At 73.7% G+C, this 57671-nt stretch carries 46 protein-coding genes (2 of these 46 cut by a window edge); 19 read left to right on the plus strand and 27 right to left on the minus strand.

Annotated features, from left to right (window positions below; genetic code table 11):
* On the plus strand, positions 1 to 1051 hold the 3' portion of the coding sequence (locus FRAAL_RS14080) for a TolB family protein (protein WP_011604369.1). 20 nt of this gene lie to the left of the window's left edge; only the last 1051 of its 1071 coding nucleotides appear in the window; its start codon lies beyond the left edge, outside the window; its stop codon occupies positions 1049 to 1051.
* 60 nt (positions 1052 to 1111) lie between these two features.
* Here the strand turns inward: FRAAL_RS14080 and FRAAL_RS14085 are convergent, their stop codons facing one another.
* Entirely contained in the window at positions 1112 to 1453 is a 342-nt protein-coding gene (locus FRAAL_RS14085; RefSeq protein ID WP_011604370.1) for a nuclear transport factor 2 family protein, read from the minus strand.
* Positions 1450 to 2163, minus strand: coding sequence for a TetR/AcrR family transcriptional regulator (locus FRAAL_RS14090; RefSeq protein WP_041939311.1), 714 nt, complete (start codon positions 2161 to 2163; stop codon positions 1450 to 1452). Before FRAAL_RS14090 ends, FRAAL_RS14085 begins: the two co-directional genes overlap by 4 nt.
* An 89-nt stretch (positions 2164 to 2252) precedes the next feature.
* Between FRAAL_RS14090 and FRAAL_RS14095 the strand changes: the two genes are divergently transcribed.
* On the plus strand, positions 2253 to 3509 hold the full coding sequence (locus tag FRAAL_RS14095; protein ID WP_011604372.1) for an FAD-dependent oxidoreductase: 1257 nt from the start codon (positions 2253 to 2255) through the stop codon (positions 3507 to 3509).
* A gap of 95 nt (positions 3510 to 3604) precedes the next feature.
* Here FRAAL_RS14095 and FRAAL_RS14100 read toward each other — a convergent pair whose 3' ends face one another.
* The 10 genes from FRAAL_RS14100 to FRAAL_RS14145 form a co-directional block, all read right to left on the minus strand.
* Complete coding sequence (locus FRAAL_RS14100) at positions 3605 to 4552, minus strand: ParA family protein (RefSeq protein WP_011604373.1); 948 nt, start codon at positions 4550 to 4552, stop codon at positions 3605 to 3607.
* Positions 4553 to 4950: 398 nt separating this feature from the next.
* A complete protein-coding gene (gene pheA / locus FRAAL_RS14105; protein ID WP_011604374.1) occupies positions 4951 to 5895 on the minus strand; it encodes a prephenate dehydratase in 945 nt (314 codons plus the stop codon).
* A gap of 159 nt (positions 5896 to 6054) precedes the next feature.
* Positions 6055 to 7479 carry a dihydrolipoamide acetyltransferase family protein gene (locus tag FRAAL_RS14110; protein ID WP_011604375.1) on the minus strand — a complete coding sequence of 475 codons (1425 nt, stop codon included), beginning with the start codon at positions 7477 to 7479 and terminating at the stop codon, positions 6055 to 6057.
* Positions 7480 to 7483: 4 nt separating this feature from the next.
* Positions 7484 to 8470 (minus strand): alpha-ketoacid dehydrogenase subunit beta, encoded by a 987-nt coding sequence (locus tag FRAAL_RS14115; RefSeq protein WP_011604376.1) that lies wholly within the window; start codon positions 8468 to 8470, stop codon positions 7484 to 7486.
* Positions 8467 to 9657, minus strand: coding sequence for a thiamine pyrophosphate-dependent enzyme (locus FRAAL_RS14120; protein ID WP_011604377.1), 1191 nt, complete (start codon positions 9655 to 9657; stop codon positions 8467 to 8469). The genes FRAAL_RS14115 and FRAAL_RS14120 overlap by 4 nt, the downstream gene beginning before the upstream one ends.
* An 873-nt stretch (positions 9658 to 10530) precedes the next feature.
* Complete coding sequence (locus tag FRAAL_RS14125) at positions 10531 to 10917, minus strand: ester cyclase (protein ID WP_063822708.1); 387 nt, start codon at positions 10915 to 10917, stop codon at positions 10531 to 10533.
* 223 nt (positions 10918 to 11140) lie between these two features.
* On the minus strand, positions 11141 to 11977 hold the full coding sequence (locus tag FRAAL_RS14130) for an undecaprenyl-diphosphate phosphatase (protein WP_011604380.1): 837 nt from the start codon (positions 11975 to 11977) through the stop codon (positions 11141 to 11143).
* A gap of 173 nt (positions 11978 to 12150) precedes the next feature.
* The gene (locus FRAAL_RS14135) at positions 12151 to 12828 is read right to left on the minus strand and encodes a DedA family protein (protein ID WP_041939313.1); all 678 of its coding nucleotides are present in this window, start codon (positions 12826 to 12828) and stop codon (positions 12151 to 12153) included.
* A 158-nt stretch (positions 12829 to 12986) separates the two neighbouring features.
* Positions 12987 to 13838, minus strand: a complete 852-nt coding sequence (locus FRAAL_RS14140) for a COG4705 family protein (RefSeq protein WP_231861647.1) — start codon at positions 13836 to 13838, stop codon at positions 12987 to 12989.
* A gap of 168 nt (positions 13839 to 14006) precedes the next feature.
* A complete protein-coding gene (locus FRAAL_RS14145) occupies positions 14007 to 14840 on the minus strand; it encodes a COG4705 family protein (protein ID WP_050997122.1) in 834 nt (277 codons plus the stop codon).
* A gap of 194 nt (positions 14841 to 15034) precedes the next feature.
* Between FRAAL_RS14145 and FRAAL_RS35815 the strand changes: the two genes are divergently transcribed.
* Positions 15035 to 16684 carry a M48 family metalloprotease gene (locus tag FRAAL_RS35815; protein WP_157892095.1) on the plus strand — a complete coding sequence of 550 codons (1650 nt, stop codon included), beginning with the start codon at positions 15035 to 15037 and terminating at the stop codon, positions 16682 to 16684.
* A gap of 51 nt (positions 16685 to 16735) precedes the next feature.
* Here the strand turns inward: FRAAL_RS35815 and FRAAL_RS14155 are convergent, their stop codons facing one another.
* Positions 16736 to 17164, minus strand: a complete 429-nt coding sequence (locus tag FRAAL_RS14155) for a nitroreductase/quinone reductase family protein (protein WP_011604385.1) — start codon at positions 17162 to 17164, stop codon at positions 16736 to 16738.
* Positions 17165 to 17486: 322 nt separating this feature from the next.
* Positions 17487 to 18626: an amidohydrolase family protein gene (locus FRAAL_RS14160; protein ID WP_011604386.1), complete on the minus strand. Its 1140-nt coding sequence runs from the start codon at positions 18624 to 18626 to the stop codon at positions 17487 to 17489.
* Between the two features lie 434 nt (positions 18627 to 19060).
* Here FRAAL_RS14160 and FRAAL_RS14165 point away from each other — a divergent pair, with 434 nt between their 5' ends.
* Positions 19061 to 19642, plus strand: a complete 582-nt coding sequence (locus tag FRAAL_RS14165) for a hemerythrin domain-containing protein (RefSeq protein ID WP_011604387.1) — start codon at positions 19061 to 19063, stop codon at positions 19640 to 19642.
* A gap of 21 nt (positions 19643 to 19663) precedes the next feature.
* Here the strand turns inward: FRAAL_RS14165 and FRAAL_RS14170 are convergent, their stop codons facing one another.
* A complete protein-coding gene (locus tag FRAAL_RS14170; protein WP_011604388.1) occupies positions 19664 to 20803 on the minus strand; it encodes an NAD-dependent epimerase/dehydratase family protein in 1140 nt (379 codons plus the stop codon).
* A 55-nt stretch (positions 20804 to 20858) separates the two neighbouring features.
* On the opposite strand from FRAAL_RS14170, the gene FRAAL_RS14175 reads away from it, so the two are divergent.
* The 3 genes from FRAAL_RS14175 (at position 20859) to FRAAL_RS14185 (ending at position 25200) form a co-directional block, all read left to right on the plus strand.
* The gene (locus FRAAL_RS14175; protein ID WP_306282394.1) at positions 20859 to 22244 is read left to right on the plus strand and encodes a M20/M25/M40 family metallo-hydrolase; all 1386 of its coding nucleotides are present in this window, start codon (positions 20859 to 20861) and stop codon (positions 22242 to 22244) included.
* A gap of 203 nt (positions 22245 to 22447) precedes the next feature.
* Positions 22448 to 23212 carry an SDR family NAD(P)-dependent oxidoreductase gene (locus tag FRAAL_RS14180; RefSeq protein WP_011604390.1) on the plus strand — a complete coding sequence of 255 codons (765 nt, stop codon included), beginning with the start codon at positions 22448 to 22450 and terminating at the stop codon, positions 23210 to 23212.
* Between the two features lie 251 nt (positions 23213 to 23463).
* Positions 23464 to 25200 carry a sensor domain-containing diguanylate cyclase gene (locus FRAAL_RS14185; protein WP_011604391.1) on the plus strand — a complete coding sequence of 579 codons (1737 nt, stop codon included), beginning with the start codon at positions 23464 to 23466 and terminating at the stop codon, positions 25198 to 25200.
* 4 nt (positions 25201 to 25204) lie between these two features.
* On the opposite strand, the gene FRAAL_RS14190 is transcribed toward FRAAL_RS14185, so the two are convergent.
* Together FRAAL_RS14190 and FRAAL_RS31700 are read right to left on the minus strand one after the other, a co-directional pair.
* Positions 25205 to 25549 carry an RICIN domain-containing protein gene (locus tag FRAAL_RS14190; RefSeq protein WP_011604392.1) on the minus strand — a complete coding sequence of 115 codons (345 nt, stop codon included), beginning with the start codon at positions 25547 to 25549 and terminating at the stop codon, positions 25205 to 25207.
* A 275-nt stretch (positions 25550 to 25824) separates the two neighbouring features.
* Positions 25825 to 26577, minus strand: a complete 753-nt coding sequence (locus FRAAL_RS31700) for a Clp protease N-terminal domain-containing protein (protein WP_011604393.1) — start codon at positions 26575 to 26577, stop codon at positions 25825 to 25827.
* A 583-nt stretch (positions 26578 to 27160) separates the two neighbouring features.
* On the opposite strand from FRAAL_RS31700, the gene FRAAL_RS14200 reads away from it, so the two are divergent.
* A complete protein-coding gene (locus FRAAL_RS14200; protein WP_050997123.1) occupies positions 27161 to 27811 on the plus strand; it encodes a DUF4232 domain-containing protein in 651 nt (216 codons plus the stop codon).
* Positions 27812 to 27874: 63 nt separating this feature from the next.
* Here the strand turns inward: FRAAL_RS14200 and FRAAL_RS14205 are convergent, their stop codons facing one another.
* A complete protein-coding gene (locus tag FRAAL_RS14205; RefSeq protein WP_011604397.1) occupies positions 27875 to 28450 on the minus strand; it encodes a GNAT family N-acetyltransferase in 576 nt (191 codons plus the stop codon).
* Positions 28451 to 28581: 131 nt separating this feature from the next.
* On the opposite strand from FRAAL_RS14205, the gene FRAAL_RS14210 reads away from it, so the two are divergent.
* Together FRAAL_RS14210 and FRAAL_RS14215 are read left to right on the plus strand one after the other, a co-directional pair.
* Positions 28582 to 31068, plus strand: a complete 2487-nt coding sequence (locus FRAAL_RS14210) for a DUF4062 domain-containing protein (RefSeq protein WP_011604398.1) — start codon at positions 28582 to 28584, stop codon at positions 31066 to 31068.
* 183 nt (positions 31069 to 31251) lie between these two features.
* Positions 31252 to 32853 (plus strand): MFS transporter, encoded by a 1602-nt coding sequence (locus tag FRAAL_RS14215; protein WP_157892096.1) that lies wholly within the window; start codon positions 31252 to 31254, stop codon positions 32851 to 32853.
* A 93-nt stretch (positions 32854 to 32946) separates the two neighbouring features.
* Here the strand turns inward: FRAAL_RS14215 and FRAAL_RS14220 are convergent, their stop codons facing one another.
* Positions 32947 to 35088 (minus strand): NAD(+) synthase, encoded by a 2142-nt coding sequence (locus FRAAL_RS14220; protein WP_011604400.1) that lies wholly within the window; start codon positions 35086 to 35088, stop codon positions 32947 to 32949.
* A gap of 365 nt (positions 35089 to 35453) precedes the next feature.
* On the opposite strand from FRAAL_RS14220, the gene nifJ reads away from it, so the two are divergent.
* The 4 genes from nifJ (at position 35454) to FRAAL_RS14240 (ending at position 40756) form a co-directional block, all read left to right on the plus strand.
* Positions 35454 to 38981 carry a pyruvate:ferredoxin (flavodoxin) oxidoreductase gene (gene nifJ / locus FRAAL_RS14225; RefSeq protein WP_011604402.1) on the plus strand — a complete coding sequence of 1176 codons (3528 nt, stop codon included), beginning with the start codon at positions 35454 to 35456 and terminating at the stop codon, positions 38979 to 38981.
* A 313-nt stretch (positions 38982 to 39294) separates the two neighbouring features.
* The gene (locus FRAAL_RS14230) at positions 39295 to 39864 is read left to right on the plus strand and encodes a heme-binding beta-barrel domain-containing protein (RefSeq protein WP_041939316.1); all 570 of its coding nucleotides are present in this window, start codon (positions 39295 to 39297) and stop codon (positions 39862 to 39864) included.
* A 348-nt stretch (positions 39865 to 40212) separates the two neighbouring features.
* A complete protein-coding gene (locus FRAAL_RS14235; protein ID WP_505474306.1) occupies positions 40213 to 40512 on the plus strand; it encodes a nucleotidyltransferase domain-containing protein in 300 nt (99 codons plus the stop codon).
* A 7-nt stretch (positions 40513 to 40519) separates the two neighbouring features.
* Positions 40520 to 40756, plus strand: a complete 237-nt coding sequence (locus FRAAL_RS14240) for a hypothetical protein (RefSeq protein ID WP_041939317.1) — start codon at positions 40520 to 40522, stop codon at positions 40754 to 40756.
* Between the two features lie 114 nt (positions 40757 to 40870).
* On the opposite strand, the gene FRAAL_RS14245 is transcribed toward FRAAL_RS14240, so the two are convergent.
* From FRAAL_RS14245 to FRAAL_RS14260, 4 genes are all read right to left on the minus strand, one after another.
* Positions 40871 to 41356: a hypothetical protein gene (locus FRAAL_RS14245; RefSeq protein ID WP_197537271.1), complete on the minus strand. Its 486-nt coding sequence runs from the start codon at positions 41354 to 41356 to the stop codon at positions 40871 to 40873.
* 18 nt (positions 41357 to 41374) lie between these two features.
* Positions 41375 to 42988 carry an FAD/NAD(P)-binding protein gene (locus tag FRAAL_RS14250; protein ID WP_083866795.1) on the minus strand — a complete coding sequence of 538 codons (1614 nt, stop codon included), beginning with the start codon at positions 42986 to 42988 and terminating at the stop codon, positions 41375 to 41377.
* Positions 42989 to 43524: 536 nt separating this feature from the next.
* A complete protein-coding gene (locus FRAAL_RS14255; protein WP_083866796.1) occupies positions 43525 to 44418 on the minus strand; it encodes an SIR2 family NAD-dependent protein deacylase in 894 nt (297 codons plus the stop codon).
* Positions 44419 to 44645: 227 nt separating this feature from the next.
* Entirely contained in the window at positions 44646 to 45257 is a 612-nt protein-coding gene (locus FRAAL_RS14260) for a TetR/AcrR family transcriptional regulator (RefSeq protein WP_011604409.1), read from the minus strand.
* Between the two features lie 154 nt (positions 45258 to 45411).
* Between FRAAL_RS14260 and FRAAL_RS14265 the strand changes: the two genes are divergently transcribed.
* Positions 45412 to 46551 carry a cation diffusion facilitator family transporter gene (locus FRAAL_RS14265; RefSeq protein WP_173402690.1) on the plus strand — a complete coding sequence of 380 codons (1140 nt, stop codon included), beginning with the start codon at positions 45412 to 45414 and terminating at the stop codon, positions 46549 to 46551.
* A 117-nt stretch (positions 46552 to 46668) separates the two neighbouring features.
* On the opposite strand, the gene FRAAL_RS14270 is transcribed toward FRAAL_RS14265, so the two are convergent.
* Positions 46669 to 48477: a serine/threonine-protein kinase gene (locus tag FRAAL_RS14270; protein ID WP_011604411.1), complete on the minus strand. Its 1809-nt coding sequence runs from the start codon at positions 48475 to 48477 to the stop codon at positions 46669 to 46671.
* A 315-nt stretch (positions 48478 to 48792) separates the two neighbouring features.
* Positions 48793 to 49437 carry a TetR/AcrR family transcriptional regulator gene (locus FRAAL_RS14275; protein WP_083866797.1) on the minus strand — a complete coding sequence of 215 codons (645 nt, stop codon included), beginning with the start codon at positions 49435 to 49437 and terminating at the stop codon, positions 48793 to 48795.
* Positions 49438 to 49649: 212 nt separating this feature from the next.
* On the opposite strand from FRAAL_RS14275, the gene FRAAL_RS14285 reads away from it, so the two are divergent.
* The 4 genes from FRAAL_RS14285 to FRAAL_RS14300 all read left to right on the plus strand — a co-directional run bounded on the left by FRAAL_RS14285 (position 49650) and on the right by FRAAL_RS14300 (position 54829).
* A complete protein-coding gene (locus FRAAL_RS14285) occupies positions 49650 to 51260 on the plus strand; it encodes an MFS transporter (RefSeq protein WP_231861648.1) in 1611 nt (536 codons plus the stop codon).
* Between the two features lie 21 nt (positions 51261 to 51281).
* Positions 51282 to 52805 carry a hypothetical protein gene (locus FRAAL_RS33980; protein ID WP_011604415.1) on the plus strand — a complete coding sequence of 508 codons (1524 nt, stop codon included), beginning with the start codon at positions 51282 to 51284 and terminating at the stop codon, positions 52803 to 52805.
* A 129-nt stretch (positions 52806 to 52934) separates the two neighbouring features.
* Complete coding sequence (locus FRAAL_RS14295; protein WP_011604416.1) at positions 52935 to 53597, plus strand: response regulator transcription factor; 663 nt, start codon at positions 52935 to 52937, stop codon at positions 53595 to 53597.
* Positions 53598 to 53707: 110 nt separating this feature from the next.
* Positions 53708 to 54829, plus strand: a complete 1122-nt coding sequence (locus FRAAL_RS14300; protein WP_011604417.1) for a sensor histidine kinase — start codon at positions 53708 to 53710, stop codon at positions 54827 to 54829.
* A gap of 26 nt (positions 54830 to 54855) precedes the next feature.
* Here the strand turns inward: FRAAL_RS14300 and FRAAL_RS14305 are convergent, their stop codons facing one another.
* Positions 54856 to 55938 carry a sensor histidine kinase gene (locus tag FRAAL_RS14305; protein ID WP_011604418.1) on the minus strand — a complete coding sequence of 361 codons (1083 nt, stop codon included), beginning with the start codon at positions 55936 to 55938 and terminating at the stop codon, positions 54856 to 54858.
* Positions 55939 to 56209: 271 nt separating this feature from the next.
* Positions 56210 to 57671, minus strand: partial view of an Hsp70 family protein gene (locus FRAAL_RS35820; RefSeq protein WP_011604419.1) — the 3' portion only. Its footprint extends 8 nt past the window's final position; 1462 of the gene's 1470 nt are visible here — the last part of the coding sequence; the start codon falls outside the window, past its right edge — the gene reads right to left on this strand; the stop codon is at positions 56210 to 56212.

The following is a 57671-nucleotide window of genomic DNA, read 5'->3' on the forward strand; positions in this document are numbered from 1 at the left end:
CGCCGTGCTCGTCGCGGTCGTCGTGGTGCTCGCCGGGGTCGCCACCGCGGCCGTGGTGCACGCCTCCGGGCGCGCCGCGCGACGTGACGACCAACAGGCCGGCGGGCCCGTGATCCGGCCCGGGCGGGTCGTGCTCACCGCTGCGGCCGGCGCGGGCACCACCGCGCCGGCGAGCGGGGCGGCGAGCGCGACGGCGGGGGAGCGGCTGGTGTTCCGCTCGACGGCGTGGGGTCCGCACCGCGACGAGCTGGTGTCCGTGCCGGCCGCGGACCCGGCCGGGCCCCGCACCGCTTCCGGCGTGCGTTGCCTGCGCTTCCACGCCGCCGGCGGCACCGGCATCTGCCTTCGCCGAGTGCCGGGCGTGGTGGGGGAGAGCTACCGGGCGGTGGTGCTCGGCGCGGACCTGCGCGAGCGGCGCGACTACCCGCTCGGCGGCATCCCCACCCGCGCCCGGGTCTCACCGAGCGGACGCATGGCAGCCTGGACCGTGTTCGTCAGCGGCGACTCCTACGCGGGCACCGCGTTCTCCACCCGCACGTCCATCCTCGACACCCGCACCTGGCGGCTGGACGACACCCTGGAGGACTACCGGATCGTCCGGGACGGCCGGACCTACCGCAGCCCCGACGCGAACTACTGGGGGGTGACGTTCGCCGACGACACCCACTTCTACGCCACGCTCGCCACCGGCGGGCAGACCTACCTGGTCCGCGGCGACGTCGCCGCCCGGACGGTCACCACCCTGCGGGCGAACGTCGAATGCCCGTCACTGTCCCCGGACGGCACCCGGCTGGCGTTCAAGAAGCGGGTGGCGAGCCTGCCCGTCGACGCGCCGTGGCGGCTGACCGTCCTGGACCTGCGGACCATGCGCGAGACCGCGCTGGCCGAGCAGCGCAACGTCGACGACCAGGCGCTCTGGCTCGACGCCCGCACCCTCGCCTATGCCCTGCCCGGCGACTACGGCAGCGACCTGTGGGCCGTGCCCGCCGACGGCGGCGGCAGCCCGCGGCGCCTGACCACGGCGGCGCTGGCTCCCGCCGTGGTCGGCTGACCGGGCCCACGGCCTGACCGGCGACGCGGCCTGACCGGCGACGCGGCCCGACCGGGCGGCTCAGGCGGACTTGCGGGGCAGGCTCCAGTAGTCGCGGTTGACGGCGATCCGGCCCTCGCGCAGCGAGCCGAAGGAGGACCCGCGGATGCCGGCCGGCTGCATGACCCACTCGATGGCGTAGGTGGCTCCGTCGGACAGGGTGGTGACGACGTCGTAGGTGGTGCCCGCCGTCTGGCTCAGGGCGTTGTCGATGAACGCCCGGGCCTCGTCGGTGCCGGCGGCGCCGTGGCCGGTCGGGACGTCCTCCAGCACGACGTCCGGGGTCAGGGTGGCCAGGATTGCGTCGGTGTCCTGCTTGTTCCAGCCGGCGAAGTAGTCGTCGATGACGGTGGTGTCGCTCATGGTCGTGTCTCCTCCGTGAGGGCGGGCCGCGCCGGGCCCGCCGAGTCGATCGGGTTCGGGTCGATCGGGTTCGGGTCGATCGGGTTCGGGTCGATCGGGTCGGCGACGGGCGGCGCGGCCGCCGGTACCGTCGCCAGCACGCGGCGCAGGGCGCGTTCGAGCGTCGAGAGGTCGTCCAGGCCCGGCCCGCTGACGCCGGCGGCGGCCAGGCTCGGATGCGTGCCGCCGGCCGCCACCAGCCCGCGGGCCGCGAGCCAGCCGGTGAACAGCAGGTAGGTGGCGGTGAACAGCTCGACCGCCGCGGGCTCCGGCAGGCCCGCGGCGCGCAGGATCGACAGCGCCGTGCCGGTGAGCCGGCCGGCCGCGGCGGAGGGCAGCGACGCCGTCAGCGCCCGCATCCCGGTGCCCGGGTAGCGACGGAACGCCTCGTCCATCGCGGTGACGAGCCCGACGTACTGGTCCACCCAGGGCGCGGCCGGATCGAGCTCGATGCGGATGTCGGCGGCGACCGCCTCGACGACCCGGTCGGCCAGATCCTCGCCGCCGCGCAGGTGGTAGTGCACCGCGGGCGGGGTGACGCCGAGCTCGTCGGCGACGGCGCGCACGGTCAGCCGGTCGAGGCCGCCGCGCTCCACCACCCGTAGTGCGGCGTCGAGCACGTCGCGCTGGGTCAGCGGCGCCGGCTGCGTCCCGCCACGCCTGCGTGCCACCGACCGCCTCCCGCCCCGAATCTCCGGACCGCCCGAGGCTTCATTATGCCATAGTAAATCACTGCGGTCACGACCTGAGGGAGGCCGAAATGCGCAGCGACATCGACGGCGACCTGGACAACGACGTCGTCGTCATCGGGGGCGGGGTGGGCGGCTGCGCGCTCGCCGCCCGCCTGGCCACGGCGGGTCTGGGCGTCACGGTGCTGGAGCGCGAGCGCGTCTACCGCGACCAGATCCGCGGCGAGGCGATCGCGCCGTGGGGCTTTCGCGAGGCCGTCGAGCTGGGCCTCGGCGACACGGTGCTCGGCACCGAGGGCGCGTCGGTGATCAGCCGGATGGTGCCCTACGACGAGATGCTGACCGTCGAACGCGCCCGCAGCGCTGCGATGGACCTGTCCACGACCGTGCCCGGCGCCCCGGGGATCATCGGCGTGGGCCATCCGGAGCTGCGCGAGGCGCTCGCCACCGCGGCGGCCAAGGCCGGCGCGACCGTCGTGCGCGGCGTCGGGCGGTCCACGGTGGAACCGGGCCCGGCGCCGTCGGTCACCTACGAGCTGGACGGGGCGCACCACACCGTGCGCGCCCGGTTCGTCGTCGTCGCCGACGGCAAGAACTCCGCGACCCGCACGGCACTCGGCATCCCGATCACGGTGACCACCCCGCGGGTGATGCTCACCGGGCTGCTCGTCGACGACGGCGGCGCGTGGGACCGCGCCGAGACGACGCTCGGCGTCGACGGGCGCAACCAGTACGTCGTCGTGCCCCGCGGCGCCGACCTGATCCGGCTCTACATCGCCCGGTCCGCGACCGACCCCGAACGGTTCAACGGGCCCGAACGGGTGGCCCGCTTCCTGGCGGCGTACCGCTCACCGGCGCTGCCGTGCCCCGACGCGCTCGCCGACGCCACCCCGGCCGGGCCGTGCGCGACCTTCCCCATGACCGACGCCTGGACCGACAACCCGCTGCTCCCCGGGATCGCGCTGCTCGGCGACGCCGCCGGTTGGAGCAACCCGGTCACCGCCCAGGGGCTGAGCATCACCCTGCGCGACACCCGGGTGCTCGCCGAGGCCCTGCTCGACACCCCCACCTGGACCCCGCAGACGCTGCGCGGCTACGCCGAGGAACGCGGCGAGCGGATGGCACGGCTGCGCTTCGCCACCGCGCTGACCGATCTGCTGTCCGCGTTCGGCATGCCCGAGCGGGCGGCGAAGCGCCGGCGGATGACGAAGCTGCTGCGCGAGCGCCCGGACCTCGGCGCCGCGCTCGGCGCCGTCCACGCGGGCCCCTGGGCGCTCGGCCCCGAGGCGTTCTCCCCGGACATCCTCACCACCCTCGCCCTCGCCTGACCGCAGCTGCTGGCGGCCGGACACGGGTAGACCCTCCCCGTCAGGCTCGGGTGACGTCTGCGATGGCGGACCGGCCGACGGTGGGGCAGCGGGGCTCAGGCGGTCGCGCGGGCATCGGCGGCGAGGCGGCGCAGGAACTCCTCGACCACGTCGACCAGCTCCCCGACGACGTCGCCGGGCACGTCGGGACTGAGCACGGCCGGCAGTTCGGTCTCGGCCGAGCCGGCGAAGCTGCGGGTGCTCAGCCGGACCATCGACTCGAACAGGGGAACCCCGAGGCTGGCGGCCTGGTGGATGTGGGGCCGCAGGAAACTGGTCGGCTGGCCGCGGTAGTACTGGACCATCATGAGCACGACGCCGAGCACCCGCGGCTCCAGGCGTTTCGCCGCGGGATGCACGCCGGACTGCAGGTCGGCGACCCGGTTGTACTCCCAGACGTAGCGGCGCAGCTTGCCCAGCAGGTGCTCGATGCCCAGCGCGGAGAAGTTGTCGGGCCGGGCCGGGATGAGCACGTGGTCGCAGGCGGCGATCGCGGCGCGGGTCATCACCCCGAAGTGCGGTGGGCAGTCGATGAGGACCAGGTCGTAGTCGCTCATCCCGGGGGAGGCCAGGCCGGTGGCGAGGCGCTGGTAGACGTCGAAGTAGTGGCGGGTGGACCGGTGTGCCTGCGCCCCGCCCAGGTGGGCGGCGAGGTTCATCTCGATGTCGCCGAGGGACAGGTGCGAGGCGAGCAGGTCGAGTGTGCCGCCGCGCTCGGCGACGGCGGTGGCGGCGACCGGCGGGGTCGTCACGTAGCCGGCCAGCGGCGGCGGGAGGGTCTCCGGCCGCCACGACTCGAACCAGGCCTTCACGGTCCTGCGGTTCTCGGCGAGCTCGGTGCGCCAGACCTCCGGCTGGTAGAAGGAGAAGGTGAGGTTCGCCTGCGGGTCGAGGTCGATCAGCAGGACGCGGCGGCCCAGCCGGGCGATGGCGGCGCCGATGTTCGCGGTGAGCGTCGTCTTGCCCACCCCGCCCTTGTAGCTGGCGATCGCCACGACCTTCACCGCATCCTCGCTCCCGGTCGTGCGCCCCGCCCGACGGCGCGGTGACGTCTCCTCGTGCCCGGCCGGACCTGCGACATGCTCCGTGTCCGGCTCACAAGCAGACTACGGCCGTCGGGGATTCGCTGGCCGCCGCGGATTCGGTGACCGCCGCGGATGCGGTCCCGTGGCCCGGGACGAACACCGCCGCGACGGCCCGCCGCGCCGGTCCGGCCGGCCGGTGGGGTGGCCGGATCGGGCGATGCGCCCACCGCCCGGTGCGGGGGCGCCGAGCGTCCGCGAGCCCCGCGCGACGGCGCCGGGCGTCCCGCGCGCGGGCCCGCCCGGGCAGGGTGCGGCCGGGGCGGACAGGCCCGTTCCGGCCGGTGCGGTGGCCGCATCGGGCGCCCCTGCGCGGACGGTCACGGTTCCCGTTCGTCGCCGTGGCCGTCCAGGCAGCGGGTGAGCCAGTCGGCCGCCGCGGTGAACTCGCGGTCCGACTCCTGCGAGCGCACGGACGGCGCCAGACCGTCGGCCCGCGGATAGGACCCGAGGAAGCGCACCTTCGGGCAGATCCGGTACAGCCCCATCAGGGCCTCGCCGACCCGGCGGTCGCTGGCATGACCCTCCGCGTCGAGGGAGAAGCAGTACTGGCCGAGGCCCTCGCCGGTGGGGCGGGACTCGATCCGCATCAGGTTGACCCCGCGCACGGCCCACTGCTGGAGCAGCTCCAGCAGCGCGCCGGGGTGGTTCTCGGCCAGCCATGCCACCGCGGACGTCTTGTCCGCCCGGGTGGGCGCGGCGATGCGGCCGGGACGGCCGAGCAGGACGAAGCGGGTCGTGGCGTCGGCGGCGTCGTTGATGTCCGTCACCAGCGCCTCCAGGCCGTAGAGGCGGCCGGCGAACTCCCCGGCGAAGGCGCAGTCGAAGCGCCCGTCGCGGACCAGGCGCGCCCCTTCGGCGTTGGACGCGGCCGACTCCCACTCGGCGTGCGGCAGGTTCGCCGCGAGCCAGCGGCGCACCTGGGCCTGGGCGACCGGATGGCCGGTGACCGTCTTGACGTCCTCCAGGGTGGTGCCCGGCCGCACGAGCAGGGCGAAGCTGATCGGCAGCAGCACCTCGCGGTAGATCATCAGGGGGCTGCCGGTGGCGAGCTCGTCGAGGGTGGTGGTCACGGCGCCCTCGACGGAGTTCTCGATCGGCACCAGCGCGCCGGCCGCGTCGCCGCTGCGTACCGCGTCCAGCGCCGCCGTCACGGAGGCGGAGGGAACCAGCTCGCCGGTCGCCGCCTCCGGCAGCGTCTGGAGCGCGGCCTCGCTGAAGGTCCCCTCGGGGCCGAGGTAGGTGTAGCGGGCCTGGGCAGGCAAGTCAGACCTCCTGGGACCGGATCGGGCAGCACCCGTCGTCGGGCGCTGCGTGGAAGGTCGGATGCTGCGTGGCTGGCAGGGATGCGCCTGGCAGGGATGCGCCTGGCAGGGATGCGGCTGGCAGGGATGCGGCTGGCAGGGATGCGCAGCGGACGGGGGTCAGAGGTGGCGCAGCAGCGCGGTGGGGTCCTCGACGGCGTCGGCGACGAAGCGCAGGAACGCCCCGGCGGTCGCGCCGTCGCACACCCGGTGGTCGAAGGTGAACGACAGCTGCACGACGCTGCGTACGGCCAGCGCGCCGTCCACCGCCCACGGACGGGGGACGATCCGGCCGACCCCGAGCATCGCCACCTGCGGGTGAGCGATGATCGGCGTGGACCCGTCGACGCCGAAGACGCCGTAGTTGTTCAGCGTGAACGTGCCGCCCGTCAGCTCGGCCGGGGTGAGCCGGCCCCCGCGGGCGGCCGCGGTCAGCCGGGTGAGCTCGGCGGACAGCCGAGCCGTCGTCATGTCCTCGGCGTGGTGCACCACGGGCACGGCCAGCCCGCGCGGGGTCTGCGCGGCGAACCCCAGATGGACGCCGCCGTGGCGACGCACGCCGGTGGCGCGGCCGTCGGAGTCGGTGACGACGGACGAGTTCAGCTCGGGCGCGCGCAGCAGCGCCGCGACGCAGACGCGGGCGAGGAGCGCGAGCAGCCCGATCCGCGGTTCGGCGCCGCCGGCGTTGAGGGTGTCGCGGGCGGCGAGCAGGCCGGTGGCGTCGGCGTCGACCCAGCAGGTGGCGTCGGGCACCTCGCTGCGGCTGCGGGTGAACGTCTCCGCGGCCCGCCGCCCGATCGCGTCGAGGGGGACGATGGTGGCGTCGGACTCGGCGGGCTGCGGCGCGGGGGCCGGCGTGCCTTCGACGGCGGCCTCGACATCGCGGCGCATGATCAACCCGCCCGGGCCGCTGCCGGTCACCACCTGCAGGTCGACGCCGTGGTCGCGGGCGAGGCGACGCACGAGGGGGGACACGACCGCGACCGCGGTCCGCGCGGCCGATCCCGAGGGCTCGGCCGAGCCGGCCACCCCCGCGGACCCGCCAGATCCCACGGACCCGGCCGATCCGGCCGATCCGGGCCGCCCGGATGATCGCGACGGTCCGGAGGGCATCGCCGGGCGCGGCGTCGGGATGGTGCCGACCCGCCGGCGGCGGGGCCGGACCGGCTCGGTGCTGACGCCATAGCCGACGAGGATGTTTCCCGACCCCGACCCCGATCCCGACCCGGACCCGGACCTCGGACCGGAGCCCGATCCGGAGCTGGCGGTGGAACCCGGGGCCGAGGGGGCCGTCGCCGAGTCGTCGACGGCCACGGTGATCAGCGCCGCGCCGACGGGGACGCCGGTGCCGGCGGGGCCGGCCAGCGAGGTGACGACGCCGGCGTAGGGGCAGGGCACCTCGACGACGGCCTTGGCGGTCTCCACCTCGGCTACGGGCTGGTCGACGGTGATGACGTCCCCGACGTCGACGAACCAGCGGACCACCTCGGCGGAGGTCAGCCCCTCACCGAGGTCGGGAAGGGCGAAGGCGCGTACCGCGGCCACGGGCTCACTGCTCCCACTGGAGTCGGGCGACGGCGTCGAGGATGCGGTCGACGCTGGGCAGATGGTGCTTTTCGAGCATGGGCGGGGGGTAGGGGATGTCGTAGCCGGTCACCCGCAGCACGGGGGCGGCAAGGTGGTGGAAGCACCGCTCGGTGACCCGGGCGGCGATCTCCGCGCCGACTCCGGCGAAACCCGCCGCCTCGTGGACGACGACGGCGCGGCCGGTCGCGCGCACCGCCGCGCAGACCGTCTCGTCGTCGAACGGCACCAGCGAGCGCAGGTCGACGACCCCGAGGTCCCAGCCCTCCGACCGGGCGGCGGCCGCCGCCTCCAGGCAGACGGGCAGCGACGGGCCGTAGGTCAGCAGGGTCGCCGAGGTGCCCGGCCGGCGCACCATCGCCCGTCCGATCGGTGGCACCTGGGCGGTCGAGACCTCGGCCGGCGAGAAGTCCGCCGCCGACCAGTAGAGCCGCTTCGGCTCCAGGAAGACCACGGGGTCGTCCGAGGCGATCGCCGAACGCAGCAGCCCGTAGCTGTCGGCGACGGTGGCGGGGGTGACGACGTGCAGGCCGGGGGTGTGCGCGTAGTACGCCTCGCTGGAGTCGCTGTGATGCTCCACCCCGCCGACGCCCCCGCCGTAGGGCACCCGGATCGTGATCGGCAGGCCCATCCGCCCGCCGGTGCGGTTGCGCATCTTCGCCACGTGCGAGACGACCTGCTCGAACGCCGGGTAGGCGAAGGCGTCGAACTGCATCTCCACGACCGGCCGCAGCCCGTACATCGCCATGCCGACGGCGGTGCCGAGGATGCCCGCCTCGGCCAGCGGGGTGTCCAGGCAGCGCTGCGCCCCGAACTCGGCGGCCAGCCCGTCGGTGACCCGGAACACGCCGCCGAGCGTGCCGACGTCCTCGCCGAGCACGTGGACGCTGGCGTCCTCGCGCAGCGAGTCGCGCAGCGCCGCGTTGAGGGCCGCGACCATCGTCGTGCTCATCGGGCCTGCTCCCCGTCCCCGTCCGCGACCGCTCCGGCGGCGTCGGCGTCGGCGTCGAGGCGTGCCGCGAGCTCGGCGGCCTGCTCGCGCAGCTGGCTGGTCGGCTGCGCGTAGACGTGGGCGAACAGGGAGTCCGGGTCGGGATCCGGCGGGTTGTCGAACTGGGCGCGGATCTCGACGGCGAGGTCCTCGGCCGCCTGCGCGGCGGCGGCCACGCCCGCGTCGTCGAGCAGCCCCGCGGCGCGCAGATGCCCCTCCAGCAGCGTCAACGGGTCGCGTGCCCGCCAGGCGTCGACCTCGGCCGCGCTGCGGTAGCGGGTCGCGTCGTCGGCGTTGGTGTGCGCGTCCAGCCGGTAGGTGACCGCCTCGACGAGCACCGGCCCGCGGCCCGACCGGGCGTGGTCGACCGCCGCGGACAGCACGCTGTGCATCGCCAGCGCGTCGTTGCCGTCGACGAGGCGGCCGGCGATGCCGTAGCCGACCGCCTTGTGGGCGAGCGACGGCGCCGCGGACTGGCTGGCCAGCGGCACGGAGATCGCGTAGCCGTTGTTCTGGACCAGGAACACCACGGGCGCGCCCAGCACCCCGGCGAAGTTCAGCGCCTCGTGGAAGTCACCCTCGCTGGTGCCGCCGTCGCCGACGAGGGCGAGTGCGACGAGGTTCTCCGCGGCGGCGGGATCCGTCGCCGCGCGCAGGCGGGCGGCGTGGGCCAGGCCGACCGCGTGGGGGGCCTGGGTGGCCAGCGGTGTCGACAGCGGCGCGATCCGGTGGGAGTACGGGTCGTAGCCGCTGTGGGCGTGCCCGCGCATCAGCGTCAGCGCGTCCAGCGGCCGCACGCCCCGGGCGACCACCGCGAGGGTGTCGCGGTAGCTCGGGAACAGCCAGTCCACGTCGCGCAGCACCATGGCGGCGGTGACCTGGCAGGCCTCCTGGCCGGTGGACGCGGGGTACACGGCGAGCCGGCCCTGGCGGGTCAGCGTCGTGGCCTGCTGGTTGAAGCGGCGACCGAGGACGATCCGGCGGTACAGCTCACGCTGCACCTCGGCGTCGAACGTCCTGGCCGCCGGGGTGCCGAGGATGCGCACCGGCTCGGGATCGGGCAGTAACGGCGCGGGGTCACGGCGCGGGCCGTGGGAGTGCGGGGGCCCGACGAGGCCGGGTGCGGTGCTGTCGTCGAGGACGGTCATGGGCCACCTTCGGGACTGGGTGGTGGACGGGGGGTGGCTGCCGTGCCCGGGTCTGCGTTGCCCAGGTCTACGCTGCCCCAGGTCAGGGCGGTCCCAGGTCAGGGCGGTCCCAGGTCAGGGCTGTCCCAGACCGGCGCTGTCCGGGGCGCAGGCGGCCCGGGTGGGCGCACCGAGGGCTCCCTGCGGCGAGGTGCGGGCCTCGCGCTGCCGGCCTCACCTCGGCCTCGCTGCGGGGCGTGGCCCGACGAAGCGCCGGCGCGTCCTGCTCCTGTGCCGCGTCCTGTCCCGGGGCTGCGACACGGCCTGCGCTGCGGCTGCTGCCGGGCGGCGTCCGGGCGGCGTCCAGGCGGCGTCGGGGTGGCGTCCGGGTGGGCACCGGGCAGGGTCAGACGGGGGACGCCGTGGCAGCGTGCGGTCCGGCCCGAGGCGGTCCGGCTCGCCGGCAGGCCCGGTTCGGGCGCCGTCGGTGGTCACGATCCGTCTCCACTCACCTACTTCGTTCTGGGGGACCCCGGTGCGTTTCCGGAGTCCGGGTACGCGCTGTGGCCGGCCTCTGCGATTGATTTTCCACCGCCGGCCGACACTTGGATCGTGGCGATAATCACCTTGGGTTGACTCTGGGGCGTGAATTGTTGCGCGGCCCACCTTCTACGTCGTGTAGAAAGGTGGTTGAGGGCACGGGAAACACCGGTGGGACGGTGGCGCGACGGCCATTACGGCGCCTCCCGGCCGGACCCCCGAACTCGAGGCATGCCCAGCTGTCCACGCCGGTGAGGTTTCGATCCGCCCCGCCCCGCCCCGCCGCGCTCGGGCGGGGAACCGGCGGACATGGCGAAGAAGGCGACGACGGCAGGTGTCGTCGAGGGGCTGCGGCTACCCGAGAGCCCCGGTCTGGTGCAGCAGCGTCAGCGCGTCGGCGACGGCCCAGTGTTCGACCATGAGCCCGTCCCGGTACCGGGTGATATCCATGATGGCGAACTCGACCGGCCGGCCGGAGGCGGGAACGCCGAACCACTCCCCGGTGTGCCGACCACGGAACACCTTGTGGGTGGAGACGACGTCGTCCGCACCGATGCAGTGCAGGAGCTCGACCTGGAAGTCCGAGAAGGCCGCATGCAGAGCCTCGGTGGCCACCCGTACCCCGTCCCGGCCGGGACTCTGCCCCGGGCTCGCCGTGTGATTGCGGAAGTCGGCGTGCACAAATTCCTCGACAAGGTCCGCTCGGCCCTGACCCTGTACCCGTTCGACGAAGGTTCGCATGCGCTCGATGTTGGAGCGTGATTCCGCCACGTCGCCTCACCCGTCTCGGCAGCAGGGACAATGTGTGCACCGCGGGAACATGTGCCCGATCGTCCCCGCGGCCACACCCCGGCGGCCCGGCGAGAAGCGGTGACAGAAGCAGGTCTGGAAAGAAACAAGCCGTGACGGCAGGAAGCCGTCACGGCAGGTGGCCTGGTGATCAGGTGATCAGGTGGTCGGGCGGTCAGGCGTTGATCGCGCCCCCGGCGAGCAGGCCGGCGAGCAGGACGGCGACGGCGACGCGGTAGATGATGAAGGCGTTGAAGTTGTGCCGGGCGACGAACTTGAGCAGCCACGCGATGGAGGCGTACGCGACGAAGAAGGACACCACCGTGCCCACCGCGAGCGGCGCGGCCGAGACGCCGCCGCCGACGGCGTCCTTCAGCTCGTACAGGCCGGCGCCGGTCAGGGCCGGAATGGAAAGGAAGAACGACAGCCGGGTGGCGGCGACGCGGTCGAGGTCGCGGATGAGACCGGTGGAGATCGTCGCGCCGGAGCGGGAGAAGCCCGGGAAGAGCAGGGCGAGGATCTGCGAGGTACCGACGATCATGGCGTCGGGCAGGGAGAGGTCGTCCTCGCCGCGCTTGTGCCGGCCGTACTGGTCGGCGAACCACATCAGCGCGCTGCCGGCGAGCAGCGAGGCGGCGACGACCCACAGGGAGGCGAGTGGGCCGTCGATGAGGGGCTTGGCGGCGAGCCCGACGAGGACGACGGGGATCGTCGCGTAGATGACCCACCAGGTGAACGTGTAGTCGTGGTTCGTCCGCGCCGCCGGATTGGCCAGGCCACGGCCCCAGGCGGTGACGAAGCGGCGGATGTCGGCGAAGAAGTAGACGAGGACGGCCGCGATCGCGCCGACCTGGATGACGGCGGTGAAGCCGACGACCGCCTTGTCGTCCACCTGGATGTCCATCAGCCCCTCGGCGATCTTCAGGTGGCCGGTGGAGGAGATCGGGAGGAACTCGGTCAGCCCCTCGACGACGCCGAGGATGATGGCCTGTCCGACGCTGATCGCGCTCACGTGATGGCTGTCCTTGATGGTCTCGGATGCGGTACTCGCCCGGGATGCGGCGCCCGGCCCGGGACGCGCTGCTCGGGCGGTGCCGGCTCGGGATGCGGCACGGGTCTGCGGATTCGGCACTGGCCCGGGCTCGCCGCCGCGGGCGGGCGGAGCCTGACCGGGAGCATGCTAGATCACTGGTCGTGTGAGGACGATGTGACCCCCCCGGGTGCCTGCCCGGGGCGCGCCCGGCGATGGGCGCGGTACTCGCGCAGCACCGGGATGGCCGAGACCAGCACGATCAGCAGCGAGATCGGGATCATGTAGCGCTCGATGGGAATGGTCCGGCCCAGCGCGTAGCCGAGCAGCGTCACCCCGGCGGCCCACAGCACCCCGCCGATCAGGTTGAACGTCGTGAACACCCGCACCGGCATCCGCACGACGCCGGCCAGCGGATTCAGGAACGTGCGGACGACCGGCACGAACCGGGCGAGCACGACGGCCTTGCCGAACCCGTACCTGTCGAGCACCCCGCGGGCCCGCTCGACGTATTCCTGGCGGAAGAACCGGGAGTTCGGCCGCTCGAACAGCCGCGGGCCGGCCCGCCGTCCGATCAGATAGCCGGTCTGCGCCCCGGCGACCGCCGCGACGCAGGCGCCGAGCAGCACCGCGGGCAGGTGCAGGTGAGGTCCTGACGCGGCGGCGTCGCCGGCGCAGAAGGCCCCGGCGAGAAACAGCAGCGAATCACCCGGCAGGAAGAATCCCACGAACAGACCGGTCTCCGCGAAGATGACGACCATCAGGCCGAACACTCCGACGGAGGACACGATCGACGACGGATCGAGAATATTCAGCGCGATATCGCTGGACACGACAGGTCCCTCTCACCCGGGCGGCGACACGACGGCGGCGGGAGAGGCATCGATGATCACCGGCCCGCCGTCACCCACCCTGCCGGGACGACGATGTGAAGGCCGTGTGAGCGGCCATTTCTGCCCGCCTGCCCGGCCGACCAGGCGGCCAGCCCGTTTCACCGCGCGGCGGTGCGGGCCTGCCGGCGGTATCCGTGGACGACCAGCAGGACGAGCACGCCGAACAGGATCGCCGAGGCACCCGAGGTGCCGTAGGCGAGGCCGCCCCTGGCCGTCGGCTTGGTGAGCAGATCGCCCAGGGTCGCGCCCATCGGGCGAGTCAGCACGAAGGCCGACCAGAACAGCAGCGTGGTCGGGAGGCGGCGGCTGTACCAGGCGACCGCGATGACCGCCAGCAGGGACCAGATCAGTGCCGCTCCGCCGGCATAACCGAGGCCCGAACTGTCGGACAGGAAATCGCCCAGTGAGGTTCCCAGCGTGTTCGACAGCAGAATGGCGGTCCAGTACAGCAGTTCGACCCGGAAGGTGACGGGCCGGGTGATGTCGAAGGTGTGTCCGGAGCGCCACCAGGCCGCGAACAACAGCAGGAGCAGCCCGAGCAGAATCGCCGCGCCCCGCGGATAGCCGAGGCCGAGGGTCCGGTTGGCGAAGTCCGACATGGTGGTCCCGGCCATGCTGGTCGCGAGGATGACCGTCCAGTAGAGCCCGGGATGGAGGCGGTCGGCGCGGACCTGGACCGTCAGGCTGACGAGGAACAGCGCGATGAACAGGACCGAGCTGGCGGCGTAGCCGACCTTCATCGTCTGGGCCAGCAGATCGCCGCCGGTCTCGCCCAGGGTCGTCGCGACGATCTTCGTGATCCAGAACAGGAGGGTGACCCGGGGGATCTTGCTGGCCGCCGGCAGGGCCCGGGCGGCGGCGCCCGGCCGGCGCCGCTGCCCGGGGACCTCGGTGGGCGGGGCGCCGGCCACCTCGGCGGGTGGCGCCGGCGCCGGATCTTCAGGATGCACCGAGGCGCGCTCCACCACGCGGGGACCCGAGATGTTGCTTAAAGTGCCTTGTCATGCGCCCAGCGTAGGGATCGTGGATGTGAAGAGCATGTAGCCGGACCACCACACCCACCGCACGCTGCGAGCATCCGGCCAAAGATCTCTCGGGGACGCGGCACCCGGGCCGCGCTACCGCCGCAGCGCGCGGTCCTGCGGGGAGTCGTCCGGATGGGTGGGCTGCGGGATGGCCGCGGGAGGGATCTGCTGGCGCTGGATGTCGCGGCGGGTGACGGTGACGTAGGCGACGAGCGCGACGATCAGGACGGTGGCGATCGCGCTGACGACCCCGTCGCCGAGGCCGACCCCGGTGCGGTCGTGCGGCTTGCCGAGCCAGTCGGCGAACGAGGCGCCGAGCGGGCGGGTGACGATGTAGGCCAGCCAGAACGCGGCGACCTCGCCCAGCCCGAACCGCCACCAGGCGATCGCCGGCAGGGCGATGATCACCGCGAACATGATGCCGGAGGGCAGGAAGCCGAGGTGCAGCGTGCTCGCCGTCAGATCCCCGAGGGCGGTGCCGAGCGCGAAGGTCGCGAGCACGGTGCACCAGTAGTAGGTCTCCCGGCGGCGGGTGACGATGCTGTGGATGGACAGCGTCCCCTCGCTGCGGTGCCACCGGCGGAACACCACGGCCAGCACGACGGCGTAGAAGATGGTCGTGCCGATGTGGCCGAACGGCGGCCCGTCGGCGGCCATGGTGCCGAACACGGCCAGCATCACCACGGCGAACCAGTAGACCGGCGCCTGGTAGCGCCGCGACCGGAACTGCAGCCAGAGTGCCGCGACGAAACCGAGCAGGCCGATCGCCGCCGCCAGCACCAGGTTCACCCCGGCGAGGAAGTCCGCGGTGGCCTCACCCATCCCGGTGGTGAGGATCTTGATGACCCAGAACAGGGCCGTGATCTCGGGGACCTTGGGCGCGAGGGGCTCACGGCCGCGGATCAGGCGGTGGGACTTCGACCGCATCGAGTGCTCTTTCCGGACGGGGGACATGGGCCGTCCGAAGAACATCACGCGGCCCGTGTGAGGACCGTGTGAGCGCGACGCCCCGGCCGGCGCTGCGCGGGTGAAACGGCGTGCAACGAATATTCTGGCCTTCTACTATTGGATTCCTGTTTCGGCCGTTCGGCCGTTCTCGGGGGATGGGTGGGGAACGTCTCGTGCAAGGTCATGTTCGGCGCCGGCTGATCGCCGTGCTCTGCGTTCTGGGCGGCGTGCTGGCCCTCGCCTGCTGGCTGGTGGCGGTCCTGTCGCCGGTGCCGTTCGCCTGGGCGGTGACGGGCGGGGTGGCCGTCGTCGCCGTCCAGTACCTGGTCGCGCCGTGGGTCATCGCCTGGCTCGTCCCGGCGACGGAGCTCGTCCGCACGGCCGACGGGTACCGCAGCGACGAGCCGGTGGCCGCGATCGTCGCGCGCCAGTGCCGGGCGGGCGGCCTGCCCCTGGTCCGGCTCGGCATCGTCGAGGACGGCGAACCGAACGCGTTCACCTTCGGCCGCAGCCGCCGCGACAGCCGGGTGTGGATCTCCCGTGGGCTGCTGGACCGGCTCGACGAGCGCGAGGTCGAGGCGGTCGTGGCGCACGAACTCGGCCACGTCGCGCACCGGGACGTGGCCGTGATGACCGCGGCCAGCCTCATCCCGGCGGTCCTCTACTTCGCGACGGCCGGTGGGCGCGCCGCCGACCGGCCGGGCGGCAACGACCTCAACCGGCTGCTCGCCTTCGCCGCCTACCTCGCCGCGCAGCTCGCGCTGCTCGGCTTCGCCCGGGCCCGCGAGTTCGGCGCCGACCACGCCTCCTGCCGCGCCACCGGCGACGGCGACGCGCTGTGCTCGGCGCTGGTCCGCATCGCCTACGGCATCGACGAGGTGGGCCGTGAGCGGGCCGCGCGGATCGCCGCGCTGCGCGCCGACGACGAGAACCGTCAGGCCCGCCGCCTCGCCCGCCGGGCGGCCCGGATCCGCTCGACCGGCGCGTTGGGGATCGCCGGCCCGGGTGGCCTGCCCGCCGCCGGGCTGCTCGGCCCGGGACTGCCGCCCGAGCGCATCGCCGCGGCGATGCGGTGGGAGAACACCAGTCCGTGGGCGCGCTGGGGGGAACTGTTCGCCACCCATCCGCTCGTCGTGCACCGCATCGCGGCGCTCGAACGCAGCGGCCTGCCGGGCGCCCCGACCCGCTGGGGGGCGGTGCGCGCGGCCGCGGCGGCCCGGCCGGGGGAGCGGACGGCGGCCCGTGGCCGGTTCCTGGTGGAACTTCCCCTGCACCTCGGTGGCTGGGCGTGCCTGGTCGCCGCCCTCACCGTCGCCCAGCACCACCTGGACGTAGGCGGCCCGCGGACGGTCGCGGTGCTGGTGGCCGCCGCCGGGGTGCTGCTCGTCGTCCGCGCGGCGCTGCGCAGCCCGCTGGGCGCGCCCGAGCCGGTGGACGAGGCCGCGAGCCTGCTCGAACGCCTCGACGCGGGCCCGGTCGGCGCGGTGCCCGTCAGCCTGCGCGGCCGGATCGTCGGTCGGGGCGGCTACGTCGCCTCCCCGGACTTCGTCCTCGCCGACGACAGCGGCATCGTGCCGATCGTCTACCTGCAGCCGTTTCCCGGCGCGCGGACCTTCTTCGGGCTGACCGGGGCCGACGCCTTCGTGGACCAGGAGGTGCTGGTCACCGGCTGGTTCCTGCGCGCGCCCGGCCCGTACGTCGAGCTGCGCTCGATCACCGGCGCCTCGGGGCACACCGCCCGAAGCTGGCAGTTCGTCGCTCGCTACGCCCTGTCGCTGGCCGTGCTGCTTGTCGGGGCCGTCCTGCTCGCCCTGAACCTGTAGACGCGGCCGGGGGCATGCCCCCGGCGCGCGGGTGGGGACGTGACGGGATGATCAGGAACCGGTGGGCAGGAGCTCGACGACGGGGATGAGGCGGCTCACGGCCGCCTGCAACTCGGTGAACTGCGGGTAGCGGGCGGCCTGCCGGGCGTACATCTCGTCGCGCTTCTCGCCGTGCACCTCCGTGGCGGTGACCTGCAGCCGCCGGCCCTCGACCTCGATGGTGGCCTGCGGGTTCGCGCGCAGGTCGTGCAGCCAGCGCGGGTCCTCGTCGACGCCCGGGTTGACGGCGTAGACGAAGTACCGGTCGGCGTCGGCGTAGAAGTTCAGCGGGCTGACGTGGGGCGTCCCGTCGGCCTCCGCGCCGGTGACCAGCAGGAGCAGGGTGGCTCCCGTGTACTTGCCGGCGGGTCGGCCGCCGTTGGCCCGGAACGCCTCGACGAACTCGTCGATCTCCTGCGTGCTGAACATTTTCTGGCTCATCGGTTCGCCTTTTCTCCTGGTGCCGCGAACCGCGCGGGAGGGATCGGCCGCCGGGCCGGCAGCGCGCGTTCACCGGGCGCGGCGCGCGCGTTGCCGTCACCGACGGGCGGAGTCGCAAGCCGATGGCGCTCGCCGCGCGGACAGACATCCGGGATACGTCCGGCCCTCGGACCGTCGCGATGGGACGTCCTTCACGCCGCCGACGGCAGGGCCGTGGCCAGGGCGTCCGGACGTGGGACCGGTAGGCGAACCGGTGGGCTGTGGCCGGTCCCACGCCTCGGAGTGGTACGAGCGAACCGTCAGGCGGCGTCGTGCGGGGACCTCAGGACGTGCGGGGGAAGTTGTAGAGCGTCCGCGCGTTCGTCTCGACCATCCGCAGGGCCTCGTCGTCGGGGACGTTGATCAGCGCCTCGGCGAGCAGCTTGCGGGTGTTCGGCCAGTTGCTGTCGGAGTGCGGGTAGTCGCTCTCGAACATGATGTTGTCGACGCCGATGCGGTGGCGTGCCTCGATGCCGGCCTCGTCGACGATGAAGCACCCGTAGATGTGGTCGCGGAACAGCTCGCTGGGCCGCACCTCGGTGTTGACGTCGTTGTACCAGCGGTGACGCTCCCACACGTAGTCGATCCGCTCGAGCATGTAGGGCATCCAGCCGATGCCGCCCTCGGACAGCGCGATCTTGATTTGCGGGAACCGGTGGAAGACGGGGGAGAGCAGCAGCTCGGACGTCGCCGACATGGAGTTCAGGGCGAACAGCGAGATCGCGACGGTGAAGTTGGTCGTGGCCGCCTCGGGGGAGCACTGCGGCGACCCGCCGGAGCCGAAGTGCAGGCAGATCGGCAGGCCGGTCTCGCTGGCGGCGGCGAGCACCGGGTCCCAGTGGGTGGTGTGCCAGGACGGCAGGCCGAGGCGGTCGGGCAGTTCGGGGAAGGTGATGCTGCGCGCGCCCAGCGCGGCGGTCCGCCGGATCTCGGCGGCGGCGGCCTCGACGTCCCAGTAGGGCACCATCATCAGCGGGATCTGCCGGTCGGGCGCGGCGGCGCACCACTCGTCGAGGATGAAGTCGTTGTAGGCCCGGACGGTCTCGGTGGCCAGCGCCAGGTCCTGCGAGGCGGCGAGCACGCTGCCGGCGAAACCGGCGAAGTTCGGGAAGCAGAGCTGGGCGTGAATGCCTTCCTCGTCCATGTCCCGGATGCGGTCGGCGATGCGGTAGCAGCCCGGTAACATGTCGTCATAGCTGCGGGGGTCGAGCCCGAAGTCCTTCGGGCTCTTGCCGGCCACCGCGTTGAGGGCGAAGTTGCCGGCCCGGCGGCCCTCGTAGATCCACCAGTCGTTGCCGTCCTCGGCGCGTTCGATGCGCGGGCAGACGTCCTGGTACTTCGCGGGCATGCGATCGAGCCAGACGCGCGGGTGCTCGATCACGTGATCGTCTACCGAGACGATCTGGGCGTTGGCGGGCAGCATGTGATCCTCCTAGGGGACAACGGCCGATCCGCTCCGTGGAGAAGTCCCGATCTTCTGACAAGTACGTCACATTTTTAGGAGCCGCGCAAGGGGCGGCCGCCAACCGTTGGCGCGAGGGAATCTGACGGCCGCGTCGCAGTGTGACCGAGGCGCGACGCGGGAGCGGACCGGCGACGGCGGCGACGCGCTGCCCACACCCAGCTCACCCCAGGCGTGTTGTGCCCGCGGGATCGGGTAGCGCTGACCCGTCGGCCCAGGCCGGGCCGGCTGCGGTGGCCACCATGGTCGCGGGCCGGCATGGTCGCGGGCCGGCCTGGTCGCGGGCCGGCGGCCAGCCGGATGTCCCCGGTTCATCCCGGACGGCGTGCACAGCGACCGGCGTCCGCATCGGACGGCAACGATCGGCTCATCCCGAAGCGAGAAGGAGACCTGGCATGGCGAGCAATCTGGCGGAGCGGGAACGCGCGCAGGCGGCGACGCTGCCCGAGGACGACGTCGTGGGACTCCTACTTGCGCAGCACGCGCGGATCCGCGACCTGTTCGCGGCGGTCGGGGTGCAGCGTGGCGAGCCCCGCAGGAAGGCGTTCGACGAGCTGCGGGCGCTGCTCGCCACGCACGAGACGGGCGAGGAGATGGTCCTGCGGCCGGTGTCGCGCAGGTCGGCCGGCCCCGACGTGGTGCGGGCCCGTAACCACGAGGAGAAGCAGGCGGCGAAGGTGCTGGCCGCCCTCGAGAAGCTGGACATCACCGGCCCGGACTTCGCCCGGCAGCTCGCGGCACTCGAGCAGGCGGTGTCCGAGCACGCCGAGCGCGAGGAGCTCGAGGAGTTCCCGGCCGTGCGGGGGGCCACCAGCCGGGACGAACGGCGCAAGCTCGGCCGGCAGCTGCGCGCGGTCCAGAGTCTGGCGCCGACCCACCCCCACCCGAGCACGGTGGGCTCCCCCCTCGCGCAGTGGGCGGTCGGCCCGTTCGCGTCGCTGGTCGACCGGGCCCGCGACGCCCTGCGCCGCAGGTAGGCCGCCCAGGCGACGCGGGGCTCAGATCCGCCCACCGCTGCGGCCGGACAGGGCGCGCCGCGCGCCGCGGGCATGGTCGAGCCAGCCGGCCGCGCCGCGCAGGACCGGGGTCTGCTCGCCCCGGCCCGCGCCGGCGCCGACGAGCCAGTCGCGCAGGACCGTGCTCGTGGACAGGACGGGGGCCCAGCCCAGCTCCCGGCGGGCCCGCCGGGTGTCCATGATCGGAGCGCCGCGGGCGAGGTCGATCCAGCCGGGGCTCACCGGCGCCAGCCGGGCCCGGTAGGCGGCACCGACCGCGGCGCGCAGCAGCGCGGGCGGCAGCGGGATCCCGCGGGCGCCGAGCATGTCGGGCAGCGTCCGCGGCGTGACCGGCGGGTCCGCGGCGACGTTGTAGGCGCCGCGGGCCGTCGGGCTGAGGGCGGCGGACGCGAAGGCGACGGCTGCGTCGCGGGAGTGGACCACCTGGAACATCAGTCCGCGCACGGCCGGCACGACCGGCAGCCGCCCCTCGCCGGCGCCGAGACGGCGCAGCAGGCCCGGCGGCGCCAGCGGGCCGAGGAAGTACCGGGCCTGCGACTGCGCGGCGGCGGCGGACAGCACGATCGCCGGGCGCAGCCGGGACACCCGGATCCCCGGATGATCGGCCTCGAGGCTGTCCAGCAGCCGTTCCACGGCGACCTTCTGGACGCTGTACGGCGACGTCTCGATCCCCGTGGTCGGCCAGTTCTCGTCGACCGGCCGGGGGGACTCCCGGGGGCGGTAGGCACCGACGGACGACGCGTACACCAGCGCCGGCACCCCGGTGGCCAGCGCCGCCGCGAACACCCGTTCGCTCCCCGCGACGTTCGTGGCCTCCGTGACGACCGTCGCCCGCTCGGGCTGGATCAGCCAGGCCAGGTGCACGACCGACGCACAGCCGCGGAACGCCTTCTCCAGCTCGCCGAAGGCCCCGGGGCGCGCCACGTCGAGCGCCAGCCAGCGCACCCTGGCCCGCGGCCTACCGGCGGAAGGGGGTTCGGCGGACGGGGAGCCGGCGGACGGGGGGCCGGGCGGCGGGCGGCGGGCGATTGCGACGACCTCGTCGACCCGCGGGTCGGTGGCCAGCTCGCGGACCAGGTGATAACCGATGTTGCCGGATGCTCCGACGATGGCGACTCGCATCCTGTTCCCGTGCCCCGCCCGCGCCCATCAACCCGTGCCAGGACCTGTCCGTACGATGCACGTCGTGGCCGACGCTCTCGCTCAGCTCGACGACTACCTCGCCGCCCGCCGCCCCGAGTTCGAGGACCGGCTCACCCGCCTCGTCGGGATTGCCGGCGTCAGCGCCGATCCCGCCCACCAGCCCGACATCGGGCGCACGGCCGACCTCGCCGCCACGCTGCTGAGCGACGCCGGCCTCGACGCGCGGATCGTGCCCACGCCCGGCAATCCCGTCGTCCACGGCGAGTACCGCGCCGGTTCCGACTGCCCCACCGTCACGATCTACAACCACCTCGACGTCCAGCCCGCCGACCCGGCGCAGTGGGACACCGAGCCGTTCCGCCTCACCATCTCCGGGGATCGCTACGCCGGGCGCGGCAGCACCGACGACAAGGGCCCCGCGCTCACCGCGCTGCAGGCCGCCCAGTACGCCATCGTCCAGGACCTGCCGGTCAACATCGCCTTCGTCTGGGAGCTGGAGGAGGAGATCGGCAGCCCCCACTTCGAGACCTTCGTCCGCCAGGAGCTGCCGCGGCTGGCCACCGACTCCGTCCTCGTCTCGGACACGGTCTGGATCGCCGCCGGCCGGCCGGCCATCGACTACGGCCTGCGCGGCCTGGTCACCTTCGAGGTGAGCATCGAGACCGGTACCAACGACACCCACTCCGGCCTCACCGGCGGCCCGGCCCGCAACCCGCTGGCCGAACTCGCCCAGATCGTGGCGGAGTGCCTCGACCCGGCGACCGGGCGGGTGCTGATCCCCGGCTTCGCCGACGCCGCCGCGCCGGTGACCGACGCCGAGATCGACAGCTTCGTCGCGTCCGGCTTCGACGTCGCCACCTTCATGGCGATGCACGGCCTGACCTCGATGCGCACCACCGACGTCCGCTCCGTGCTCGCGAAGATCATGGGCGAGCCGACGTTCGAGGTGCACGGCTTCACCGGCGGCTACACCGGCCCGGGGGTGAAGACCGTCATCCCGCCGCGCGCCGGCGTCAAGCTGAGCTCCCGCATCGTCCCCCACCAGGACCCCCGCGCCGTGTTCGACCTGGTCCGCGACTTCATCCAGCGCCGCCACCCGGACGCCCGCATCGAGCTCGAGGCGGCGATGCCCGCCTACCTGGGCTCCCGCACCGGCCCGCACGCCGACGCCGCCCGCGCCGCCGTCGAGTACGCCTTCGGCGTGACCCCGGCGTTCGTCCGCGAGGGCGGCTCGATCGGAGCCGTGCTCACCATGGACCAGTACCTGAAGGCCCCCGTGGTCCTGCTCGGCCTCAGCCTGCCCAGCCACGGCTACCACGCGCCGAACGAGCACTACGACTGGATCCAGGCCGCCGGCGGCACGAAGATGTTCGCCCACTACTTCGCCCACCTGGCCGCCGGCGGGCGCGAGGGCCGCTGATCCACCTGAACTGCTGACCCGCTGATCGGCCGTCCGGAAGGCGTTCCTCCCGTGTTGCGGGAGTGTCCGACGCGTGCGGGCGTAACGGTGCGCGGAGTAGCGTCCAGGGGAAACGTCCGGGATGCGTCGCTGGCTGGCCGTGCGTCGGACCAGGCGGCCGCGTGACCGGACTACCGGTGTGGACGGACGCGGGAGGCGGCTTCATGGCAGCGGTCAGGCTTGACGCGCGGCGCATCGTGATCACGGGCGGGGCCAGCGGCATGGGTGCGGGGCTCGTGCAGTCGCTGCCCGGTCTCGGCGCGCAGGTCGTCTCCCTCGACATCACCGTCGATCCCGGCGAGCGGATCGCCGCGCAGGCCGGCGCCCGCTTCGTCCCCTGCGACGTCACCGACCCCGACTCGGTCGACACCGCCTTCGCGAAGGCGGTCGCGCACCTCGGCGGCCTGGACGTCCTCATCCACGCCGCCGGCATCGCCCCCGCCGCGCCCGCCGCCGAGCTCACCGTCGACCACTGGAACAAGATCCTCGCCGTCAACGCCACCGGTACCCTGCTGACCAACCAGGCCGCGTTCACCCACCTGCGCGAGCACGGCGGCCAGATCATCAACTTCGCCTCCGCCGCCGGCGTGCTCGGCTACCCGAACAAGGCCGCCTACGCCGCCAGCAAGGGTGCCGTCGTCGCCTGGACCCGCACCGTGGCCGTCGAGTGGGCCAGCCACGGCATCACCGTGAACGCGGTCGCCCCCGCGATCGTGACGCCGATGTACGAGCGGACCCGCGCCTCGATGACCGCCGAGCAGCTCGCCGCGCACGACGCCACCCTGCAGCGCAGCATCCCGATCGGCGGGAAGCTCGGCGACGTCCAGCGCGACTTCGTCCCCGTCCTCGCCTTCCTCGCCAGCGACGGCGCCCGCTTCATGACCGGCCAGATCTTCCCCGTCGACGGCGGCACCCTGATGATGCGCTGACGTCCACCGCCCAGCGCCCACCGCCCAGCGCCCACCGCCCAGCGCCCACCGCCCACCGCCCACAGCCCACCGCCGGCCCGGGGCCGATCCGGGCGGGGTTTGCCGCCGCGGGCGACGGCTATAGCCGGGAGGGGGCGGGCGTTCGGGACATGAGCGTCGCCGGTGACGGGTGGGTCGGCGAGGGGAGTGGTCGGACGGCAGCGAGGGCGCGGACGAGGACGCGAGCGGGTGCGGCCCGGGGTTCGCACGCGGTGGACGCGTTCGCGCGCGACGCGCACGCGGGCGACGCGCACGCGGGCGAGGATGCCTCGGGACGTGACGGCGGCTTGGGCGCGGCGTTCGCGTCCGGCGGCCAGATGGGCCGGCTGATGGCGGCCAAGGACTGGGGCCCCACCTCCCTCGGGCCGCCCGAGACGTGGAGCAGCAGCCTGCGCACCTGCGTCGGCCTGTGCCTGGAGTCCCGCTTCTCGATGGTGGTCACCTGGGGGCCGGAGCTGGCCTACCTCTACAACGACGCCACCATTCCCATTCTGGGCCGCAAGCATCCCGATGCCCTCGGCCGGCCGTTCCGCGACGTCTGGCCCGAGATCTGGGACTTCATGCGGCCGCTGCTCGACCAGGTGATGTCCGGCGGCGGCGCCACCTGGTCCCAGGACCAGCGGCTGCTGATGTTCCGGCACGGCTACCTGGAGGAGACCTACTTCACCTTCTCCTTCGGCCCGGTGCGTGACGCCGAACGCGGCGGGCGGATCGTCGGCGCGTTGACGACCGCGCAGGAGACGACCCGGCAGATGATCGACACCCGTCGCCTCGCCTGCCTGCGCGATCTCGCCGCCGTCGCCTCGCTCCGCGGCGACCAGCGCTCGGTGTGCACCCGCGCCGCCGCGGTGGCGGGGCGTTGGCGCGACGACCTGCCGTACTGCCTCATCCTGCTGCGCGACCAGCGGCGCCCCCGCCTGCCGCCGCGGCTGATGAGCTGGTCGGGCCTGGCCGGCGAGGACGCGGCCGCGGACCTGTGCGCCGCGCTCGCGCCGGGCGGACCCGTCCCCGAGGCGACCCAGGCGCTGACGTCGGGGCAGGCGCGGATCGTGGACCAGGTGGCGTCGCGGTGCCGGGTGGTGCTCGCGGCCGCCTCGCCGTCATCGGGCTCGCCGCCGTCGGGCTCGCCGCCGTCGGGCTCGCCGCCGTCGAGGTCGGCGCTGGCGGTGCCGTTTGCCAACGGCCGCGACGGCCACCCGATCGGCCTGCTGCTGGCCGGCCTGAGCGACCGGCTCGCGCTCGACGGCGACTACCGCGACTTCGTCGCCCTGGTCGCCGGCCAGATCTCGACCGCCGTCGTGTCGGCGCGCGGCCACGAGGCGGCGCGGGCGCGGGCGGCGCGGGCCCGCCGCCGCGCGCTGCGCGACGGGCTCACCGGCCTGCCGAACCGAGTGTCGTTCCTCGACCGGCTCGGGCGGGCCCTCGCCCGGGCCGAGGCCGACCGGTGGCAGGACCGGGTGGGCCTGCTCTTCGTCGATCTCGACGGCTTCAAGGCGGTCAACGACTCTGCGGGCCACCAGGCGGGCGACTGGGTGCTGCGCGAGGTGGCGGCGCGGTTGCGGCGGGCGGTGCGTCCCGGCGACACCGTCGCCCGCCTCGCCGGCGACGAGTTCGCCGTGCTCTGCGCGGGAATCACCTCGGTGGAGGCCGTCACCGGCATCGCCGACCGCATCGTCGAGACCGCCGCCGTGCGTGCGCCCGGCGGCGGTCCGCGGGTCACCTCCAGCGTCGGCGTCGCCGTGTCCGGCCCCGGGCTGACCGACCCCCGCGAGATCCTGCACGCCGCCGACATCGCCATGTACGCCGCCAAGCGCCAGGGCCGCCACCGCCGCGTCCTGTTCGACGAGTCCCTGCGCACCCAGCCGACCCGCCGCCGCCAGGCCGGGCCTGGCAGGCGAGCTCGCCCGGGGACCATCGCCGCGGTCCCGGTTCGGACCTCGGCAGGATGACCGGTCAGACCCGGGGAAGGATCGTCCAACGCTGATCGCCGTGACCCTCGTCCGCCCACTGGTGGAGCTGCAGCCCGCGTGTGGTGGACGATCCGGGTACGCTCATCAGCTTGCCAGAGCGGTCGTTGATGAAACGCCACGCGCCCCCATCGCGCGTCTTCTTCCGCAGGCGGTCGGCACCAGTACCGCAGGGCACCTGGAGAGCCATGATGATCAGCGCTGCGAGCATCGGCCAGCACCGCATGCGCAGGTTCGACATCATGGTGAGGAGACCTCTCGGATAGTCTTCGATGGCCCGCCTCTGCTTCCGGCCGGGGAAGAAGTGGAAGCCGTCGAAGACACGTTCCACTCGTCGGGAAGATGGACATCCCGCATCGACAGAGGCTCCGTCGGCTCAACGCCCACGGCGTCAGATGGTCACCGTGATGACCGACTTCAGGTATTCGAGGGCCAAGAATGTGCTGGTGGCGCGAAAGACCCAGCGCAGCGCCGAGACACAGCCCGAGTGCCCGTCTGGAAGCATCGCCGACCCGAGTGGGCCGACGCACCCGCGAGGCCACCGGGCCGTCAGGTCCTGCGGCCTCGAGAAGGTACGTTTCCCGTCGGGTTTCGAACTCGGCAGGGTTAACTGTGGTCAGGTGGTTCCGATTCTTCTTCGGCAAGCAGTACGCGGAGATTCTGCACCTCGGCGCGCAGCCGCTGCTGCTCTTCGACCAGTTCGAGTACAGCGTATGCGTCAAGGTTCGCGCGCCAACGTTCGACACGGTCGAACATCTGCTCGACCACCGAGTTCCTCGTCTCTGTCAGTTCTCGAAACAAATCCAGATCGTCCGCTCGGAGCGCGACCGCGGCTGCGTCCTCCAGGCGAGAGATCTCCTGGTTCACATCGTCGAGGTCGGGCAGTCTTCCGGGGGGATCTGTCGTGAGAATACGGTCGATCTCGGCACGCAGCGCACCCTCGTCTACTCCCGCTCCGGCGAGGATGTCGGCGGCTACTCCGTGTGGCACGGTTGCGAGCGCGAGCAGCAGATGTTCGGTTTCGATTCGGTCGCTACCAGCTCGTTGCGACTCCGCTGCTGCCAACCGAAATGCCTCCTTGACTCGGGGAGTGAAGGGCGTCACCTCACGTGACGGTGAATGGGGGCTGCCCGGGCTCCGGTCGAACCGCGTACGCACCGATTCATACGAGAGACCCAGGGCCCGCAAGGCGACCCCCGCGACCCCGTGACCTTCACGCAGAAGCCCGAGAAGCACGTGCTCGGTGTCGGCTTCCTCGACTCCCAGCTCCACCGCCTCCTGGTGGGACAGCCCAATCACCAGCGTGACCCGGTCAGTCATACTCCGTGTCTTCCGGCGACCCGCGAACACCGATGGCATCAGACCCTCCTTCCGCGAGCCTCCCGGCCGATGCGCCGTCCTGTCGTCGCTTCGGTGGCCACTCTAACTGGTGTGCGGCCGTTGTATGTGCACTTGTTCGGCGGTCAGGCCGAGCGCGGACCTTCCTGCTGCGGCGGACAGGAAGACCGCAAGCTTGACTATAAGGTGATCGTTCGTCTTCCGGCAGAATGAAGTGCGGATGGAGTGACGCGATCGTCCATGGCCGGAGGGTGAGTTCCCCCTGGAGTGGAGGAACCCTTGGCGCACGATTGATCCGCGGTGTGAGATGCCGGATCCCCGGTCTGCCAAGGAGTACCGGAATCCTCCGGCTTCACCTGCGGAGCCGCGGGCAACCGTGCGCCTCACCCTGGAGGTCCTGCGCGACGACCAGCCGTCCCGCCCCGTCCCGAGCCGTGACCGGGCGGGTGGCTGGCGTGTGTCGGTGGGATAGTTCGGTCCGGTGGGCGGGCTGCCGCGCCATCGTCAAGGTAGCGGCGGGCACGAGCCGGCCGGCCGGCGTCCACGGTGCTGGTCACCTGGCCGTCGTTGACGAAGTTCGGACTGGCGAGTGCGGAGGTACGACATGCGTGGCGAACCCGGGGGGCGTCCGGGCCTGGTGGCCATCTCGCTGGCCGCCCTGCTGACCGCCGCCGGCTGTGGTGGCTCCACCGTCGCCACCGGCACGAGCCCGCTCCCGACCTCCGCGACGTCTCCGACGTCCGCGTCGGCGGTCCCGGCGGCGTCGGCGGCGAAGGTGCGGCTGTCCTCGGCAACACCCTCATCGCCGGCGGTGGCCGCCGGGAGCGGCACGTCGGCGGTCCCGCGGTGCGAGGCGGGGGACCTGACCGTCGCGCTCGGTGCGGCGGACGCCGCGGCCGGCGGGCAGCATCAGCGTCCGCTGGTGGTGACGAACCGGTCGCCGCGGCGCTGCGCCGTGACCGGCTATCCCGGGGTGCGGTTCGTCGCCCGCGACGGATCGGCCTACGACGTCGTGCGATCGCCGCTCGTCCGACCCGGCCGGATCGACCTGCCGCCCGGCGCCGACGCCCGGGCGAATCTGACCTACCTGACCACCGAGCCCGGCGACAGCGGCGCGTTCCTCCCCGCGCGCGTCCTCGTCACCCCGCCGGACACGACCACCGCGGTCGAGCTGCGCTGGGACGGCGGCCCGGTCCTCGACCAGTCGGGCGCCACCCATCCGGGCACCTACATCATGGCCTTCACCGCCGCGTGAGTCTGTCCTGCCGCGTGAATCCGTCCTGCCGCAGGGCGTCACCGACCGACGGCAGGCCGCCGGTCAACGACAGCGGCGGGCGGCCCACTCGTCGGCGAGCAGGGCGTAAACGATCTCGTCGGTCCACTCGCCGCGCAGGAGCTCGTTGCGGACGAAATACGCCTCGCGGCGCAGTCCGAGTCGCTGCAGGACGCGGGCGGAGGCGCCGTTGCGCGCGTAGATGCGCGCGACGATGCGGTGCAGGCCGAACTCGTCGAAACCCAGCCGCAGCAGCTCGCGGGCGGCCTCGGTGGCGTAGCCGCGGCCGGCGACCGCGGGGTCGAAGACGTAGCCGACCTCGCCGCCGCCGTGCTCGCGGCTCGTCCACGTCAGCAGCACGTCGCCGACGAGCGTGCCGGAGTCGGCCTCGATCACGGCCAGACCCAGGGTCTGCTCCTCGTCGTCGAGCTCGCCGCGGGACCGTTCGATGCGGTCCAGCACGCCGGCGCGGTCGAGCACGCCGTGGGGCACCCAGCGCACCACGTCGGGCCGCGCCTTGTACGCCAGCATCGCGTCGGCGTCGTCCGGGGTGGACGGGCGCAGCAGGAGCCGCGCGGTTCGCAGCGGGTAGCGCGGGCGAAGGGCTACGTTGCGGCTCATCTCGTGACGGTAACGCCGGCCCCCGTCCGGCCTGCCCGGCGCGGCCGGCGTCCGGTCCGTACCAGGTAGTTTCCGGACGCACATTAGGTACTGTCCGGTCAGGTACTTCCCACGACGTTCGGGGGAAAGGGTTGCGCGCCAGACTGCGGGTGTTCGTCAGCCACACGTCGGACATGAACAAGTATCCGACTGACCGGGCCTTCGTGCGGGCGGCGTTGGACGCCGTGCGTCGCAGTGGGCACACCGCCATTTCGATGGACGACTTCCCCGTCGTCAGCAAGGTGCCGGCGTCCTTCTGCGAGGAGAAGGTCCGCGAGTGCGACGTGTACATCGGGGTCATCGGCCTGCGGTACGGCTCGCTGGTGGCCGGCGATCCGCGCGGCGCCGCCGCGCCGGCGAACGTCCCCGGCGTCGGCCAGCCGAAACCGGACTCGACGGACTCGACGGACGCCGTCGTCCCGCCAGGTCAGACGGCCGTCTCGTACACGGAACTGGAGTTCCGCACGGCGGTCGAGAAGAAGATTCCCCGGCTGCTGTTCCTGCTGGACGAGGACACTCCCATTCCGCGCAAGTTCACCGACAGGGATCTCGGGCCGGTCGATGCATTCCGGGAGCGGCTGCGAAACGCCGACGTGATTGTCGGCTTCTTCCGCACCGCGGACCACCTGGAAGCCCAGGTCACGCTCGCACTGTCCCAGCTGGTCGACAATGGCGCAGTCGATGCCGCGCTTGTCGCCAAGCGGATCGCAGACAGGTCGCCGGTCACGTCCGGGACCGCCCCGCAGCCCCCGGACCTGACCGGCCTGACCGCCGCTACCGACCAGGCCGGCACAGGTGCGGCGGACACGGATGCGGCTGGCAGGGATACGGCCGGTGCTGCCGGTGCTGCCGGTGCTGATGACGCGGGGCGCCGGTTCCGCCGGCGGGGAACGTTGCCATACGTGCTTGGCGCGGCGGTCCTCGCCGGCGCCGTCGCCGCCGGGGCGGTCCTCGGCGCGGGGCTGGGCCGCCCGAGATCGTCGCACGCCTGCCAGGCGCCCGACCCGCTGACGGCGCTGCCGGCCGCGGCCACCTGGGTGGGATCCTTCGACGAGCAGTGCATCGGGTTCAGCGACGGGGCGTACACCTTCGACTCGACCTCGCCGGATCTCGCCGCGCTGCTGACCACGATCGGCCGGCAGAACGCCGCGCTCGCCGGCAAGGGCGGCGTGTACACGGTGGTGGTCGCGGCGCCGCTGACCGGGAGGCACCCCCCGCCGGGCGGCGGACAGGCCGACTCGCCGACGACCGTCGGGCAGGGGGGACTGAACGAGCTGCTCGGGGCCCAGCTCGCGCAGGCGGCGACCAACGCCGCCGCGGATGCCCCGGGCGCCCGTTCCCGGTCCCGGATCCGGCTGCTCGTCGCCAACGTCGGCTGGCACTCCGACGGCGCGCTCACCGTCGCCCGGCACATCGACGAGGTGGCCCGCGCCGATCCCGGCCTCGCCGGGCTCCTGGGCCTGTTCCAGAGCACCTCCGCCGCCCGTCAGGCGGTGGCGTTGCTCAGCGGTACCACCGGTATCCCCATCGTGTCGTCCACGGCCTCCGACGACGGCTTCACCCGGCCCGTCGGGCCACCCGGGCAGACCCGCCGCGCGTTCGACTGGTACTTCCGGGTCGGGCCGACCAACCACCGGGAGGCGGAGGTCATCGCGAGGGCGATCCCCGAGATCATGAAGCGGGAGGAGCGCGGCGACCAGCCCATCCGACCGTTGATCGTCTCCGCCGGGGCGGGTAACGGCCCGAAGGACGCCAACCCCGACCACTACAGCGACAACCTCGCCGAGGACATCAGAACGGAGCTGGGTCGAGTGCCGCGCGCCGCGCCGGCCGTCCGCGTGTCCTTTCCCGAGACTGCGCGGGCGGAGGCGGCCAGCGCCGCGGACGGCGGCCCCACCGTGGTGGGCGTGCTCGGCCATGACCTCAGCGAGCGCTGCACCGGCCCGCAGCCGCCGAATTTGATCATCTACACCGGCCGGACCACCAGCGTGAACACCCTGCTGGGGGCGTTGACCGGGTCCGCCTGCGGCCGGGCGGACCCGCGTCTGCCGATCATCTCCGGAGACGACGCGATGGAGCTGGAGACCGACCCGGGGGAGATCGCGGCGGGCGCCCTGGGTCGCCACACCTTCTACTTCGCCGACTTCGGCCTTGCCCAGCCCGGCGACATCCCGCCGTCCTACTCGGAGCAGACCGGCGCGGACGGCACCGTGCCCCGGCAGTGGGCGACGCAGGTGCGCGACACCCCGCAGCGGCTCATCTCCGGGCACACGATCGTCGCCTTCGACGCCCTGTCGGTGCTGGCATGGGCCATCGGCGCCGCCGAGCTCAACACCCCGCCGCCCGGCCAGCTCCGCGCGAACATCAAGGCGGTCCTGAACCTCACCTGCGGCGATCTCGCCCGCGCCGGTGCGAACGGCTACATCAGCTTCGACCGGTACGGCGACTCGACCAGCGCACCGGTGCTCATCCGCCGGTTCGACCCGACAGACGCCACGGTGACGACCATCGCGCCCGGCACGATCGCGCAGAGCCCGCGCCGCCCCGCCGCCGCGGTCGCCAACTGCACCGTCCTCTGATCCGGCGCCGTCCGCCACGGTGGTCGCTCGCGGTGGTCGCTCGCGGTGGTCGTCCGCGGTGGTCGTCCGCGGTGGTCCTCTGAGCCGGTCGCCCCGGCGACGGCGCCGGGCAACTGGTTGCGTCCGGGCACAACCGCGGTTGACGATCGGAGGGTTTGGCCCGCGGGCCTGGAGGGGAGCAGCGTGGTTGCGCAGGACCAGGGCCCGGGGCGGGCCACACCGTCGCCCCCGTCGTTCGTGCCGGCGACACCGGCCGCGGACCTCACCGGGGACCCTCCCGAGGACGCGCACTTAGGGCCTGTGTCCGCCGGAGGGACGCCCGCCGCCGGCAGCGGCGGCAGGGGCAACCGCGTCGCCCGCACCGGGTCGGGGGCCGGTTCAGCGTCGGAGTCGGACGGTGAGCGCCGGGATCGGCAGCTCATCCTGCTGACGTGCCTGGCGGGGATGTTCGCGACGACGTTCACGGCGACCGTGCTGTCCGTGTCGATCCGCACGGTGGCCGGCGACCTACACAGCAACGTCGACGTCATCTCCTGGGCGGTGACCGGCTCGCTGCTCGCGCAGGCGGTCGCGATGCCGATCCTCGGCCGGGTCGGCGACATCCGCGGGCACCGGCGCACCTTCCTCGTCGGCTCCGTGCTCGCCGTGGTGTTCTCGCTGGCGACCGCGGTGGCCTGGGACCCGGTGTCGCTCATCGCCTTCCGTGCATTGGCACAGGTGGCGGGCGCCGCGACGATCCCCGCGTCGTTCGCGATGTTGTTCCACGCGTTCCCGCCGCACGAGCGGGTCCGGCCGTCGGCCTGGGCGTCGGGGGTGCTGTCGGGGGCGTCGGTCAGCGGGCTGGCGATCGGCGGGCTGGTCATCGACTCGATCGGGTGGCGGCCGCTGTTCGTCATGCAGGCCGGGATCGCCCTGGTCCCGCTGATCGCCGCGGTGAAGGTGCTGCCGGTCGACGTCGGCAACCGCAGCCTGACGCTGGACAAGACCGGCGCGCTGGTGCTCGGCGCGGCCACGTTCGCGCTGACCTTCGGGGTCAACCGGGCCGCCGGCTGGGGGCTGCGGCCGATCGTGATCGGCCTGCTCGCGGCCGTCCCGTTGCTGCTGTGGCTGCTGGTCGTGGTCGAGCGGCGCACCGCCATGCCGGTCATCCCGACGGTGCTGCTCGTCGAGCGCGACATCCGGGCCGCGGGGGCGAGTTCGTTCCTGCTCGGCGCCGCCCACATGGGCAACTTCCTGGTCACACCGCTGCTGCTGGAGGGGGTGTTCGGGCTGTCGGTCGCGGCCACCTCCCTGGTGACGATGACCCGCACCCTGTCGATCGCGCTGGCCGCGCCGTCGGCGAGCCGGCTGGGGGCCTGGATCCCGCCGCGGGTGCTCGCGGGCGTGGCCGGCGGGGTCTACACGATCGCCCTGGCCGTGCTCGCCCTCGGCACCCAGTACGACCAGCTCCCCGTGGTCATCGCCGGTCTGATCGTCAGCGGCCTGGCGTTCGGGCACGCCCAGCCGCCGCTGCTGGTGATCACCGGCAACGCCGCCGCCGCCGACAGCTTCGGCCTGGCCACCTCGCTGCAGCAGACCGCCAACCAGATCGGCGCGGTGATCGGGATGAGCCTGCTGTCGGCGATCGTCGGCGACGCGGTGCGCGCCGCCCCGTTCACCGTCGCCTACCTGGCCGCCGCCGGCCTGTCCGCCGCCGCCGGCCTCGCCATCCTCTTCGCCCGCCGCTCGCCCACCCTGCCCCTGCCTATCCAGAGGGATAAATCGGACACGAGAGCCTCCGGATAAGCAGGACCGCCCGCCGCCCGCCGCCCGCCGCCCGCCGCCCGCCGCCCGCCGCCGGCCCGCCGCCGCCGTGGGCTGGCGAGCGCGGCGCGGGCGTCAGCGATGCGGGCCGTTGCGGTCGAGTTCGGCGAGCCAGGCGGCGGGGCTGGCGTCGGACGGGGCCCGCCAGTCACCGCGGGGCGACAGCGTGCCGCCGTAGGAGACCTTCGGGCCGTTGGGCAGCGCCGAGCGCTTGAACTGCGACGCCATGAAGCGGCCCAGGAACTCCCGCAGCCAGCGCACGATCGTCGGCAGCTCGTAGGCGTGCCGCTCGTCGTCGGGGAAACCGGCCGGCCAGCCGTCGGTCAGCGCGTCGCGCCAGGCGTGCCAGGCCAGGAAGGCGATCTTCGACGGCGCCAGGCCGTGGCGCAGCAGGTGGTACAGGAAGAAGTCGTGCAGCTCGTAGGGGCCGATGCGGTCCTGGGTGCTCTGCATCGCGCCGGTCTCGGCGTCGGCGGGGACCAGCTCGGGGGAGATCTCGGTGTCGAGGACCGCGGTCAGCAGCTTGCCGGTGTCGGCGTCGAACTGGTCGTGGCTCACCGCCCACCGGATGAGGTACTGGATCAGGGTCTTGGGCACGCCGGCGTTGACGGCGTAGTGGCTCATCTGGTCGCCGACGCCGTACGTGCACCAGCCCAGTGCCAGCTCGCTGAGGTCCCCGGTGCCGACGACGAACCCGCCGTGGTGGTTGGCCAGCCGGAACAGGTAGTCGGTGCGCAGCCCGGCCTGCACGTTCTCGTAGGTGACGTCGTAGTCGGCGGCGCCCTCGGCGGCGGGATGGCCCAGGTCGGCGAGCAGCTGGCGGGCGGCGGGGCGGATGTCGATCTCCGCCGCCTCGACGCCGAGCGCGCGCATCAGCGCCCACGCGTTCGCCTTCGTCTCCGCCGAGGTCGCGAAGCCCGGCAGGGTGTAGCCGAGGATCGTCGTGCGCGGCACCCCGAGCCGGTCGCAGGCCTTCGCCGCGACGATCAGTGCGTGCGTCGAGTCGAGGCCGCCGGAGACGCCGATGACCATCCGTCCGCCGCCGGTCGCCCGATACCGCCGGGCCAGGCCGTGGACCTGGATGTTGAACGCCTCGTAGCAGTCGAGGTCGAGCCGCTCGGCCGTGTCGGGGACGAACGGGAAGCGCCGCTGGTGACGGCGCAGCCCGACGTCGCGGCGGTGCGGGCGGTGGTCGAAGCGGACCGTGCGGAACCGCTGCTCGGGCCGGCCGGCGACGGCGGCGCTGTCGTGGAACGTCCCGGTGCGCATCCGCTCCTGGCGCACCCGGGCGAGGTCGACGTCGGCGACGAGGAGCTGGGGGGTGTCGGCGAAGCGTTCGGACTCGGCGAGCAGATCCCCGAGCTCGTGGATCGTGCCCTGCCCGTCCCAGGCCAGGTCGGTGGTGCTCTCGCCGGTCCCCGCCGCCGAGTAGACGTAGGCGGCGAGCGCCCGCGCCGACTGGGCGGCGGACAGGTGCGCGCGGTCGGCGGCCTTGCCGACGACGATGTTCGACGCCGACAGGTTCGCCAGCAGCGTTGCGCCGGCCATCGCCGCGTACGACGACGGCGGGATCGGCGCCCAGTAGTCCTCGCAGATCTCGATGCCGACGACGAGGTCGGCCAGGTCCGTCGCCTCGAAGATCAGGTCCGTGCCGAACGGGACCGTCCGCCCCGCGACGGTGATCTCCTCCCCGGTGACGCCGGCGCCCGAGGCGAACCAGCGCTTCTCGTAGTACTCGCGGTAGTTCGGCAGGAACGTCTTGGGCACCACGCCGAGGATCCGCCCCCGCGAGATCGCCAGCGCCGTGTTGTAGAGCCGCCCGCGGTGGCGCAGCGGCGCTCCGACCAGCAGCAGCGGCCCGAGCTCGGCGCTGGCCCGGCACACCGTGTCGACGGCCTGCTCGACCGCGTCGAGCAGCGCGTCCTGCAGGTGCAGGTCGTCGAGCGCGTACGACGACAGCCCGAGTTCGGGGTAGACGACGACGTCGACGCCGTCGGCGTCCGCCCGGCGGGCCAGCGCGACGGTCGCCTCGGCGTTGCGGGCCGGTTCCGCGGTCACCACCAGCGGCGTGGCCGCCGCGACCCGCGCCAGGCCGTGGCTGTGGATCGCGGCGAACTCCCGCCGCGGCTTGCGGGACCGGACCGGGCCGCCGAGTGCCGGCTGGGCCGCCTCGTCGAATCCCGGCTGGACCGCCTCGCCGAACTCTGGCTCGGTCACATCGCCTCGCATCCTGTTGTCGGCGCACCGTCCGCAATGTCGCCCTCCCGCGATTGTCGCCCTCCCGCGAACGGGTGAGCACGTTCGATCCGCCCGCACCCCCGGTGGTGCCAGCGGCGGTGCGGTGCGTGGCGGCCTGCGGCCGTGGGAGCGGGCCCCGGGCCGACCCGCGCGCGGGGTGCCGTCCCCGGCCCTCGCCGACCGGCCGGGCGGCGCAGCGCCCTGCGCAGCACCGATGCCGACGCCTACCGGACGGCAGGTCACCTCGAAGGCACTCAAACAGGGACTCACACCGGTAACTTCCGTCCTCCGGGAAGGGAAGGAAGTCCCTCGCCGCTGCGTCATCCCGCGTCGACTCTGGGTGTATGGGTCAGAAGACGATCGATGGTAACGAGGCCGCCACCTCGGTGGCCTACCGGGCAAGTGAGGTGATCGCCATCTACCCGATCACCCCGGCGTCGGCGATGGGAGAGCTCGCCGACGCCTGGGCGACGAAGGGCCGGGCGAACATCTGGGGTGCGGTCCCCGAAGTGGTCCAGTTGCAGAGCGAGGGCGGCGCCGCCGGCGCCGTGCACGGGGCGTTGCAGGCCGGCGCCCTGTCGACCACGTTCACGGCCTCCCAGGGCCTGCTGTTGATGCTGCCCAACATGTTCAAGATCGCCGGCGAGCTCACGCCGATGGTCCTCCACGTCGCCGCCCGCACCATCGCCACCCACGCGCTGTCCATCTTCGGTGATCACAGTGACGTGATGGCCGCGCGCTCCACCGGCTTCGCCATGCTCGCCTCCTCGTCCCCCCAGGAGGCCCACGACCTGGCCGCGGTCGCGCACGCGGCCACGTTGGAATCCCGCGTTCCGTTCCTGCACTTCTTCGACGGCTTCCGCACCTCGCACGAGCTCAACGAGGTCGCCGAGATCGACGACGCCACGCTCGCCGAGCTGCTGTCCGCCGAGCGCATCGAGGCGCACCGGCTGCGCGCGCTGTCCCCGGACAGCCCGGTGATCCGCGGCACCACCCAGGACCCCGACACCTTCTTCCAGGCCCGGGAGGCGGCCAACGCCTACTACGCCGCCGTCCCCGGGATCGTGCAGCGGGCGATGGACCGGGTGTCCGCCGCCACCGGGCGGTCCTACCGGATCTTCGAGTACACCGGTCACCCCGAGGCCGAGCGGGTCGTCGTCGTCATGGGCTCGGGCCGCTCGGCGGTGCGTGACGCCGTCACCCGGCTGGTCGCGCGCGGCGAGAAGGTCGGCTTCGTTCAGGTCCGGCTCTACCGGCCCTTCGACGGCGCGGCGTTCCTCGCCAGCCTGCCGGCGACGGTCCGCTCGATCGCGGTCCTCGACCGGACGAAGGAGCCGGGCGCGCTCGGTGAGCCGCTGCGCCTGGACGTGCTCGCCGCGCTCGCCGAGCGGCCCGAGAGCATGCCGCGGGTCATCGGCGCCCGCTACGGGTTGGCGTCGAAGGAGTTCACCCCGGCGATGGCGGCGGCCGTGTTCGACGAGCTGGCCCGCTCCCAGCCGCGCCGCCAGGTCACCGTCGGCATCCACGACGACGTCACGAACCTCTCCCTCGCCGTCGACGACCACGGCCACCCGGAGCCCGACGACGTGCGGCGCGCGGTGTTCTACGGGCTCGGCAGCGACGGCACCGTCGGCGCCACCCGTGCCACCGCCGGCATCGCCGCCGACCACACCCCGCTGCACGCGCAGGCGTACTTCGTGTTCGACTCCAAGAAGTCGGGCTCGATGACGGTGTCGCACCTGCGCCTGTCGCCGCGCCCGGTCGACGCCCCCTGGCTCATCGACGACGCCCAGTATGTCGGCTGCCACCAGTTCTCGCTGCTCGAACGGGTCGACGTCCTCGCCGTCGCCGCCACCGGCGCCACCGTGCTGATCAACAGCCCGTACCCGGCGGAGACGGTGTGGGAGCACCTGCCCGCCAACGCCCAGCGCCACCTGCTCGACCGGGACGCGCGCCTGTTCGTCGTCGACGCCGACCGGGTGGCCCGCGAGGCCGGCCTGCCCGGGATCGTCAGCCCCGTGCTGCAGACCTGCTTTTTGACCCTGTCCGGGCTGCTGGCGGCCGACACGGCGGTCGCGGCGGTCAAGAACGCCATCCGCATCGCGCAGGGCAAGCGCGGCGAGGCCGTGCTGCAGCGCAACTTCGCCGCCGTCGACGCCTCCCTCGGCGCGCTGGCCCAGGTCGACCTGACCGGTCGGACGGTGGGGGAGCGCGCGACCCGGCGCCTGTCCGGCGACGCCCCGGTGTTCGTCAAGGAGGTCACGGCCCGGATCATGGCGGGGGAGGGGAACCTGCTGCCCGTCAGCGCGCTGCCGATCGACGGCACCTTCCCGGTCGGCACGGCCCGCTACGAGAAGCGCGCCATCGCCCACGAGCTGCCCGTCTGGGACGCCGACCTCTGCATCAACTGCGGCAAGTGCACGATCGTCTGCCCGCACGCCGCGATCCGGATGACCGCCTTCGACCCGGCGCTGCTCGCCGACGCGCCCGCGACGTTCAAGTCGCGCCAGCCGAAGGACAAGGACCTGGCGGGGCTGCGGGTGACCATCCAGGTGGCGCCGGACGACTGCACCGGTTGCAGCCTGTGCGTCAAGGTCTGCCCGGCGACCAGTAAGGAGAACCGGGAGCACAAGGCCCTCGAGATGGTCGACGCCGCGCCGCGGCTGGCCGAGGAGCGCGCCGGCTGGGCGTTCCACGAGACGCTGCCGGCGATCGACCCGACGCGCGTGTCGGCGGACAGCGTCCGCGGCTCGCAGCTTCGCCAGCCGCTGTTCGAGTTCTCCGGCGCCTGCTCCGGCTGCGGCGAGTCGCCGTACCTGAAGCTGCTCACCCAGCTGTTCGGCGACCGGATCCTCGTCGCGAACGCCACCGGCTGCTCGTCGATCTTCGGCGGCAACCTGCCGACGACGCCGTGGACGACGGGTGCCGACGGCCGCGGCCCGGCCTGGTCGAACTCCCTGTTCGAGGACAACGCCGAGTTCGGCCTCGGCATGCGCCTGGCGCTCGACAGCCGGGCGCGCGAGGCCCGCCGGCTGCTGATGGCCGCCGCGGGGGTCGTCGGCGACACGCTCGTCGACGAGCTGCTGGGCGCCGACCAGAGCACCGAGGCCGGCATCCTCGCCCAGCGCGGCCGGGTCGCCGAGCTGCGCCGGCGGTTGGCCGGCGCCGAGCACGACGCCCGGCTCGACCCGCTCGTCGACAACCTCGTCGACAAGAGCGTGTGGATCGTCGGCGGCGACGGGTGGGCCTACGACATCGGCTTCGGTGGCCTCGACCACGTGCTGGCCTCCGGGCGCAACGTCAACGTGCTCGTCCTCGACACCGAGGTCTACTCGAACACGGGCGGGCAGGCGTCCAAGTCGACGCCGCGCGGCGCGGTCGCGAAGTTCGCCGGCGGCGGCAAGCGGACCCGCAAGAAGGACCTCGGGCTCATCGCCGCCGCCTACGGCGACGTCTACGTCGCGCAGGTCGCCCTCGGCGCCAACGACCAGCACACGGTGCGGGCGTTCAACGAGGCGGCGAGCTGGCCCGGCCCGTCGCTCATCGTCGCCTACAGCCACTGCATCGCCCACGGCATCGACATGACCGACGGCCTGTCGCACCAGAAGGCAGCGGTGAAGTCGGGCTACTGGCCGCTGTACCGGGTCGACCCGCGCGCCGAGCAGGCGTTCAGCCTGGACTCGCGCAAGCCGTCGATGACCTACGCCGAGTTCGCCGCCACCGAGTCCCGGTTCACCCGGCTCGGCGCGGTCGCCCCCGATGTGGTCGCCGAGCTCGAGGGCCTCGCCCAGGACGACATCCGCGCCCGCTGGGAGACCTACGAGCACGAGGCCGCCGCGGCCCCCCGCACCCCCGACGGCTCGCAGACCTGACCGCCCGACCGCACCGGGCCCCCGCCCGACCGGGCCCCGCCATCCCCTGCCCGAACGGGCAGCCATGCCCCACTCGGGTGCCGTTCCCTGCTTATCCAGAGGCCTCCGTGTCCGAAAAATCCCTCTGGATAGGCGCGGGCGCGGGCGCCGGGGCGGGGGCGGGCGCGGGGCGGGCGCGGGATCTGGCGGTGGCCGGGCGGTGGGGGCCCGGGTGGGTCAGGCGCGTCGAGGTTCGGCGGCGTGCCACGTAGTGTCGGCATGTTCCGGCGGATTTGCGCCGGTTTCGAGTGTTTCTAGTCTGGAGGATTCGGCGTTGACGGAGAAGGTTGGTCCGGAGTGGGGGCCGCTGGCGGCCCTGGCCGGCGAGTGGGAGGGCGACCAGGGTGTCGACGTCGCCTTCGGCAACGTCGAGGGTTCGATGATCACCACCCCGTACCGTGAGCGGGTCACCCTGAAGCCGTTCGGTCCGGTGGACAACGGCTCGCAGCACCTCTACGGCCTCGACTACAAGATGGCCGCCTGGCGGTTCGGGGAGGAGAACCCCTTCCACACCGAGCTCGGCTACTGGCTGTGGGACGCCGAGCTCGGCCACGTCATGCGCAGCTTCCTGGTGCCCCGCGGGCAGACCCTGATCGCCGGCGGCGTGGTCGCGCCGGACGCGACGAGCTTCACCCTGCGCGCGGAACTCGGCTCCACCACGTACGGCATCCTGTCCAACCCGTACCTGGCCCGCGCGGCGAACACGACCCTGTACGAGGTGGCCATCACCGTCAACCCCGACGGCAGCTTCGCCTACGACGAGACCACCACGATCGACCACTCGCGGGTCCCCGGCAGCCCGGTCGCCCACACCGACCGCAACGTCCTGCGCCCCGTCGGCTGACACACGTCGGCTGACACACGTCGGCTGACACACGTCGCCTGACACACGTCGGCTGACCCACGTCGGCTGGGCGCCCGGCCCCTGGCTCCGCCGGACCGTGACCCCGCCCGGACCGTGACCCCGCCCGGACCGTGACCCCGCCCGGACCGTGGTCGCGGCCTGACACCGGTGGCCCGCAGTTGCGGTGCGTTCCGTCCGGTTTTCGCCTCGAGACCGTACACAGCGCACCGCAACCAGCGCACCAGCAACCGGCGGGGTGGAGGCCTCGCAGCCACCGAGATCGAAGCCCTCGGTGCCAGGTGGTCATCGTGCTGGACCCCGGGGCAGGTCGCGTAGCATCTGGCCGGGATCACCACGCCCTGGTGTGTGGCCGCGGGCTGGGCGCTGGACCTGTTCCGCGGCACGCAGACGCGCGAGCACGGGGACGTCGAGATCGCGGTCCCGGCCGCGAACTTCCCCGAGATCCGCGGCCGCTTCCCCGGATACGCCTTCGATGCGGTCAGCAGCGGCCGGATCTGGGCGAACGCCACACCGGACGTGCTGGCCGCCACACGCCAGACCTGGCTACGCGACACCTGCCGGCCGCCAGCCAACCCACTCGAAGTGCCTTCATCCCGGCTGTCCAACAGCGCGCAAGCCGAGGCATGATTGCATCATGGAGATTGCGGAAGGCACGGTCGTGGTTGTGCGCGATACCTTTGCGGAGGACCGGGCCCCTGTAGTCCTGGCCCTGCTACGGGAATACGGCACCGAAGAGTGGCACTGTGAACCTGATCGTGTGCGCCGAGCTATCGTGAAACTCGGTCAGGGTGACGTGGATCAGATCAGACACTATCTCAACGTCGCCAAAATAGACTACCGAGACGTGCTCTACTACTCGGGAGACTACTGAACCTTCTTTATGTCCGACTCGGGCTCGGCCCGTCGGAAGCAACGTGTTGGCCACTCCCGCGGTGTACCTGCGGGCGAGTGTTCCCCGAAGCTGACGGCGGTTCATCCCGGCCGGTCATCGAGCTTCCGCTGTTCGGCTGTCACCGGCTTCGATCGTCCGCCTGAGCCCGGTGTACTCGAGCGCAGCGTAGACCGCCGCGACCGCCGCTCCGACGATCATGAACGCGGTGCCGAAGGTGGTGAGCGATATCAGGTCGGTGGCCGTCACCCCCAGGCAACCGAGTCCGGACACGACGTTCAGGCCGACAACGGTCCAGCCGAGACCGGGCGGAATGGCCGGCCTGGTCGCGACGAAGGCAAGTGCGGCCGCGCCGGCCAACTGATAGATCCCGAATCCGACCGAGAACGCGACCGGCATCCCGGTGGGAGATGCCAGCAGGCCACTGGCCGTGATCAGGACGACGCCCATCACGGCGGTGCTACCGCTGTCGATGCGCAGAACGAGGCGCAGCAGCTGGCCGTGGAGTCGTTCTACCCGTTGGACGAGCAGACGGCTCAGATCCTTCGTCGACTCGCAGAGCCAGCGTGACCTCTCGCCCACCTCCGGGTGGATCGCGGGTCAGATCGGTTGGAGGACGTCGCACGCGGCGGGGCGGAAGGCGCGGCGTGCGCTGTGCACGGCGCTCCCTGAATCCAGGATGTCACTCTGGATCGAGGTGACGATGTCGACGGCGCGGTCCACGAGGGACTGGATGCCGAAGGTGAAGAAGACGCTGCCCATCGCGAGGTCCCCGAGTGCGAACAGCCGCCGGCTCGGGCGACCGTCCACCGTCAGGCGGCTGGTGGCGCGTTCGAGGCGAAACCCGCCGCGCGGATGCGGCTCGGCCAGGCCTGCGTCCACCAGCGACGTCAGCATCGGCGCGGTGAGGTCGGTGGCGCCGCCGAGGCGGCCGTTGACGGCGTTGACGACGACGGCGGCCCGATGCCTGCCGTGGGCGGAGCTCGCCACGAAGCCGCCGTCGCCCGGCTCGGCCCCGTCGGCCCCGTCGGCCCCCTCGGTCCACTCGATTCGCTCGATCCGTTCGAGTCCGCCGATCAGCTCGAGCTGCCCGGACTCCAGCAGGCCCAGCAGCGCGACAGCGCTGGCGGGCGGCATCGGGCAGCACAGGCTCATGAAGGCGCGGTGGTGCGTGGCCAGCAGGCGGTCCTTGTCGCGTTCGGGCAGCAGCGGCCAGACGTCCGGCCCGACGTCCGGCATGATCTGCTGCAGGATGCGCAGCGGGCCACCGGGTGCGTTGACCGCACCGAGCTGCCGGCGCAGCCGGTGCGTGGGTTCCTCCCGGCGCGCGGCGTCGATCTCCGTCCGCACGGCGTCGAGGTTCTCGCCCGCCGCCGCGAGCTCGGCGCCGATCATGACGATCAGGTCGGCCAGCGCCAGTGATCCACCGGAGGCGGCCATCGCCCGGAACCGCGCCGCGGTGACGTGGCGCGGGGTGAACCGGGCGGGCCGCTGGCGTACGGCGGGCAGGACCGCCTGGCGGGAATGCAGCCGGATCCTGCCGGTGTGTCCGCGGGCGGCCAGGGCGAGGGTCACGTCGACCGCGGTCAGCCCGCTGCCGATCACGGCCAGGTCGTCGTCCCGGCGGATCGCGGCCAGCCTCTCGGCGGCCGGGTAGGGATCCCGAACGAACCCGGTGCAACCAGCCAGCCCGTACGGGTCGGCGGGTCTGCCCGCGCCGGTGGCGAGGACCGCATAGTCGACCTCGTGCTCCTCGCCGTCCGCCGTGCGCAGAACCAGGCCGTGGCGGGTCGGCACGGCGCGGTGCACCATCCGCCGGTGCAGCTCGACGCTCCAGCCACGCGCGGCCAACGTCACCAGCGCCACCCGGGCGGACTGCTCCAGGTAGTTGCCGTACAGCGCCCGCGGGATGAACGGCGCACCGGAGACGGGGTCGAGGAAGGACGACTCGGCGCCGACGACGAGCCTGCGGGCGGCGAGCCACTCGGCGAGATGGCCGTCGTCGCCCGCCCGTACGGACATGTCCCGCGGTATCGCGTTGACCCGCATCGCGTCCAGGTCCGGCTGATAAGGGCGGCCACGCCACAGGTGTCGACCACCGTCGAATATCGCCAGGTTGCCGGCGGGAAGGTCATGCTGGTGGGCCAGTGCGTCGAGAAGGCAGACGGCGGACGCGCCGCCGCCGATCACGCCGATCCTCGCAGTGGCTGACATCGACTACCTCACCTGTGGACGCTGCGGAAGCGGAGGTGGTCGTCCACCGCCTCGGCCGCCATCCCCATCGTCACCTCGACGGCGGTGTCGGTCACCTCGAGGTCGCCGACGGGCTCGCCGGGCCGGACTGGGCGACCGTGTCCGTGGGCCGTGGGCCGTGGGCCGTGGGCCGTGGCCGGATCCGGATCCGGGTCCCTCGGCGGAACCCTGGACGTCCTGGCGGGGCAGGAGCGTCGGCGTCGAGGTCGTGCCCGGCAGCGTGGCGCGGTGCTGCACGCGCCCGGCCACTCTGAGGTGGGCGCTTCGAGGAGGTGGGCGCTTCGAGGAGGTGGGCGCTCCGTGGCAGACGCAGCGGCCACACACGGCCGGGGCCGCACGACGGCGATCGTGGATACGGGTGCTCGCTGCACGTCATTGGAGAGCTACGGCCTGCTCGGCCCGTCCTCGACCTGGGTGATCAAGATGTTCCGCGGAACCGCGCCGGTGCCGTTGGAGGCTCACCCGGCTGCACGCTGTTGGTCCCCCGGACAGCCGGCTCAGGGCAGCCGAGCGGCGAGGGCGGTCAGGGCCGGCAGGGCGGCGAGGGGGAGGGAGACGCCGGCACCGGGGCGGATCTCGGGCTGGGCGGGGTTGATGCGGATCAGGCGGCCGGCGAGCGACTCGGCGGTGCGGCGCACGGTCGGCACGGCGGTGCCCGCGCCGATCTCGACGACCACCAGCGGGCCGGCGTCGCCCGGACCGGTCACCTCGTCCAGCCAGGACTCACAGGTGCGCAGCGCGGCGTCGGTCCGCTCGCTCACCCAGGATCCGTCGCCGAACATGAGGATGTTCGGCCGGGCCAGGTCGCCGCACGACGGGCAGCGGGGCAGCGGCTCGCCCGCGCGCATCGTCTCCGGATCGACGTCCACCTCGACGCCGTCCGCCGGCCAGATCTCCCCGCCGCACGGGCCGACGCACTGGAGGTGGTGGATGGAGCCGTGGACCTCCGCCACCGCGTCGATGCCGGCCCGTTGGAACTGGCCGTCGACGTTGGACGTGAACACATACATCCCGCCGGGCAGCCGCGCGCCCCACCGGCGCAGCACGGCGAAGCCCTCGTGCGGCCTGGTCGCCCGGTACAGGCCGAGGCGGTGGCCGTAGAAACCCCAGGCCAGCGTCGGATCGTCGCGGAAGTGGACCGGGTCGGCCAGCTCCACGAACGACAGGCCGAGGCGTTCGTACGGCGGGTAGGCCCGCCAGAAGCCGGCGTCGCCGCGGAAGTCCGGCAACCCCGAGTCCACGCCCATGCCGGCGCCCGCGCACACCAGCAGCGCGCCCGCGCCCGCGAGCAACGCCGCGGCGGCGTCCAGTGCGGCCTCGACCGTGGCGGCGGGTCGTCCCGCCGAGGCGGTCACGGGTGGGCGGCGGCCCGCCTGGCTGGCGTGGGTCATCCCTGCCATTATGGGCGATCCCTGCGCGGGCTCTCTGCACGTGATCGGTGCGTGGCGGCCGCGCGACTCCCCCCCGACCCCATGACGATCATGGTGTTCCGCGGAACCGCGCCGGTGCCGTCGGAGGCGCACCCGGCGGCGCCTCTCGGCACCGGGCGCGCTTCCGTCCGCAGTCGGGCGTGTCCGGTGCCCTCGACGTGCAACGGGAGGGCGGACGGAATGTGCTTTCAGGTTGCCGCGGAGGTCTGCTGGCCGTCGGGGGCCGGGGGTGGCAGGACGTGCGGGGCCGGGCGAAGCCCGTCGACGAGCAGCGCGAGGTAGCGGCGGCGGTTCAGGCCCGCCGGGTCGTCGGGGCTGACCGTGGCCAGGGCCATCACGACGACCGCGGACAGGTCCCGGCGTTCGAGCTCGGGGCGGACCACGCCGGCGTCGCGGGCGCGGCCGAGCAGGCGTTCCATCGACTCCAGGTAGCGGTGCACCCCCTCGACGTGGAAGGCGTCGGTCTCCCGGGCGAGGGCGAGGATCACCTGCCGGCCCGCCAGCGCCGCCACCGTGGCCTCCAACGCGCCGACGAGGTCGTGCCACGGGTCGTCGGTTTCCCGGGTCAGCCGGGGCACGATCTCGGTGCTGACGAGATGGTCGAACACGGTGCGCAGCAACTGGTCGCGGTTGCGGAACCGGCGGTAGACCGTCGCGACCCCCACGCCGGCGCGCCGGGCCACCTCCTCCAGCGTCACGGCCCGCCCGACGTCCTCGAAGGCCTGGTCGGCCGCGGCGATGATCCGCTCGTAGTTGCGCGCCGCGTCGACGCGCAGGCCCCGCCCGCCCGTTGCTTCCACCGGGGCACGCTAACAGCGCGCGGCTCGTTCCCACGTCGGGTGGGCGGCGTCCGAACCGGTCACATGAGCGACACCACGGCCGTCGGCGGCGATTCGTGCGACACATCCGGCCTTGTCGGGTTAGAACATGGTCATCGGGGCTAAGGACGAAGGCATGCCCGCTGACACCGACGGCGCGCCTGCCGCCACCCCGCCCATCCCGGCATCATCCGCGGCGCCGGCAGCCTCGGCGGAGTGCGAGCCGGTGAGCGAAAGCCTGACGACACCACCCGCCCCGGCCGAGCTGCCGCCCGAGGCCCGCGACGCGATCCCGCTGCAGCAGGACGGCGGCGCCGGCAAGAGCGAGAGCGGTCTCACCGTCGCCGTCGCCTTCGTGGCCAACCTGGTCATCGCGATCGCGAAGACGGGGGCGGCCCTGCTCACCGGCTCCGCCTCGATGGTCGCCGAGGCCGCCCACTCCTGGGCCGACACCGGCAACGAGGTCTTCCTGGTGATGGCGAACCGTCGCTCGCGCCGCCCGCCGGAGCCGGGTCATCCGCTCGGGTTCGGCCGCGAGGCGTACGTCTGGGCGCTGTTTGCGGCCATGGGACTGTTCGTCGCCGGGGGCGCGGTCTCGATCACCCACGGGGTGCAGGAGCTGTTCGCGGGCGAGTCCGGCGGGGACTACCTGATCGGCTACATCGTGCTGGCGGTGTCGTTCCTGCTGGAGGGGACCTCGTTCCTGCAGTCGGTGCGCCAGGCCAGGCCCGAGGCCGCGTCGATGAACCGGGACGTCCTCGAGCACGTGGTGGAGACGTCCGACCCGACGCTGCGCGCGGTCTTCGCCGAGGACTCGGCGGCGCTCGCCGGCGTCGTGATCGCGGCGCTCGGGCTGGCGCTGCACCAGATCACCGGTGTGGCGGCCTTCGACGCGCTCGGCTCGATCCTGGTCGGGGTGCTGCTCGGGGTGGTCGCCATCGTGCTCATCAGTCGCAACCGGCGTTTCCTCATCGGGCAGGAGGCCGACCCGCAGGTGCGCGCGGCGACGCTGCGGGCCCTGCTGGCGCTGCCGGAGGTCGACCGGGTGACACGCCTGCGCCTGGAGGTCGTCGGCCCACGGATGATCACCGTCGTCGGCGATGTGGACCTGATCGGCGACGACATCGAGCCCAACGTCGCCCTGCGCCTGCGCGGGGTGGAGGCCAAGCTGTCCGCCTCGCCCGCCGTCGTCGACGCCGTGCTCAGCCTCTCCGCCCCCGACGAGCCCTCCCTCGACCCCGACGACACCCCCGAGCCCACCCCCGCCGCCGCCTGACCGCAACGGCACCAGGGCGCAGGCCGCCTGCGGTGCGGTGTGCACGGTCTGACGGACCGGATGGTGCACGACGCACCGCAGTCCGTCTCGCGCACCGCAGCTCGCGACGACGCGGCATCACCACCCTGGGCCGGGGCCGGCAGGTCCGGGGCCAGCCCCGGGGCCAGCGCCGGGGCGGAGAGGGTCCTGGCCGGGGGCGGAGCGGCCCGTGGCGACGCTGACCGCGCCGAGTGCGGCGGAGACGCGTCGCGCGGGGCGTCCCCGCAGCAGTGCCATGTCCAGCACGATGTCGCACTGGAGCACCGGGTTGTACCAGGCGAACCGGTAGCGGCCCTTCGGGTTCCGGCGGCCCGGCCGGGGCAGCCCGCCGGTCCAGGGCGCGGTGGGGCGCGCCGGCCAGACCGCCAGCACCTCCCGGCGTCCCAGCCGGATCACGTCGGCGCGGACGACCTCCGGCCAGGCGCGGTCGTACCGCTGCCCGTTGCACAGCGCGCGCAGGCCGTACGGGCCGATCGTCAGCCTCGGCGGCCGAAGGCCGAAGCGCAGCCGCCACCAACCCGGGAACAGCGCGCCGGCGCCGAGGACAGCGAAGATGCCGGCCCCCAGGAGCGCGGCGGAGATGCCACTGGAGTTGTAGCCCCGGTAGGTGAACAGGAGGTCGACGAGGACGATCAACGCCACAGCCAGCAGGACGACGCCGACGCCGACCAGCAGCGAGCCGACGACCAGCAGACGCCGCCGCCGTCCCGGGAAGACGACGTCGGCGACCGCGGGGTGGCGGGGCACCTGGGCCGGCCGCGGGGGAGGCGTCCGCGGGCCTGGGGAAGCCTGCGGGCCTGGTGGTGTCTGCGGGCCTGGTGGTGTCTGCGGCGGGGGCGTCCGTGGGGGTGCGGGTGTCTGCGGCGGGGGCGTCCGCGCGGGCGGCGGGGGCTGCGGGGGCTGCGGAGCTGGTGGGGGTGGCTGGTAGGTCGCGGCCATGATCCGGGTCGGTGAGCGGGGGGCGTCCGGGGTCTCCCACCAGACGGACGGGTCCGGGCGTGTCGGCGGCAGGTGCGCGCCGATCGCGGCGGCGTGCTCCGCCACCAGGCTGATGACCGACGGCGGCCAGGTCTCGGCCGCGACCTCCACCCCGTCGGCGAACCAGCGCAGCAGCGCGTCGGGGCGGGGCCGCGCGGCCGGGTCCTTCGCCAGGCAGGACCGCAGCACGTCGCCGAGATCGGCCGGCACCCCGGTCAGGTCCGGGGAGCCGTGCACGACCCGGAACAGCATCGCGGCAGGGTCGCCCCGCCCGAACGGGCCGCGCCCGGTGGCGGCGAAGACGAGGACGGCGGCTGCGGAGAACACGTCGGCCGCCGGCCCGGCGGCACCACCGGCGGCCTGCTCCGGCGACATGTAGGCGGCGGTGCCGACGACGTCGCCCGCCCGGGTGAGCTCCGTGTGGTCGGCGGCCCGGGCGACGCCGAAGTCGATCAGGCGCGGTCCGTCGGCGGCGAGCAGGACGTTGCTCGGCTTCACATCCCGGTGGACGATGCCGGCGCGGTGCACGGCGACGATCGCCTCCAGCACGCCGGCGCCCAGCCGACGCAGCACCGTCGGCCCGAAGGGCCCGCAGCGCGCCACCGCCTCGTGCAGCGAGGGCCCGGGCACGTACTGGGTGGCCAGCCACGGCGTCGCCGCGTCCGGGTCGGCGTCCACGACCGGGGCGGTGAACGCCCCGCTGACCAGCTTCGCCGCCGCGACCTCCCGCCGAAAACGGTCACGGAAGCCGCCGTCCCCGGCCAGCTCCGACCGGACCATCTTGACGGCCATCAACCGACCGGAGGGCGAGGTGGCCAGGAACACCCGCCCCATGCCGCCCTCACCGATCCGGGCGCGCAGGTGGTAGGGCCCGATCGTCGACGGATCCCCCGGTTCAAGATTCTGCATCGACGCGTCCGTCCGCAGAACTCATCACACTCCGTCGTGGGGGGGCTGGGGCCAGGGCTGTGGGTCACGGCTGTGGGTCAGAGCCATGGGTGTGGGCCATGGGTGTGGGCCATGGGTCAAGGCCTGCCGGAGGGGCTTCGCCGCGTGTCGTGACGACGCCCTTCGGTCAGGACCAAACTAGTGCAGAGCCGAAGGCTTCAGGACATGACCCGGATACGCCTTGCCGGTCGCCCTCGTCGCCCTCTGGTCGGGGCTGGGGGGTGGCCGCCCCGCTCGACCGTGTTCAGCCGTGCTCGACGCCCGCGGACCTGGCGGTCAGCGGGCGGACCTGGCCGTCAGCGGCAGGACGATCTGGTCGACGACGGCGGCGACGAACTCGTCGGGCACGATGGGCTCGCGGATCAGCGAGTACTGCACGAGCATGGCGGGTCCACTGGCGGCCACGAGCTCGCTGGCGGACTCGGGCCGGATCTCGCCGCGCTCGGCCGCCCGGCGCAGCACCTCCCCGATGAGCCGCACGCACGGCTCGACCACGTGGTCGATGATCGTCTGGCGGACGGCGGGACGGCCGCAGCCCGCCTCGGCCGACACGAGCTGGAGCGCCGTGCCGCGAGTGGCGCTGAACGACGCCTGCACGCAGCGAAGCAGCGCGTGGACGTCGGCGCGCACGTCGCCCGTCAGGGGTACGTCGCCCGGGTTGGGCAGCCGGTACCGCACGGCGTCGGCGATCATGTCTTCCTTGGCGGCCCAGCGGCGGTACAGCACGGTCTTGCTGGTGCCGGCGGCGGCCGCGACCCGGTCCATCGTCAGGTTGGCATAGCCGACGGTCCGCAGCTGGTCGAAGACCGCGTCGAAGATCGCCGCCAGTAGCCCGTCACCGCGGCGGCGGGTGGCGACCGCGCCGGTGCGGGCGGCGCCGGTCACCGTCGCGCGCGGTGCATCGGCGGGAACCACGCCCACGATCGCCTGCCTCCCGTCCCGTCGGCCGGCCGGATCGACGTCGATCGGGCGCCGGCGGCGGATCGACGGCCCGGTGCCGAGGGTACCCGGGCAGGGGGTTGGCGCGGGCCGGGCAGGTCGGCGACGAGGTGGGTGTTCGGGTGGCGGCGCTCTGCTACCCTCCCGCATTGGATACGGATTCGTATCTTAAGAAGTCTGGTCGGGAGGCTGCCATGTCCTCGTCCCCGTCGTCCTCGTCCCCGGCGTCCATGTCCCCGTCGTCCATGTCCCCGGCGTCGTCCTCGTCGGCGGGGCAGACCGCTGCCGAGCCGTCGCCACAGGAGGCGAGGCGCGCCCGGATCGCGCTGGTCACGATCGTGACCTGCCAGCTCATGCTCGTCCTCGACATCACGATCGTGAACGTCGCGCTGCCCAGAATCCGGGAGTCCCTCGGCTTCTCCGCCACCGACCTGGCGTGGGTGATCAACGCCTACACGCTGGCCTACGGCGGCCTGCTGCTGCTCGGCGGGCGGGCCGGGGACCTGATGGGGCGCCGGGCCACCCTGCTCGGCGGAATCGCCCTGTTCACGATCGCCTCGCTGCTCGGCGGCCTGTCCACCGCGCCGTGGATGCTCGTCGCCGCCCGCGTCGGGCAGGGCGTCGGGGCCGCGTGCGCGTCGCCGAACGCGCTGGCGCTCATCGCCGCCAACTTCCCGCCGGGCCCCGCCCGCACCCGGGCGATGGGGGCGTGGGCGGCGGTGGCCGGCGTCGGCGGCTCGATCGGGCTGATCGCCGGCGGAATGCTGACCACCTGGCTGTCCTGGCGGTGGGTCATGTTCATCAACGTGCCGTTCGGGCTCGTCATCCTGCTGCTCGCCCCGCGCTACCTGCGCACGCCGCCGCGTCGCGAGGGCCGCTTCGACGCGGCCGGGGCGCTGAGCTCCGTGGTCGGGCTCGCGTCCGGCGTCTACGGGTTCCTGCGTGCGTCCTCGGACGGATGGGCAGACGGGCGAACCCTCGGCGCCTTCCTGCTCGCCGTCGTCGCGCTCGCGGCGTTCCTGGTCGTCGAGTCGCGGGCCGCGCAACCGGTCGTCCCGCTGCGGCTGGTCGCCGAGGCCGCCCGCGCGCGGACCTATCTGCTCATGCTGCTGCTGACCGGAAGCATGCTGAGCATGTTCTTCTTCGGCACCCAGGTCCTGCAGGAGGTCCTCGGGCTCAGCGCCCTGCGGGCGGGGCTGGCGTTCCTCCCGCTGTCCCTGGGGATCCTGGTGTCGGCCTCACGGGCGTCGAGACTGCTGCCGAGGACGGGCCCCAAGCCGCTCATGCTGGTGGGCGCGGCGCTGAGCACGGGGGGCATGCTGTGGCTGGCGCAGGTGTCGGTGACCAGCAGCTACATCTCGGTCGTGCTCGGGCCGCTGCTGCTGTTCGGCGCCGGTCTGGGCCTGCTGTTCGTGCCGCTGAGCGTGAGCCTCGTCGCGGGTGTTCCCGCCGAGCACTCCGGCGCGGCCGCCAGCATGATGGTCACGACCCAGCAGGTCGGCGGCTCGCTGGGCCTGGCCGTCCTCGTCACCGTCTTCGGCGGCGCCGCCCGGCACGCACGCGGCGACGCGCCGGGCGGCCTCGCCCCCGGCGAGCTGGCGAGGTACGTCCTGGCGCACGGGGTGGCCGAGGCGTTCACCGTCGGCGCGATCGGCGTCGCGGTCATCTTCCTCACCGTGCTGCTGACCCGTCCGATCCCGGTCGGGGACACACCGCGGCCATCCGTTCCCGACCCCGCGACGGAGGCGGGAACGGAGGTGACGGGAACGGCCGGGGCCGGGGCGCTTGACGGTGGCCGGATCTGACAGAGACGTGTCACTGCCGCCGTGGCGGGCCAGCACCTGCTGCGCTGGGGCGCGGACGTCGAGCTCGCCGACGTGGTCCGCGACGCGATCGCGGGGCACCTCGACCCCGCCACCGTCGGCGATCCGCGTCCCGAGGTCGCCGGGCTGATCCTCGGCGCGCTCGTGGACGCCCTGGGAGTGGGCCTGGCGGACGTGCCGGCCGCACTCGTCGACGACATCCTGACGGGTGAACCACGGCGTGCGCCCGTACGTGATGCCGACGAGGGCGGTGGCGAGGCGGGCAAGGGCGGCGGCGAAGCCGGCAGGGACCGCAGTGATGACCGCAGTAGGGACTGCGGCGCGGCCGGCACAGGAGAGGCGGAGCATGCCAGCGGTGCACGCAGCTGCGGCGGCGGGGTCGGGCGGCTGATGGGCAGACGGCCCGCACGCCGGGGCGTCCCGTCGCCTGCCGACGTGCCCCGCGGGCTCGACCCGGCGGTCCTCGACGTCGTGCCCGTCCCCGCCGGGCTGTGGGCGCGGGCGCCGGGCATGCTGCCTCCCGCGCCCGACGAGCCGGCGCTGCACGCCCTGCCGCCGCGGTCGAGGGGGATCTGCGTGATCGTCGGGGCACCGGGTGAGCCCGTGCCGGACGTCCCCGTCGTCGCGGACCTGCTGCGCGCGATGCCGGCCGCCGACGACCCCGACGGGATGCACGTGGTCCGCTACGGCGTCGACCCGGCGGACGGACCCTGCCTGCCGCAGCGCCTCGCCGACCGGCTGGGTCGTCCGGTGCTCGCCCAGCACGGCCTGCTGCTGACCGGCGCCGACGGCTGGCCGCGGGTCAGCGCGATCGACGTCGGCCGTGCCTGCTGGTGGCACCCGCTCGCCGAACAGTCCGTCTACCCGCCGGCCGGGCCGCCGCGCGTGGCCCGCTGGCGGGCGCCCGCGCCCTGGTTGACCGACCTCGGCGGTGGCTACTACCGCCTGCAGGACGACTGGCTCGTCCAGGTCGTCCCGGCCGGTATCGCGTTGCGCCACGCGGGGTGGCCGGCCGATCCCGACGTCGACGCCGCGCCGCACGACCCCGGCCGGTTCGATCTGTTGCTCGACGCACCGGCGGCCGGCCTCGTCGCCGGACTGAGCGACGGTCTGCTCACCGCGCTGGGCCGGCTCGCCGACGCCCTGCCCGGCCCGGCCCGCCTTCGGCTGCGGGTGGTGCTCCCGGCGGGCCTGGGTACGGCGCAGGCGCTGCGCCTGCGCTGGGCGGTGCCGGCGCCGCAGCAGGTCCGGTCCGGTCCGTCGACGACCGCGCCGGCGAACGCCGGCAGCCCGGCGGGGGAGCCGGCAGCGGAGGCGCCGCCGCCGGCGGAGTCGCTGGCGGAGGCGCCGCCGCCGGCGGAGTCGACGGCGGAGGAGTCGCCCGAGAGGGCGCCGGCAGCAGCGCCGCAGGGGGCGCCCGAGCGTCCGATCCCCGTTCCCGCCACGCTTCTGGCGGTTACCCGCGACGGTCGGGTGCAACTGGTGAGACCGTCGGCCGTGGTCGTTGGACGACCGCCCGCACGGTGATCTGCGAAGGCACGCGTCGATCTCGTGGACGTGGAACGATCCGCCCGTGGACGACGCGCGTTCGGCTCTGACCCGCGGCCCGGTCGCAGCCGCTCCTGCGGCCTGCCCACGCGAGGACGGTGCGCCGACGTGCGGGTAGCGCTTGCCGACGACGCCGCCCTGTTCCGCGAGGGGCTGTTGCTGCTGCTCACCACGGCCGGATACGAGGTCGTCGGCTGCGTCGCGGACGGCGACGCGCTGCTGGACCTGCTGGCCGTCGAACCGGTCGACGTCGCCATCGTCGACATCCGCATGCCGCCCGGCGCGGAGGGCGGCCTCACGACGGCGGCGCGGGTCAGGGCCCGCCACCCGGACACCGGGCTGCTCCTGCTGTCGCACTACGCCGAGACGCTGTACCTCATGCGTTTCCTGGAGATCGGCACCGAGCGGATCGGCTACCGGCTCAAGGAGCGGATCGCCGGGGTGCAGGTCCTCACCGACACCCTGGCCCGCATCGACGCCGGGGAGATCGTGATCGAACCGGTGCTCGCTCGCCGCCTCGTCGACCGCCCCGCCGGCCCCAGCGGTCCGCTGGCGACGCTGAGCCCCCGCGAGTCGGACGTGTTGCGACTGATGGCGGAGGGCCGATCCAACAACGGCATCGCCGCCGCCCTGTACCTGTCGGCGAAGTCGGTGGAGAAGAACATCGCCAGCATCTTCACCAAGCTGGACCTGCCCGCCGACTCGGCGGCGCATCACCGTCGGGTGCTGGCGGTCCTGCGCTACCTGGACGCCCGGGCATCGGGAGACTGACCGGCCGTGGACGCTCCATCCCGACCCGCGCGTCGCCGACCTCCTGCGCGTCGCCGTCCTTCTGCGCGTCGCCGACCTCCTGCGCGTCTCCGCCGTTGGGGTGACTCCCGGTGACGGTCGTGCCGCCCGGGGTGGTGCGGCCGGCGTGGGTCGTACTCGCCGAGGATGTCGCCCCCCTGCCCGCCGGCGCCACCCTGGGGCAGCGGGTCGCGCCGCTGCTGCGCAACCTGGCCCTGGCCGCCGGCACCGGCCAGGCGAACCTCTGGCTGCCCGAGGACCCGCCGCCCGACGGCGTCGCGAACGCCGGGCCGGGCCGACCGGGGGTGCGGGCGGTCGCCGCGGTCCGCGACGGCGGAACGCAGGTCGGCGAACTGGTCGTCACCGACGGGGAGGACGGTACGGCCGCGGCGGTGCCGGCCGAGCTGCTGGCCCAGACGGCCGACTGCGTGGCGCTGCTGCTGCGCGAGGTCCGTGCGGACGCCGCGCAGCGGGAGCAGGCGGTCCACGCGGCCGGCCTCGCGCGGCGGGCGGCGACGGTCGAGGCGGACCTTGCCGCGGTGCTCGACGTCGAGCGGCACCGTCTGGCCGGCTGGGTGCTGACCGGGACGACTCGCCGGCTCGCGGAGGTGACCCTGCGCTGGCGGGAGTTCGCCGCGGCGGCCCGCGACGAGCCCAGCCGGACCCTGGCCACCCTGCGCGAACTTCGGGCGGCCGTCGACGACCTGATCGACGACTTTCGCACGGTGGTGCGGGCCGTGCACCCCTCGACCCTGCGCAGCCGGGGGACGGCGGCGGCACTGGGGGAGTTGGCCGCGAGCCTGCCCCGGCGGGTGCACTGCACCGGCGACCTCGGGCGGCGGGTCGGCTGGGAGGTGGAGTCCGGGATCTACCACGCGACGGCGGTGGTCTTCGCCGCCGTGCCCGCGACAGCCGACGCGCCGCTGTCGGTCCACTTCTCCCGGGTCGGCGAGCGCCTCGCGGTGCGGGTGTGCGACCCGGCCGGCTCGGCGCAGCGACTGCGGGCCGCCCTCGCCGACGACGCCCGGCTGCTGGCCGCGCTCGGCGGGGGGCTGCGCTGCCAGGCGTCCCCGACCGGCGCGGCGCTGGTCGACATCTGGCTGCCGCAGCGGCTCGCCGGCGACGACGATCCCGGCCCTCCGCCGCTCCCGCCGGCCCCGCACGTCCCGCCGGCCCCGCACGTCCGGCACGTCCCGCCGGCTCCGCGGCGGTGAGTGCACAGGGGCGCTCGGAGGGGCGCTCAGAGGGGCACGGTGCCGGCGACCCTGGTGCCCGCCCCGGGTGCCGAGCTGACGTGCAGCGAGCCGCCCACCGCGGCGAGTCGGGCCCGAAGCTGCGCCAGGCCGGTGCTGGCGGCGTCGGCCAGGCCCGGCCCGGCGTCGGCGACCTCGAACCACAGCCCCTGATAGGTGTTGCGGACGGCGACGATCACGGCGGCGCCCGGTGCGTGCTTGTGCGCGTTGTTCACCGCCTCGAGGCAGGTGAAGTACACCGTGCTCTCGACGCTCGGCGGATAGCGGCGGGCCCGGACGTCGGCGCTGATGTCCAACGTGACGTTGTGCGCCTCGCGGAAGCTCAGCGCCAGTGCCGGAGCCAGGCCGGCGGCCTGCAGCGGCACGGGCGTGATCCCCGCCGCGGTGTCGACCAGCAGCTGCTGGGTGCGGTCGAGCCGGGCGCCGAGATCGGCCACCGCCGTGGTGGCGGTGTCCTCGTCCGTGGTGGCGGTGGCCAGCCGGTGTTCGACGACGGCGGCGGCCAGTTGCAGCGAGACCAGGTGTAGCTGCGCGCCGTCGTGCAGATCCCGTTCGAGGGCGTGGCGCTCGCTCTCCATCCGGGACGCCGCACGCTGGCGGGCGTCCGCGATCCAGGCGAGCACGTCCTGACCCCAGCGGCGGGCCGCACGCGCCCCGGTCTGCGCCGCCGCACCCGCGATGACGACGCCGAGCACGGCCGCGACCTCGTCCAGGCGTCGCCGCTCGTCCAGGCGTCGCCGGTCGTCCAGCTCAGGGAGCGCGGTCAGGGTCACGAGGAGAGTGGCGACCTCGACCCCGTGATGGCGGATCGGGTGCGCCGAGGTGACGGTCGCGGCCGCGGGACCGTCTGCCCGTCCTGGCCTCGACCACCGGTGTTCCCACGGATCCTGTGGGTCCAGCACCCGCAGGACGACGAGTTCCGCTCCGACCTGTGCGCCGATCCACGCCACCACCGGGGTGAGGTCGCCGCCGCGGGGGCCGGCGGAGGGCAGCTCGGCGGCCACCCGCAGCACGCCGGGCGCGAGTGAGGCGCCGGGGTCGAGCGGCCCCGCGGGAGCGGACGGTGTCATGGCGCAGGCTCCTGCCGTGGGCGCGTAGCTGGTGGTGATCGCGGGATGGTGTGCGGGAGCACCGTGACGGCTGGTGCCGGTCGGCTGCGCCGGAGCCCAACCCTCGGTGCTGGCGCGGTTCCGCGGAACACCAAGATCATCCGACTGGGGTTCGGGTTGAGGCATCGTCGTGCTCTGCCGGTCACGCGTGGTGTGAAGACTGGCCGGAGGCAGCCGCGGCCGGGGTGGTGGTCAGCGGATGCAGGAGGTCGTGGCCAAGGAGACACGCCTCCTATCCGGTCTGACCGCGCAGCACGGCGACGAGTGCCGCCAGCAGCAGGACGGTGACGACCAGGGCCGCGATCACCGCCGGGCGTCGGTGATGATCGGGGGACGAGGCCGCGGGGTCCGTCGCGGGCCGGCGCAGGGGCCCGGCCGGCGCACTGCCCGCGAACCCGCGGGCCGCGGATCCAGGGGTGGGACGACCGACGACCACGGGGAGGTAGGACGCCGGCGGCGGCGCTGGTGGCGGTGGCGCTGGTGGTGGTGGCAGCGGCGCTGGTGGCGGTGGATGAGGAGAAGGAGGAGGCGGTGGGGGCGGCGTGGTGGCGGGCCGGCGGGAAGCGGTCGGTCGCGGGAGCGTGCCGGCGGCGGCGCGGTGGGGGGTGGCCGGTTCGAGGAGCTGGGCGGCGATCCGGGCCGCGCCGAGCGCCACCAGGTGCTTGGGGTGCGCGTTGACGACGGTCGGGCGTCCCAGGGCCGACTCGACCGTGCGGGCCACCGCGGGGATGCGGGAGGAACCGCCGGCCAGCAGGACCGCCGACAGGTCCGCCGGCTCGACCCCGGCGGAGCTCAGGGTGCGGTGCAGCGCGTCCACGGTGGAGTGGATCGCCGGGCGGACCATGTCCTCGAACCGCGCGCGGGTGAGCCGCACCTCGGCGCGGGCGGTCGGCAGGAACACCGGGATCACGGTCTCCTCGTCGAAGGAAAGCGCCTCCTTGGCGAGCACGCACTCCTGCCGCAGCCGGGCCAGCGCGACGGCACCGGCGTGGTCCTGCGGATCGATGTCGCTGACGGCCCCGCCCAGCTCCCGGTCGACGTGATGCACGACGGCCTCGTCGAAGTCGAGGCCGCCGAGCCACTCCACGCCCTCGGGCAGGCCCAGGATCTCCGTTCCGCCCGCGCGGAACCGCAGGACGGCCGTGTCGAACGTGCCCCCGCCCAGGTCGTAGACGGCGATGATCGCTCCCGGTGGGAGCGGGCGGACGGCGGTGTAGTGGGTGGCGGCGGCCACCGGCTCGGTCACCATCCTCACGTCGCCGACCCCCGCCAGCCGCGCCACCTCGTCGAACTGCTTCATCCGGTAGGGGCCCCACACGGCCGGCCGGCTCAGGACGATGGTCTCCGGCGGCGCCCCCTGCAGGTCGGTGACCGCGCGCACGGTGTCGCCGAGCGAGGCGGCCAGCAGCGCCGCCGGGGAGAACGGGGCCTCGCCCAGCATCAGGGGAGTGGGATCGCCGAGCCGGCGCTTGTACCCCAGGGCCGCGTGGGCGGGCGCCAGCGCCGCCCGGCGCACGGCCGCCTCGCCGGTCAGCAGGCGGCCGTCCGGGCCGGCGTGGACCACGGCGGGGGTGGCGACGCTGCGGCTGCCCAGGCTCACCATCTCGGTGTGGCCCCAGCGGCCGAGACCCGCGGAGACGGGATGACCGACGGCCACCGCGGTGAAGGTGGTCCCGAGATCGACTCCGAGTCCG

Source organism: Frankia alni ACN14a (assembly GCF_000058485.1).
GTDB classification, from domain to species: domain Bacteria; phylum Actinomycetota; class Actinomycetes; order Frankiales; family Frankiaceae; genus Frankia; species Frankia alni.

Excerpts from the sequence above, each read along its gene's own strand:
- FRAAL_RS14085 (WP_011604370.1), bottom strand. The coding sequence starts at position 1,453 with ATGAGCGACACCACCGTCATCGACGACTACTTCGCCGGCTGGAACAAG.
- FRAAL_RS14095 (WP_011604372.1), top strand. The coding sequence starts at position 2,253 with ATGCGCAGCGACATCGACGGCGACCTGGACAACGACGTCGTCGTCATC.
- FRAAL_RS14115 (WP_011604376.1), bottom strand. The coding sequence starts at position 8,470 with ATGAGCACGACGATGGTCGCGGCCCTCAACGCGGCGCTGCGCGACTCG.
- FRAAL_RS14120 (WP_011604377.1), bottom strand. The coding sequence starts at position 9,657 with ATGACCGTCCTCGACGACAGCACCGCACCCGGCCTCGTCGGGCCCCCG.
- FRAAL_RS14125 (WP_063822708.1), bottom strand. The coding sequence starts at position 10,917 with ATGCGAACCTTCGTCGAACGGGTACAGGGTCAGGGCCGAGCGGACCTT.
- FRAAL_RS14145 (WP_050997122.1), bottom strand. The coding sequence starts at position 14,840 with ATGCGGTCGAAGTCCCACCGCCTGATCCGCGGCCGTGAGCCCCTCGCG.
- FRAAL_RS14155 (WP_011604385.1), bottom strand. The coding sequence starts at position 17,164 with ATGAGCCAGAAAATGTTCAGCACGCAGGAGATCGACGAGTTCGTCGAG.
- FRAAL_RS14160 (WP_011604386.1), bottom strand. The coding sequence starts at position 18,626 with ATGCTGCCCGCCAACGCCCAGATCGTCTCGGTAGACGATCACGTGATC.
- FRAAL_RS14165 (WP_011604387.1), top strand. The coding sequence starts at position 19,061 with ATGGCGAGCAATCTGGCGGAGCGGGAACGCGCGCAGGCGGCGACGCTG.
- FRAAL_RS14170 (WP_011604388.1), bottom strand. The coding sequence starts at position 20,803 with ATGCGAGTCGCCATCGTCGGAGCATCCGGCAACATCGGTTATCACCTG.
- FRAAL_RS14175 (WP_306282394.1), top strand. The coding sequence starts at position 20,859 with ATGCACGTCGTGGCCGACGCTCTCGCTCAGCTCGACGACTACCTCGCC.
- FRAAL_RS14180 (WP_011604390.1), top strand. The coding sequence starts at position 22,448 with ATGGCAGCGGTCAGGCTTGACGCGCGGCGCATCGTGATCACGGGCGGG.
- FRAAL_RS31700 (WP_011604393.1), bottom strand. The coding sequence starts at position 26,577 with ATGCCATCGGTGTTCGCGGGTCGCCGGAAGACACGGAGTATGACTGAC.
- FRAAL_RS14200 (WP_050997123.1), top strand. The coding sequence starts at position 27,161 with ATGCGTGGCGAACCCGGGGGGCGTCCGGGCCTGGTGGCCATCTCGCTG.
- FRAAL_RS14205 (WP_011604397.1), bottom strand. The coding sequence starts at position 28,450 with ATGAGCCGCAACGTAGCCCTTCGCCCGCGCTACCCGCTGCGAACCGCG.
- nifJ (WP_011604402.1), top strand. The coding sequence starts at position 35,454 with ATGGGTCAGAAGACGATCGATGGTAACGAGGCCGCCACCTCGGTGGCC.
- FRAAL_RS14240 (WP_041939317.1), top strand. The coding sequence starts at position 40,520 with ATGGAGATTGCGGAAGGCACGGTCGTGGTTGTGCGCGATACCTTTGCG.
- FRAAL_RS14250 (WP_083866795.1), bottom strand. The coding sequence starts at position 42,988 with ATGTCAGCCACTGCGAGGATCGGCGTGATCGGCGGCGGCGCGTCCGCC.
- FRAAL_RS14255 (WP_083866796.1), bottom strand. The coding sequence starts at position 44,418 with ATGACCCACGCCAGCCAGGCGGGCCGCCGCCCACCCGTGACCGCCTCG.
- FRAAL_RS14265 (WP_173402690.1), top strand. The coding sequence starts at position 45,412 with ATGCCCGCTGACACCGACGGCGCGCCTGCCGCCACCCCGCCCATCCCG.
- FRAAL_RS14270 (WP_011604411.1), bottom strand. The coding sequence starts at position 48,477 with ATGCAGAATCTTGAACCGGGGGATCCGTCGACGATCGGGCCCTACCAC.
- FRAAL_RS14285 (WP_231861648.1), top strand. The coding sequence starts at position 49,650 with ATGTCCTCGTCCCCGTCGTCCTCGTCCCCGGCGTCCATGTCCCCGTCG.
- FRAAL_RS14305 (WP_011604418.1), bottom strand. The coding sequence starts at position 55,938 with ATGACACCGTCCGCTCCCGCGGGGCCGCTCGACCCCGGCGCCTCACTC.